The organism is Streptomyces pseudovenezuelae, from assembly GCF_001513955.1.
Lineage (GTDB): Bacteria > Actinomycetota > Actinomycetes > Streptomycetales > Streptomycetaceae > Streptomyces > Streptomyces pseudovenezuelae.
The window spans coordinates 213819-269674 of record NZ_KQ948146.1 but is presented as its reverse complement, the minus strand read 5'-3'; the positions used below and the strand labels follow the sequence as shown (position 1 = coordinate 269674).

Below are 55856 nucleotides of genomic sequence, written 5' to 3'. Positions count from 1 at the left end.
GGCAGGCGCAGTTCGACCTCGCGTACCCGCCTGGCCGCGAGCTCACCGGTGATCACCCACGCCGTTTCCCCGCCCGTGGTGCCGGTGAACTCCGCTCCCGCAGAGGCGAGTTGTGCCGTGACCGGAGCCAGCGCGTCCAGCGGCACCTCCGCCTCGAACGCGTGATACGGCTCGAACAGCCGGGTCCCCGCCCGCTCCAGGGCCCGGCGCAGCACGATCGGCGTGAGCCCGCGGAAGTCGGCGGCGGTACTGAGCGGTGCCACGAAACCGGAGCGGACGAGGGTGACCCGGTAGTCCGTCACGGTCGCCCCCGTCAGCCCGGTCCGCATGCTCACGTGGACGGTCTCCTCGACGGCCTGGTGCAACGCCCGGGGGAGCGCGCCGAGTTCCGTCTCGTACGCGAAGACCCCGCCTGTGCCGCGCTCACCCGGCTCGACCCGCAGGCCGATGGTCGCCCAGTAGCGGCTCCCGAGATGCCAGGGGTTCTCCTCGCACGCTTCCCCCGTGCCGCGCGGACGTTCCAGGTACCGCACCCGGCCCGGCTCGAAGTCCGCCTCGACGCCGAAGTCCTGGGCGAGGGTCGCCGCGAGCACCTCCATCTGGACCTCGCCGTACAGGAGCAGCGAGGTGGCACCTCCGGGCGCGGGACGAGCGTGGATCAGGGGGTCCTGGTCGGCGAGGGTCAGCAGGGCTGAGCGCAGCCGGGCCGCCTGGCCGGGGTGGCGGGCGGTGACCAGGGTCTGGAGGGTCGGGGGAGAGAACTGCGGTGCGCGGTCCGCCAGTTCGCCGAGGCGGTCGCCCACGCGGAGGCCGGGGGAGAACGTGAGCGCCGCGATGGTGCCGGCGGTGAGGGGTCCGCTCAGCCGGGTCACCCGCCCGGGAACGCTGCTCGTCGAGCCGTCGGCCGCACGCCGCAGGAACGTCAGCCGCTGACGTTCCGTCACCTGGCCGTCGTACAGCCGCAGATACGCGGTGCGTTCCCCGCCGGGTCCGGGGCGTACGGCGAACACCGTGCCGCGTGGTGGGCCCTGCGGGGTCGCGGGCCCGGCCGGGATCAGCCGGGTCAGGCCCTCGACCAGATGGGCCACGCCCTGGCCGCCGAGAGCGGAGCCGAAGAACACCGGGTGGAAGGAGCCGTCTCCGGTGCGGGCGGCGAGGCTCCTGCGCAGGTCGCCCGGGGTGGGTGCGGGCCCGTCCACGAGCGCGGCCAGCATGTCCTGGTCGACCTCGGCCAGGGCCTCGGCGAGCCGGCTGTCCTCGGGCAGTGCGGTCACCGCGGCGCCGGCCGTGCCGACGCCCGTGACCTCGGTGAGCGGGGCGACGTACGGCGTGAGTCTGCGCCGGACGTCGGCGAGCAGGGCCTGGTCCCGGGCGCCGGCACGGTCGATCTTGTTGACGAAGATCAGCGTGGGCAGCCGAAGCCTGCGCAGGGTCCGCATCAGGACCCGCGTCTGCGCCTGTACGCCCTCCACGGCGGACAGCAGCAGCACCGCCCCGTCGAGGACCTCGAGGGCGCGCTCGACCTCGGCGACGAAGTCCGAGTGGCCGGGCGTGTCGATGAGGTTGATCCTGGTGTCACCCGCGGTGAACGAGGCGACGGCGGAGCGGATGGTGATGCCGCGCTGCCGCTCGATCGCGCCGTCGTCCGTGCGGGTGTCACCGCTGTCGACGCTGCCGAGCCGGTCGATCGCGCCGTGGTCGAACAGCAGCCGCTCGGTGAGACTGGTCTTACCGGCGTCGACGTGGGCCAGAATTCCGATGTTCAGGGTGCGCATAAAGGGTGGAGTCCTCGAGAACCGTGGGCCGAAGGGGGCACTGGGTCGATTCGAGGAGTCGGCGCATGCGAGGGATCCTGACATCGAGGGAACGCGGACCCGGCCATGATGGCGTCCGAGGGCCGGGCCACCGCAACCGGTTTTCCGTGGCAGGGCGGCCGGCGGGCAGGCCAGTAGCATGAGCCGGGCAACCCGAGATGATCATCCGAGGAGCAGACCCGTGCGAGACATCGCCGTGTTCAGCGGTAGCGCCCACCCCGAGCTCGCGGCGGAGGTCTGCGCGCATCTCGGTGTGCCGCTCAGCCCCACCCGGGTCAGCCGGTTCGCCAACGACTGCCTGGAGGTACAGCTCCAGGCCAATTGCCGGGAGCGGGACGTCTTCCTCGTCCAGCCGCTGGTCAGGCCGGTGCAGGAGCACCTGGTGGAGCTGCTGCTGATGTGCGACGCGGCCCGTGGGGCCTCCGCCCGGCGGATCACCGTCGTCATGCCGCACTACTCCTACGCGCGCTCCGACAAGAAGGACGAGCCCCGTATCTCCCTCGGCGGGCGGCTGGTCGCCGACCTGATGGTGTCGGCCGGAGCGAGCCGCGTCCTCGCGATGACGCTGCACTCGCCGCAGGTGCACGGCTTCTTCTCGGTGCCCGTCGACCACCTGCACGCCCTGCGCGAGCTGGCCGCGCACTTCCGCCAGTACGACCTCTCGCGCACCACCGTCGTCTCCCCTGACCTAGGCAACGCCAAGGAGGCGGCCGCCTTCGCCCGGATGATCGGCGCCCAGGTGGCCGCGGGTGCCAAGCAGCGCTTCGCCGACGACCGGGTCAGCATCAGCGACGTCATCGGCGAGGTCGCCGGACGGGACGTCATCGTGCTGGACGACGAGATCGCCAAGGGCAGCACTGTCCTGGAACTGCTGGACCGGCTCAGGGAGTTGGGCCCGCGCTCCATCCGGGTCGCCTGCACGCACGGACTGTTCGCCGACGGCGCCCTCAAGAGGATAGGCGAGCAGCCGGACGTCCTGGAGATCGTGTGCACCAACACCGTGCCGGTCCCCGTCGAGGAGCGCACCGACAAGCTGCGGATCCTGTCCATCGCCCCCGCGCTCGCCGAGGCCGTACGCCGCATTCACAACGGCGAGTCCGTCAGCGCCCTGTTCGACGCGCCGCGCAAGGAATAGCTGGCGACGGTCATAACGACTCGGACGTGGCCTCGGGCCGGCTCAGGGCCGCGTCCAGCGACGGCAGCGGGGGCAGCAGCCGGGACAGGCCCGTCACCCGGATGATCCGCAGGGTGAGCGGGTGCGTGCAGACCAGGAGCAGCCGGCCGTTGTTGGCCAGTACGCGCGCGCGGGCCCGGTACAGCAGCCGCAGCCCGGAGCAGTCGAAGAACTCCACGCCACTGAGGTCGATCACCAGTCGCGCGTCGGGCTGCCCGGTGACCCGGTCCAGGACCGGCAGGAGCTCGACGGTCGCGGCGATGTCGATCTCCCCGCGGAACTCCAGCACGGTGTGACCGCGCTCCTCGCGGACACGCAGATGCCGGGACAGCGGCGCAGGTTCCTGCTGCACGACGACATCGCCTCCAACCGGCTGCACAGGCGGCATGGGGTGCAGGTCACCGGGGGCCGGGTGACGCCGTGCCGTGCGCGTAGACGTGTCACCGTGCCCCGGGTGCGTGCAAATCCTTTCCCCGCTCTGCAAGTTACCCTCGATGGAGTGAATTTGAGCATGTTCGATTGACATATGTCTTCGAATTGCGACCGCTGATTCGCGCCGGGTTCACGCGGGGCTCGCGCCCGGCTCATGACAGGGCGTGCCAGGCCATGGTCAGCGCTTGGCGGAACTGCTCGGTCTGGTGCGCGGTGAGGTCCCGCACCATCCGCTCCTCCAGCTCCCGCACGGGTCCCGCGTGCTGGGCCAGCAGCGCGCGCGCCTCCTCGGTCAGCAGGATCAGCAGCTCGCGGCGGTTCCTCGGATTGCGCTCCCGGCGCACCAGGCCGCGGGTCTCCAGGGAGCGCACGAGATCGGCGATCGACTGGGCGGTGACGAAGGAGTCCCGGGCCAGCTGCGCCGCCGACAGTCCGTCGTGCCGCTCCAGGACAGTGAGGGCCGTGTACTGCAGCGCGGTGATCCCGGACGGCCTGACCAGCTCGTCCAGATGGGAACGGACGACGAGCTCCACCTGTTTCACCATGTAGAGGAGCGACGGGGGCGCCTTGGTCACCTGTGTGTCGAGCATGGGATCAGGCTAGACCATTGACAGGAAACCTGTCCGTAAAGAGACTGCGAACCAACAGGAATCCTGTTTGTTGAAATCTTGGCGACGAAGCTGAGGAGCGGCGATGTCCTCCATCGAGATCGAACCTGGACGGCTGTTTGTGGGCGGCCGGCGGCGCGAAGCCGCAGACGGCGCGCGCACCGAGGTGCTCGACCCGTCCCGGGGCGCGGTCCTCACCACCGTCGCGGAGGCCGGTGCCGACGACGTGGACGCGGCCGTCCGCGCCGCCCGGGAGGCCTTCGACGGTGGCACCTGGTCCGGCCTCAGCGGTCGCGAGCGGGGCCGGATCCTGCACCGGGTCGCCGAGCTGATCCGCGAGAACGCCGACGAACTCGCCCAGCTGGAGAGCCTGGACGTCGGCAAGCCGATCTCGCTGTGCCACGCCGTGGACGTGACCAACGCGGCCAACGACTACGAGCACTTCGCCGCGCTCGCGCACTCCCTGGACGGCTCGGTCCGCAACACACCCATGAACGCCCTCGCGTACACCAAGCGCGAGCCGATCGGCGTGGTCGCCGCGATCACCCCGTTCAACTTCCCGCTGATCCTCGCCGGTTCCAAGATCGGCCCCGCGCTCGCCGCCGGCAACACGGTGGTGCACAAGCCGGCCGACGAGACGCCGCTGAGCGCCCTCTACATGGCCGGACTGCTCCAGCGGGCCGGCGTCCCGGACGGGGTCGTCAACGTGGTCACCGGCACCGGGCCGGTGGCCGGCGAGGCCCTGCTGCGCCACCGCGGGGTCGACAAGGTCGCCTTCACCGGCTCCACCGCCATCGGCCGGCACGTGGCCGCCACCGCGGGCGAGGCCCTCAAGCCCGTCACCATGGAACTCGGCGGCAACGCGGCCAACATCGTCTTCGAGGACGCCGACCTGGAGAAGGCGGTCGGCGCGATCATCAAGGCGTTCGTCTTCAACACCGGCCAGTTCTGCATGGGCGGCCCGCGGCTGCTCGTGGCCCGCTCGGTCCACAGCACCCTGCTCGGCATCCTCGCCGAGGCCGTGCCCGGCGTGCCGGTCGGCGACCCGCGCGATCCCGCGACCGTCGTCGGTCCGATGGCGGGGGAGAAGCACCTGAAGAAGGTCGAGGAGTACGTCGACCTCGCGCGCAAGGAGGGCGGCCGGATCGTCTGCGGCGGTGAACGCCTCGACCTCGACGGGGGTTTCTACTACCGGCCCACCGTGATCGCCGACCTCTCCAACGACTCCCGGGTCGTGCAGGAGGAGATCTTCGGTCCGGTCCTGACCGTGCAGCCCTTCGACACCGAGGACGAGGCCGTCGCGCTCGCCAACTCCACGCCCTACGGCCTGGCTTCGGGCGTCCAGACCACCAACCTCGCGCGTGCGCACCGGGTCGCCGACCGTCTCCAGGCGGGCATCGTCTGGGTCAACGACTGGGCGATGCTCGACCCCGCGGTGCCCTTCGGCGGGGTCAAGGACTCCGGCTACGGCCGCGAGTACGGCCCCGAGGCGCTCGACGCCTACACCAAGGTCAAGTCCGTCGTCGTCTCGCTCGACTGAGCGCCTTCCAAGGAGTTTCCGCGATGTCCCTCACCACCCGTGCCGCGGTCGTCGAGTCCGGCGGCGCACCCTTCACCCTCTCCGACGTCACCCTCGACGAGCCCGGACCCCGTGAGGCGGTCGTCCGGATGGTCGCGACCGGCCTGTGCCACACCGACCTCGGCGTGGCGAGCGGCGGACTGCCCTTCCCGCTGCCCGGAGTCCTCGGACACGAGGGCGCCGGAGTCGTCGAGGCCGTCGGGTCCGCCGTCACCGGTGTGGCTCCCGGCGACCACGTCGTACTGTCCTTCACCTCCTGCGGCGACTGCCGCAACTGCGACGGCGGTCACCCCGCGTACTGCGCCACCTGGCTGCCGCTGAACCTCATCGGCGGCCGCCGGGCCGACGGCACCAGCACCATCAGCCGGGACGGTGAGCCGCTCGGCGGGCACTTCTTCGGCCAGTCCTCCTTCGCCGAGCGGGCCCTGGTCGACGAGCGCAGCCTCGTCAGGGTCGACCCGGACGTGCCGCTGGAGTCCGTCGCCCCGCTGGGCTGCGGAGTGCAGACCGGTGTCGGCGCCGTGTGGAACGTACTGAAGCCCGTCACCGGTGCCACGATCGTCGTCCTCGGCGCCGGAGCGGTCGGCCTGTCCGCGGTCATGGCCGCCGCCCTCACCCCGGCCACGACCATCGTCGCCGTCGACCGCCTGGGCGAACGCCTCGCGCTGGCGAAGGAGTTGGGCGCCACCCACACCGTCGACGCCGGCGAGCAGGACCTCGGCGAGGCGCTCGCCGCGATCACCGGCGGGCAGGGCGCGGACGGCGTCGTGGAGACCACGGGCAATGTGAACGTCCTGCGCCAGGGCGTCGACGCGCTCGGCGCGCGCGGCACCCTGGTCGTCGTCGGCGCCCCGCCGTTCGGCACCGAGGTCTCCCTCGACGTCAACGGCCTCCTCGGCGGCAAGCGGGTCGTGGGCCTCACCCTCGGTGACGCCGAGACGCAGAGCTTCATCCCCGCCCTGGTCCGTCTGGTGAAGGAGGGGCGGCTGCCGCTGCACCGCCTGATCAGCACCTATCCGTTCACGGACATCGACCAGGCGGTGCGGGACATGGGCGCGGGCAAGGCGATCAAGCCCGTGCTGACGTTCTGAGCGGTCAGTCGACCACCAGGACCAGCTTCCCGGCCGTGCGGCCGGTGTCGCCGAGCCGGTGAGCCTCGGCGGCATCGGCCAACGGGAACGTCCCCGCGATCGTGGGCCGCAGCTCACCCTTCTCCACCAGGTCCGCGATCGCGTTCATCCCGGCACGGTCCGCGTCCACGAGCATCCGCAGGGCCCTGACCCCGAGCCGCTCGGCCGCCGTGCCGAACTCGTCCGAGCCGACCGGCAGGATCGACACCACGATCCCGCCCGGCCGCAGCACCCGCAGCGAGTCCACGGACGTGTCGCCGCCGAGCGTGTCGAGCACCACGTCCACGTCCTTCACCGCCTCGGTGAAGTCCGTCTCCCGGTAGTCGATCACCTCGTCCGCGCCCAGTTCGCGCAGGAAGGCGTGCTTGCCCGCGCTCGCGGTGCCGATCACGTACGCGCCCCGCGCCTTGGCGATCTGCACGGCGACATGCCCCACCCCGCCGGCCGCCGCGTGGATCAGCACCCGCTGTCCAGGCCGCAGTTCGGCGTTCTCGACCAGCGCCTGCCACGCGGTCAGCGACACCAGGGGCAGCGCGGCCGCCTGAACGTGGTCGATCGAGGCGGGCTTGTGCGTGAGGCCCCGCACCGGAGCGAGGACGTACTCGGCGTGCGAACCGTGACCGAAGGGGTACGGCAGCATGCCGAACACCTCGTCACCGGGCTTGAAGGTGGCGACGCCGATGCCGACCGCCTCGACCACGCCGGAGACGTCCCAGCCGAGGACGAACGGCGGTTCGCCGAGGAAGCCGCCGTTGGCGCGGTGCTTCCAGTCGGTCGGGTTCAGGCCGGCCGCCCGGACCCGGACCAGCACCTGGTTCGGTCGCGGCGCGAGGCGTTCGACCTCGATCTCCTTGAGGACCTCGGGACCGCCGAGGGTGTCCTGGCTGATGGCTCGCATGGTGTTCACAGTGCTCATGGTCGTCCAGCCTGCCCGGCCGCGCCCGTCCGGGAAATGGCACGATTGCCAAGCTTCGATAGGATCGTGCCATGCGACATGTGGAGCGGACCCAGCGGGTCGTGGTGCTGGCCCTGGACGGCGTGTACCCCTTCGAGCTGGGCATCCCCAGCCGGATCCTCGGCGCCGCCGACGGCCGGTACGAGGTACTGACCTGCAGCGTGGACGGGCGGCCGGTGAGCAGCAACGCCGACTTCACCATCGGTGTCGAGCACGGGCCCGAGATCCTTGCCACGGCCGACACCGTGGTGATCGCGCCCGTCGCGTCGGAGCGGATGACCCTAGAGCTCCCGGAGGAGGTGCGCACGGCGCTCACGTTCATCCGCCCCGACGCCCGGATCGTCTCCATCTGCACCGGCGCCTTCGTCCTCGCCGCCGCCGGTCTCCTGGAGGGCCGCCGGGCGACCACCCACTGGCAGCTCGCGGACCTGTTCCGGATCACGTACCCGCACGTCGACCTGGACCCGGATGTGCTCTTCGTCGACGACGGCCGCATCCTCACCTCGGCCGGGGCCGCCTCCGGTGTGGACATCTGCCTGCATCTCGTCCGCAAGGACCACGGCAGCGAACTCGCCAACACGGTCGCCCGGCGCTGTGTGGTCCCGCCGTTCCGGGACGGCGGCCAGGCCCAGTACATCGAGCAGCCCGTCCCTGAGCAGGGCGCCGCGAGCACGGCCGGGACGCGTGCGTGGGCCCTGGAGCGCCTGGACGAGCCCCTGACCCTGGGCGACCTCGCCGCGCACGCCCGGATGAGCCTGCGCACCTTCGCCCGCCGCTTCAACGAGGAGGTCGGCCTCAGCCCCGGCCGCTGGCTGATCCAGCAGCGCGTGGCCCGGGCCCGGCACCTCCTGGAGTCCAGCGATCTGTCGGTCGACCAGATCGCCGGCCGCGTCGGCTTCGCCACCGGCGCGTCCCTGCGACAGCACCTGCACGCGGCGATCGGGGTGTCACCGCAGGTGTACCGGCGCACGTTCCAGACGGCGGCGCGGTGAACGTTCCCGGCCGGTGCGGCGTCGAAGGATCATGAGGGCGGACGGTACACAGGGGGCGGGAATGCGCAGAGCGCTGTGGGCGGTGCTCGCGGCCGTGGCCATGACGGTCGTGGGGTGCGAGTCCGGGGAGGGCGTGGTGGTCGAGGGCACGGCACCGGCCACGGCCTACGACGGGCCGATGAACGTCCCCACGAAGGAGCTCGACGAGCACACACCGCGGGCGTTGCGGCTGGCCTCGGGCGCGGCCGGCCGCGCTCTGGAGTGCGCCGGTGAGATCCACAACGGCAACGGTCCGGACGGCTGGAGCAGGGACGACGGCGGGGACAGCCCGGAGGAGGGCCTGGAGCTGTACTTCGACCTGTTCGACCCGGGGGAGCCCCGCTCCGGCTACCGCGTGGAGCGCCGGGAGACGGACCGCGTGCTGTACTCCTACGACGTGGGCGGCCGGACCAAGGTGGCCGTCGTGGTCGCCAAGGACCAGAAGGACAGGCCCGGTTGGGGCCCGGAGACCAGCGCGTCCTGCGACCCGTCGGAGCTCCCGGCCGAGTGGACCGCCTCCCACGGCTACGAGATCTGGACCGACCGGGTGGGGGAGCGGGTGCCGACCGCCGAGGTGAGCAGCGGCGCGGGGGACGACCACTGCGGCTGGGGCGAGGTGCACTTCCTCGACCTCGGCGGGCGTACGTATGCCCGTGACCCGGAGGGTCTGCTCGAACCCGGCATGCTCACCACGGCCTACGACGACTCGGTCACCCTGCCCGCCAACGCCCACGACACCGGATATCGCTACGAGGACCGGGAGTTGTGGCTGACCGGCGACCGGCGGACGGCGTACGTCCGAACCTTTGCGGGTGTCGAGGGCTGGCCCCTGCTCAAGGCGCAGGCGGCCTGCATGTGAGGCGCGTTCACCGGCTGGCGTGCAGGGCGACCAGCAACTGCCACACCTGGTCGGCGATGTCGGTCGCGGCGGCGTCGAGCAGGCCGTGCAGCCAGTCGCCCAGGACCCCGGCGAAGGTGGCCGCGACGGCGGAGGCGACCAGGGGGGCGTCGGCGGCACCCGCCAGCTCGCGCTCCCGCAGGCTGTAGGCCCGCAGGTCCCGGTGCAGCACCCGGCCGAGCGGTCCGCCGCCGCCCGGGGTGAGCAGGGACCGGTACAGGGCGGCGTGCGGAGTGAGCGAGGCGAAGAACTCCGCGAGCGCGGGCGGCGCGTGCACCGGGTCGGGCCGCCCGCGCCAGGCGTGCAGCGCCTCCACGGCGTCCCGTACGACGTCCGCGCAGGCGTCGACGGCGAGTGCCTCCAGGCCGTCGTAGTGGACGTAGAAGGTGGCCCGGCCGACTCCGGCCCGGCGCACCAGGGCGGCCACGCCGACCTCCTCCAGGGGCCGCTCGGCGCACTCCGCGAGCAGTGCCTCCCGCAGCCGCGCCCGGGTGCGGGCCGCCCGCGGGTCCTCGGGCGCGGGGCGGGTCACTGCGCGAGGAGGACGGCGGCCAGGGCGAGCGCGCCGGGCAGGGCCTGCGCGACGAGGATCCGGACATTCGCGGTGACGGCGCCGTACACACCGGCCACGATCACGCACACCAGGAAGAACACCTGCGCCCGGAACCCGGTCGGATCCCCGGCGACCAGCCCCCACACCAGTCCCGCCGCGAGAAAGCCGTTGTACAGCCCCTGATTGGCGGCCATCGGGGCGGTGGCCCTGGCCATCTCCCGGTCGAACCCGTGGAAGGACATCCCCGGCTTCTTCTGCCACAGGAACATCTCCATCACCAGGATGTACACGTGCAGCGCCGCCACCAGGCCGACCAGCACCTTCGCCAGGATCTCCATCAGCTTCCCTTACTTCGTGGACGTGTGTCCACTATAGCTGGACAGCTGTCCAGGAAATTGCCGGAGGGGCCTGACCGTCCCGCGCCACGCCCCGGGACGAAAGGTGGAGGTGAAACCCGTTCCGAACGGCCAGACTGATGAAGTCAGTTGACGATCCAGCAGGAGGACGCACGCCGATGGCCCCGCAGCCGCCACGCCCCGCCGAGCAGCGCAAGAAGGACACCCTGCACCGACTGGAGCACGACGAGGACGTCTGGGTGGCCACGGCCCCGGACGACGGCTCGGGTGTGCCGTACCTCGTCCCGCTCTCCTTCCTCTGGGACGGCTCCACCCTGCTCATCGCCACCCCGGCCGCCAGCCCCACCGGCCGGAACCTGAAATCGACGGGGAGGGTGCGGATCGGCCTCGGGCCCACCCGGGACGTCGTCATGATCGAGGGGACCGTCGACACCGTCACCCAGGACGAACTGAGCGCGCGGGAGGGGGACCGGTTCGCCGGGCGTACCGGGTTCGACCCGCGGCAACTCACCACGCCCTACCTGTACTTCCGCGTCCACCCGCAGCGCGTCCAGGCCTGGCGGGAGGAGAACGAACTCAAGGGGCGTGAGCTGATGCGGGACGGACAGTGGCTGGTCGCCGACTGAATCGGCCGTGCCGGGATATCCGCAAGGTACAGGGCCGCCGGGCGACACCCCGTGGCCAGAACCTTCGGAGGAGACATGGCACTGGTGAAAGCGGGGGTCGTGGTGCTCGACTGTGCCGAGCCCGAGAAGCTCGCCGTGTTCTACAAGGAGTTGCTGACGGCCGAGGAGACCGACGCGACCGCGAACCGCGTCGAGATCAGGGGAGCGGACGGCTTCCGGCTCGCGTTCCGCCGTGACGTGAACGCCACACCGCCGAGCTGGCCCCGCCCCGAGAACTCCCTCCAGGCCCACATCGACTTCGTGGTGGAGGACCTGGACGAGGCCGAGCGCAAGGTGGTGGAGCTCGGCGGGCGCCCACTGGAGACGAAGGACGCGGCGGGGCCGTTCGAGGAACGGGGGTACTCCGACCCCGCCGGACACTCCTTCACCGTGCGCCTGGTCACCCCGACCGCGCCCAAGCAGGGCTGAGTCAGTCGCGGCCGCCCTTCTCGTCGGACGGCCAGACTCCGGTGGAGCGTTCGATGGCTGTGGCGCCCGCGCGGTCCACCGCGCTGCGGACCACGGCGAAGATGGCGCCCTGGACCGCCGCGGCCAGGAGGATCTCTCCCCAGCCGCGGTCACGGTCCAGGGCGTCGGGCGCGTCGTCCTCGTGCCGGATCGCCTTCCAGGTCTTCTGGAAGGCCAGTCCCGCCACCGTTCCGCTCGTCCAGCCCAGGACGAAGCCGAGGGGCTTGTAGGCGAGGGGCAGCTTCTTCTTTTTCTTTGCCACGTCAGTCTCCTTGGTCAGTGGTGGGTCGGTGGTGCGCCGGGACCGCCTCGGCCGTCGGCGCCGGCCCCGGCGGGGTCCCGTCGCCGAACGGACGGCCGCCGAGCTCCTCACGGTGATGCGGCGCCAGCCAGCCCGCCAGGTCCGGACCGAGCGGCACGATGCCGGTCGGGTTGATACCGGTGTGCACCTGGTAGTAGTGCCGCTTGATGTGGTCGAAGTCGACGGTGTCACCGAAGCCCGGCGTCTGGTAGAGGTCGCGGACGTACGCCCACAGCACCTCGTTCTCCGTCAGCTTCCAGCGGTTGCACTTGAAGTGACCGTGATAGACGGCGTCGAAACGCACCAGTGTGGTGAACAGGCGGATGTCCGCCTCGGTGAGGGTGTCCCCGACGAGATACCGCTGCCGGGCCAGCCGCGGTGTCAGCAGGTCGAGCCGGCGGAACACGCCCGCGCACGCCTCCTCGTACTCCTCCTGGCCGGCGGCGAAACCCGCCCGGTACACACCGTTGTTGACGTCCTCGTAGATGTCCGCCATCACGGTGTCGATCTCGTCGCGCAGCGCCCGCGGGTACAGGTCGGGCGCGCCCTCCCGGTGCAGTTCCCTCCACTCGGTGGCGAGGTCCAGGGTGAGCTGCTGGTAGTCGTTGGTGACGAGCTTCCCACTGGGCACGTCCACGAGCGCGGGCACGCTCACCCCGCCGGGATAGTCGCTCTCCCGCTTGTCGTAGGCCTCGCTGAGGTAGCGGATGCCGAGGACCGGGTCGCGGCCGTCCGGGTCCAGCGTGAACCGCCAGCTGCGGTCGTCCTGGATCGGGTCCGTGATCGCCATGGAGAGCGCGTCCTCCAGCCCGAGCAGCCGCCGCGAGATCACCGCCCGGCTAGCCCAGGGACACGCGCGGCTGACCACCAGGCGGTACCGGCCGGCCTCCACCGGCCAGCCGTCCCGGCCGTCGGCGGTCACCCGGTCCGCGAAATGGCTCTTGGACCGTTTGAACGCCTTGTGGCCGAGCGCGCTGTTGCCGTCGTCGGCGCTGCTCATGCTTCCTCCTGTGTGAGCCTGTCCTGGTGGACGCGTTCCCCGTTTTCGGCGATCGGCACGGTGTGAGTACCCCGGAGGCGGGCAGTCGGCGTGGGTGAGCGGGACATCGACGAAAGACACAGCAGACCGGAAAACACGCGTCACCGTCCTGGTGGCGCTCGCCGCGAACCTGGTGATCGCGGTCGCCAAGGCCGTCGGCGGCCTCCTCGCGGGCTCGCCCGCGCTGCTGTCGGAAGCGGCGCACTCCGTCGCGGACAGCCTCAACGAGGTCTTCCTGCTGGCCGCGCTGCGCCGCAGCCGCCGCCCGGCAGACCGGCGCCATCCCTTCGGATACGGCAAGGAGCGGTTCTTCTGGTCGCTGATCGCGGCCGTCGGGATCTTCGTGATGGGCGGCTGCTTCTCCGTCTTCCAGGGGGTCGAGGCGCTCCGCAACGGCGCCGAGGAAAAGCTCAGCGGTTATGTGGCAGGCCTGATCGTGCTGGGCGTGGCCTTCCTCGCCGAGGGCGTCTCGCTGCTGCGGGCGCTGCACCAGGTGCACAAGCAGGGCGGGGCCGCCCAGGGCATGCGCGACCCGGCCCTGCGCACGGTCGTCGCCGAGGACGGCACGGCGGTGCTCGGTGTGACCCTGGCCATGATCGGCATGGCGCTGCACATGGTCACCGGCCAGGTGGTGTGGGAGGCGTCGGCCTCCCTGGCCATCGGTGTGCTGCTGGTCTACGTGGCCTACCGGCTGGGCCGCGAGGCCAAGGGGCAGCTCATCGGCGAGGCCGCCGACCCGGAGTCCAGTGCCAAGATCCGGGCGCTGCTGGACGCGCAGCCCGAGATCGACAGCGTGGAGGCGCTGTTCACCATGAAGATGGGGCTGGACTCGGTCCTGGTGGCCGCCCGGGTCGACCTGGTGCCGGGCCTGGACAGCGAGCGGGTCGAGGAGGTCGCCGTACGCATCAAGCGGTCCGTCTCCCGGACCGTGGCCGAGGCGGACCAGATCTTCCTCGACGTGACCGACCGGCCGGCCGAGGAGGGACGAGAAAGCCCCGCCGCGACGGGGGAACGCGGCGGGGCCTGACGCTCGGATGCCCGGGCGAAGCCGGTTCATGCGTCCTGGTTCGAGAATTGTTCCGAGGACGCTCAGTCCCCGTCGACGGGCTCCAGAACGAAGACCGGTATCACCCGGTCCGTCTTCTTCTGGTAGTCGGCGTACGGCGGGTACGCCGCGACGGCACGCTCCCACCACTCGTCCTTCTCGGCGCCGGTTATCTCGCGGGCGACGAAGTCTCCCTTGACCGGTCCGTCCTGCAGTTCGACATGCGGGTCGGCCTTGACGTTGTGGTACCAGACCGGGTGCTTGGGCGCGCCGCCCAGCGAGGCGACCACCGCGTACCGACCGTCGTGCTCGACCCGCATCAACGGCGTCTTGCGGATGCTGCCGCTCTTCGCGCCGCGGGTCGTCAGCACGATGACCGGCATCCCCGTGTCCATGAGCGTGTTCCCCTTGGTGCCGCCGGAGCTCTCGTACAACTCCACCTGCTCACGCACCCACTGGGTCGGGCTGGGCTCGTACTCGCCCTCAAGAGGCATGGTTTCCGTCTCCTCGCTGTCCGCTACGGATTTCCCGCACAGGACTTCAACACCGTCCTGAACGGGAATCATCCCCTCCGTGTCCCCCGCGCACGGCGGATCATGGCCACCGTTGGTGGACCGGGCGAGCGGGGGCCTGGCCGGATACCGCGTGCGATGGACGCGGTACGGCGGCCGAGCCGGCACGCCGCGCCCGCCCCGCCGTGACCGCCGCCTTCCGTCACCCGCCCCACGGCGCCGGTCTTCGGCCAGATTGCCCCCGCCACCGATCTGGCCGAACTTCTCGTCGCCCTATAGATGCCCCGGGCATCTAATGAAGATCTGCACGACGCACTCTTCGTCTGCGAGGTCTTCCATGACGGAAACCGTACCCGTCGCCTTCCCCCAGGACCGGACCTGCCCCTACCACCCGCCCACCGGCTACGACCCCCTGCGCGCCGATCGCCCGCTGTCCCGGATCACCCTCTTCGACGGCCGTCCGGCCTGGCTGGTCACCGGACACGGCACCGCCCGCGCCCTGCTCGCCGACCCCCGGCTGTCCACCGACCGCACCCGTGACGGCTTTCCCGCGCCCACGGCACGCTTCGCGGCGGTCAGGAACCGCAGGACCGCGCTGCTCGGCGTCGACGACCCCGAACACCGCGTCCAGCGGCGCTTGATGGTCCCCAGCTTCACGCTCCGCCGGGCCACCGAACTCCGCCCCCGCATCCAGGAGATCGTCGACGAACGCATCGACGCGATGATCGCCCAGGGGCCGCCCGCCGAGCTGGTGAGCGCCTTCGCGCTGCCCGTCCCCTCGACCGTGATCTGCGCTCTGCTCGGCGTGCCCTACGCCGACCACGACTTCTTCGAAGGACAGTCCCGGCGCCTGCTGCGCGGCCCCACGGCCGACGACGTCATGGACGCCCGCGACCAACTCGAGGAGTACGTTGACGAGTTGATCGACCACAAACAGAAGCAACCGGAGGCCGGCGACGGCGTGCTCGACGAACTGGTCCACCGGCAGCTGAGGGACGGGGAGCTGAACCGTGAGGAAGTGATCGCCCTCGCGATCATCCTGCTGGTCGCCGGCCACGAGACGACCGCCAACATGATCTCGCTCGGCACCTTCACCCTCCTCCAACACCCCGACCGGCTGGCCGAGTTGCGCACCCACCCCGCGCTGATCCCGAACGCGGTCGAGGAGCTCATGCGGATGCTGTCGATCGCCGACGGACTGCTGCGGATGGCCCTGGAGGACATCGAGGTGGCCGGGACGACGATCCGCGCCGGCGAGGGGGTCGTCTTCGCGACCTCGGTCGTCAACCGCGACGAGGACGTCTACCCCGCCCCCGACACCCTCGACTGGCACCGGCCCGCCCGCCACCACCTCGCGTTCGGCTTCGGCATCCACCAGTGCCTCGGCCAGAACCTCGCCCGCGCCGAACTGGAGATCGCCCTGCGCACCCTCTTCGACCGGCTGCCCACGCTGCGCCTCGCCGCCCCCGCCGAGAAGATCCCCTTCAAACCCGGCGACACGATCCAGGGGATGCTGGAACTCCCCGTGACCTGGTAAGAGGCTCCGACGATGCGCTTGGACATCGACATCGACAAGGACGTCTGCATCGGGGCGGGCCAGTGCGCCCTGGCCGCCCCGGGCGTCTTCACCCAGGACGACGACGGCTTCAGCACGCTTCTGCCCGGCAGGGAGGACGGCGGCGGCGACCCGATGGTCCGGGAGGCAGCCCGGTCCTGTCCCGTCTCCGCCATCACCGTGGCGGAGTCGGTGAGCCGACCCGGCGAGGCGGGTCGAGCCTCCTGAGCTCGCCCCGCCGCAGCCGGCCCGGCGCACCACATCCCCAGCCGGCGGGCGGAAGCCGTACTTCGTGGCCGCCGAGCTCGCCCGGCCCGTCCGCTGACGCGCCTGGCGGGTACGGCGGACCTCGCGGCGGGCTGCCTCGCGCGGGCCCGTGACCGGGTCACGGCGCCGGTCGTCGGCCGGCGTTCAGCGGGGGTCCAGCAGCAGCCGGGCCGCCTCGCGGGCCTCGGCGGCAGGGCGGGTGCTCCGTGTGATCCCCGCCGTCACCATGGCTCCCTCGGCGAGCAGGAAGAGCGGCCCGGCCAGTGCCGCGGGCCGTCCCGCCGCGGCCACGAGGGAAGCGAGGTAGTCCGCGAACGCCCTCTTGTGCGCCCGGACCTGGGCCGCCACCCGGTCCGAGGTCGCGCCCAGCTCGCCGTACGAGTTGATCCACGCGCACCCGCGGAAGCCCTCCTCGCCGAACCACTCCTCCAGCCAGTCGAAGACCGCGAGGATCCGCTCCTCAGGGGTCGGCCGGAGTTCCACGAACGCGGCCAGCCGACCCCGCCATCGTCCGTCCCGCCGCTCCAGATACGCCTCCACCAGCTGCTCCTTCGCCGGGAACAGCTGGTAGAGCCGCTTGAGCGACACCCCGGACGCGCCCCGTACGGCGTCCATGCCGACGGACTGGATGCCCCGCCCGTAGAACAGCTCCTCGGCGGCGTCCAGCACCCGCTCACGGGCCACTGCGCTGTCCATGGAAGCTCCTCCTTGACGCGAGAACGTGCGTTCTCCTACGGTAGCAGCCACCCGGAGAACGCACGTTCTCCCCCTGTTCGGCCGCCCGGCCACGGAGGACGACATGACCGACCGCCCACCCCTGCCGCCTTTCACCCGCGAGAGCGCCGCCCAGAAGGTGCAGGCCGCCGAGGACGCCTGGAACACCCGCGATCCGCAGCGGGTGGCGCTCGCCTACTCCGAGGACTCTGTGTGGCGCAACCGCGGCACCTTCGTCACCGGCCGCGCCGAGATCGTCGCCTTCCTCACCGCGAAGTGGGCACGCGAGCGGGAGTACGCCCTGCGCAAGGACCTGTGGGCGTACGACGGCAACCGCATCGCGGTCCGTTTCCAGTACGAGTGCCAGGACACCGAGGGGCGGTGGTGGCGCTCGTACGGCAACGAGCTGTGGGAGTTCGACGAGCACGGCCTGATGACCCGGCGCGAGGCGAGCATCAACGACGTCCCCGTCGAGGAGGGGGAGCGCCGGATCCGCGGGCCGCGGCCGGAGAGCGAGCGGGGGCAGTCCTTCCCGCTTCAGTAGGGTGCCGGCGTGAGCGAACGCGACGAGATACCGCCCTTCTTGTACGTCGTGGTCTGCGCCGCCGGCATCGCGGCGGACGTCGGCAAGCTGATCACCGCCGCGCAGGAGCGGGAGTGGCAGGTGGGCGTCATCGCCACCCCCACCGCCATGGACGGCTTCTTCGACACGGCCGCCGTCGAGGCGCAGACCGGCCACCCGATCCGTTCCGCGTGGCGCCGCCCGGGGGACCCGCGGCCCTTCCCGGACCCGGACGCCGTCGTGGTCGCCCCGGCCACCTTCAACACGATCAACAAGTGGGCGGCCGGAATCGCCGACACCCTCGCCGTGGGCACGCTGTGCGAGGTGGTCGGCCGGGGCGTCCCGGTCGGCGTCCTGACCTGTGTCTCCGACGACCTCGCCGCTCACCCCGCCTATCAGGAGAGCCTGATCCGGCTGCGGGGGACGGGCGTACGGTTCGGGTATCCCTACCGGGGCGCCGAGGGGGAGGAGTTCGGGTGGGAGCGGGCGCTGGATCTGGTGGAGCCGTAGAGAGGGTGAACGCGGGTCTCCGACCCGGGGACACCGGGCGCACCTGAATCGTAGGCTCCCCTTCGGACCCCTCTCGAAGGCAGGAGCAGCAACGATGCAGTACGTGAAGCTCGGTTCGACGGGCCTGGACGTCTCGCGGATCTGTCTGGGATGCATGTCCTACGGCCTGCCGGACCGCGGCGTGCACGAGTGGACCCTCGACGAGGAGGCGTCCCGGCCGCTGATACGGCAGGCACTGGACGCCGGGATCACCTTCTTCGACACCGCCAACGTCTACTCCGACGGCACCAGCGAGGAGATCGTCGGCAAGGCCCTCGCGGACTTCGCGAACCGCGACGAGATCGTGCTCGCGACCAAGGTGCACGGCCGGATGCGCTCCGGACAGAACGCCGCCGGGCTGTCCCGCAAGGCGATCATGACGGAGATCGACCACAGCCTCAGGCGCCTCGGCACCGACTACGTAGACCTCTACCAGATCCACCGCTTCGACCCGAACACCCCGGTCGAGGAGACGATGGAGGCGCTGCACGACCTGGTGAAGGCGGGCAAGGTGCGCTACATCGGGGCCAGTTCGATGTACGCCTGGCAGTTCTCCAAGATGCAGTACACCGCCGAGCGGCACGGCTGGACCAGGTTCGTGTCCATGCAGAACCACTACAACCTCCTCTACCGCGAGGAGGAGCGCGAGATGCTGCTGCTCTGCGCCGACCAGGGGGTCAGCGCCCTGCCGTGGAGCCCGCTGGCCCGCGGTCGCCTGACCCGGGACTGGGGCACGGTCACCGACCGCAGCTCCGCCGACGACTTCGGCAGCCGCCTCTACCAGGAGGGCGACCGCGCCATCGTCGAGGCCGTCACCCGCATCGCCGTCGAGCGGGGCGTCCCCCGTGCCCAGGTGGCCCTGGCCTGGCTGCTGGCCCAGGACACGGTGGCGGCCCCGATCGTGGGCGCGGGCAGGCCGCACCACATCGAGGACGCGGTGGCGGCGGTCGAACTGGAGCTCAGCGACAAGGAGATCGAGGAACTGGAGGGGCCGTACACGGCCCGCCCCGTCGTCGGTCACAGCTGAGGCAGGTCCCGCCCGCACCCGGGCCGGCTAGTGCGGTCCGTGCGGTGCGAACTCCGTACCGCACGGACCCGCCCCCTCGCTCTCCGGCAACGGCACCCGCGCACCGCTCATCGACAACGTCCGGTAGTAGTGGCCGATCCGCTCGGTGGAAGCTCCCACGTAGTGCCCGATGAACGAGCGCCGGAACCGCTCGGCCGTGCGGTTGGGCTGCGACCCGTGCACCAGGCTGCCGTTGAAGAAAAGGACGTCCCCCGGCGCCATGTCGACGGGAGTCGCGGTGAGCCCCGGCGGCGGTGCCACGTACTCCCGCGCGAACGACACCTGCGAGTCCGCGAGTTCGGGGCAGAACAGGTCCATCCGGTGCGTGCCCGGGACGACTTCCAGCCCGCCGTTGTCCCGGTCGATCTCGTCGCAGGCCACCCAGGCGGCGACGCACGTGCCCGGCTCGACGCGCAGATAGAAGTTGTCCTGGTGCAGCGCCTGTCCCCGCGCCCCCGGCGGCTTGAAGTAGAACATGCTCTGCGCGGCCAGCACCTCCTCGCCGAGCAGCGTCTCCAGCACCTCCCGCAGCCGGGCGTCCAGCAGGAACCGCAGCGCGAGCTCGTTGATCTCGTGCGGCTGCATCACGCGCGGATACCTGCGCAGCGGGTCCGTCGACCCGCCCGGCGCACTCGGCTCGAAGTGCCCCGGTACCGGCCCGCCCGCGTGCAGTGCCGTGAACTGTCCGCACAGCGCGTCGATCTCGTCACGTGCGAACAGTCCGCGGACGACCATGAAGCCGTCCTCCTGGAACTGCCGGACCCCTGTCTCGATGCCTGTGACTGTCATGCGGCCACTCCCTGGTCGTCCCTGTTCGAATGTGTTCCACTCGTCACGCTAGGCCGCAGCCCGTGCGAGGAGGATGCCCGTGACCGCCGACGGATTGCCCGAGACCGCTGCGTCCGGCGACCCCGGACCGCCACCGGGCCTCGTGGTCGTCGGCCGCTACGACGAACTCCCGGGCTACGCCGTCCAGCGACCGCGCGGCGCCGACAGCTGGCTGTTCACCTGGACGGTGGGCGGCCGGGGCACCCTGCGTCAGGGACGGACCGAGACCGGGGCCGGCGCCGGGGACCTGGTGGTGCTCGCCCCCGGCACCGCGCACCGCTACGGCGTCCGACAGGGCGCCGACCACTGGGAGTTCTGGTGGGCGCACTGCGGAGCCAGACCCGCCTGGAGCGCCTGGCTGGGGCCGCACGAGAGGGGAGACGGCCTGTACGTCGTCAGCCCCGGCCCCGCGGGCGACGGGCCGCACGTCCGTATCGAGGCGGCCTTTCGCCGAATGCTCGCCGACGCCCGCTGGACCGGCACCGGCACCCCGCCCGACACCGCCCCGCCCGACGACCGGGTCGCCGTCGCCGTGGCCCACGGCACCACCGCCCGCGAACTCGCCCTGGGCGCGCTGGAGGAGGTCGTCCTGCTCACCGCCGGCACCGCGCACGGGACGCGGCCCGGGAGCGATGTCGACCCCCGGGTGCGGCGTGCCCAGGAGTTGATCGCGGCGGACCCCGGCGCCCCGCACACCGTCCGGTCGCTCGCCGGCGAGGTCGCGCTGTCCCCGTCCCGGTTCGCCCACCTCTTCACCCGGCAGTCGGGCCGCTCGCCCATGCGGGCACTGCGCGAGGCGCGACTGCAGCACGCCGCCCGGCTGCTGGAAAGCACCGACCTGTCCGTGGAACGCGTCGCCGCCGCCTCGGGCTTCGCCAGCCCCTTCCACTTCAACCGGGTCTTCCGCGACCGCTACGGGACACCGCCCGGGGCCTACCGGGCCGCCGTGCTCAATGGTTGAGGCATGACATCATGGGGCCGCCCGGAAGCGCTGTGTAGTGGAGGTTCAATGGTTGGCTGGATCTCTTCTCGGAGTTAACTGAATCCTGTTTCCGACGGGGCAATCAGGAGAGCGGCAATCATCGGGGCATCGGTGTTGACGCATTGTCTATCTGTGCCGGGCGGACGGGACGCGCAAAACCGTGGGATCACTTGTTGGGCGTCCCTGACCTGTGCAAAGGTGTGCCTTGTCAGCACACAGACAATGCATATTCCCCCTGTGTGCTCCTGACCCCCTCCGTACGCCCTTCACGCTTCAAAAGAGCTGCCCCAGGCGGACGTACCCATTGGTATGGACTTTAAGCAATGCAGCATGCCCTCGGGAGGAAATGCCGCCGTGAATGACGCAGGCCTGTCGAATTCCCCGTCTCCGGTTCGCCCGTACGACGTCACGGACGAACAGCTGAGCGCCGAGCTCAAGAAGTGGAGCGGCACGACGCCGGCCCTGCAGCCCGTCGGTGAACTTCTCGACCGGCACTGGGAAGCCGCCTTCGCCTACGCGCGGCTGTGCACCGACGGTCCCCGCCCCGCGGGCATGCTCACCACGGCAGCGTTCACCCGCCTCTTCGGCGAATCCCTGCGGCACACCGGGCCCACCGCCGCGTGGCGGCCCCATCTGCTCGTCACCGTCCGCCGGATCGCGGCCGAGTGGGACTCCGACGGCCGACGGGAGATGCTCCACCCCACGCTGAGAACCGAGGCGGGCGGCGACAGAGCCGCGGCCCGCCTTCTGCCCCCCGCCGAGCGGCGTCTGCTGTCCGGTGCCTTCCAGCGCCTGCAGCAGTCCGCCCGCTGCCTGCTGTGGCACACCGAGGTCGAGGCCGAGCCGATCGGCGTTCCCGCGGCTCTGCTCGGCCTGGACGAGGAGGACGCCGGCGTCGAACTCCGCCGGGCCCGCGAGCGGTTGCGCGAGGAATGCCTCCAGGTCCACCGTGAACTCGCCCCCGAGCAGGAGTGCCGGCACTATCTGCGGCTGCTCGACGTGACCTACCGGCGCGGCGGTGTCGAACTCGACCCCGATCTGCGCGAGCACCTGGAGCGGTGCAGGCACTGCATGCACACCGCCGACCAACTGCACCAGTTCAACGGGCAGCTCGGCCTCGCCCTCGCCGAGGCCGTGCTCGGCTGGGGTGCCGCCGCCTATGTGCAGGCACGGCTGAGCCTCGACGACACGGGCGCGGCGCAGGAGGCCCGACAGCACGCCCCGGAACGGCCGTTCGTGGCAGAGGCCTTCGGTACGCCGATGCCCTTCCCCGCCCCCGGCCAGAGCACAGCCGCCGCTCCCGGACCCGCCGCCGCGGCGCCCGCCGATCCCGGCTCCCGTACGCGCTCGGCCGCCCGCCGCTCGGCCCACAAGGCCGCCCGCCGTACCTCCCGCCGCAACCTCGCCGCGGCCGTCCTGACGGTGAGCGGGCTCGTCGTCCTTCCCCTGGTCATGTGGTCCTCGTTCCACTCGGACGACAAGGCCCCCGCCGACGGCACCCCGTCCGAGGCGTCCGGCTCCGACACGGCCTCCGCGACCAGCGACCCGTCCTGGGCCGGGGCCGGCGAGGCACGCCAGGGCGACCTGCGCGGCCGCCTGCACAACGTCGAGTCCGGGCTGTGCGTCGGCGTCGTCGGCAAGAAGATCGCCCAGGGCGTCGAGACGGAACTCGCCAAGTGCTCCGGGGCCGAGGGCCAGCAGTGGACGTACGAGACCGACGGACTGCTGCGCAGCGCCGCCGACCCCGACCTGTGCCTGGACTCCCACCTCGGCTTCTCGGTGCGCCTCGCGACCTGCGGCGGCGCCACCGCGCCCGAGGCCAAGGACATCCGCTACGACTTCACCCTCCAGGGCACCCTCGTACCGCGCTGGGACCAGGACCTCGCCCTGACGCCGGCCGCCACCGACGGATCCGGCGCGCTGGTCCTGAAGAACCGCGACGACGGCCCCGCGCAGCGTTGGGTGTTCGACACCTCGAAGACCGACCCGCAGATGGAAGCGGTCAACTGGGACGCGGACAGCAGCCCCGCACCGACCCCGAAGTCCGCGCCCGCGCCCACCAGGACACCCCCACCGACCCCGAAGGCGTCCGCCACCCCGACGGCCACGCCGACCCCGTCAAGCAGCCCGTCGACGAGCGACAACTGCTCCGCCAACCCGTACGCCTGCTCCTGGGGCGGCCAGGACGGCGGCGGGTACGGCGGCGGCTACGGCTGGGGCTACGGGTACGGAGGCGGCGGCTACGGCGGCAGGCGCTGAGCCCGCTCAGGTCCCGACGAGCTGGAGCGAGCCCCACAGCGCCACCACCGCGGCGGCGAGCGCGGTCGGCACGGTCAGCAGACCGAGCCGGGTGAACTCCCCGAGCCCCACCTCGTGGTCGTGGCGGTGCAGGATGCGCCGCCACAGCAGCGTGGCCAGCGAGCCGGCATAGGTCAGGTTCGGGCCGATGTTCACCCCGAGCAGCACCGCGAGGACCGCGCCGGGCCCGGCCGCGGTGGTCAGCGGGAGCAGGACCAGGACCGCGGGCAGATTGTTGATCAGGTTCGCCAGGACGGCGGCCAGCGCGGCGATCCCCAGCAGCGCGACGAGCCCCGTGCCGTCGGGCAGGACATGGCTCAGGGCGTCGGCGAGCCCGTTGTCGACGACCGCGCGCACCACGATGCCGAGGGCGAGCACGAACGCCAGGAAGGCCGGGGACGCCGAGCGCACCACCGAGGCGGGGGTGGCCTGCTTGCGGACGAGAGCGCGGCCCGCCAGCACGAGCGCCCCCGCGCAGGCGACCCAGGCGGGATCGACGCCGAACGCGGACGCCACCACGAACCCGGCCAGTGTGCAGCCGACGGTGACCAGCGCGAACAGGGGCAGCGCGGGCTCCTCGGACGGCTCGGGGGAGTGGTCGACCACGGTGAGGTCGGTCTCGAAGAAGCGCCGGAAGACCGCGTACTCGACGGCGATCGCCACCAGCCAGGGCAGCGTCATCAGCAGGGCGAACCGGGTGAAGCTCACCCCGCTCGCCTCGAAGGCCAGCAGGTTGGTGAGGTTCGACACCGGCAGCAGCAGCGAGGCCGTGTTCGACAGATGCGCGCACGCGTAGACGTGCGGCTTGGCCCGGGCCCCCATCCGGGACGCGGTGACCAGCACCACCGGCGTCAGCAGCACCACGGTGGCGTCCAGGCTGAGCACCGCCGTGATCGCCGAGGCCAGCGCGAACACACCGGTCAGCAGCCGCCCCGGGGAGCCGGCCGACCGCCGTGCCAGCCAGGCGCCACAGGCCTGGAACAGTCCCTCGACGTCACAGAAGTGGGCGAGCACCAGGACCGCGGCCAGGAAGCCGACCACCGGTCCCAGCCGTTCGGCCTCCGCCCACGCGTGCTCCGGGGAGATCGCCCCGGTCACGACCGCGAGCACGGCCGCCGGAACGGCGACCACCGCCTCGGGCAGGCCGAAGGGACGCAGGACGGCCCATACGAGGACGGCGACGAGCAGGGCGACGGACAGGGCTTCGGCGAGCGGGGTGTTCAGGGCGGATCCTTCGGGAGATGAGCAGGTCGTGCCCGGTCATGAAACCAGGCGGAGGTAAGAAACCTGCCACTACCCCGGTCGCGACCGCTCAGGCTCCGGTGCCGGGACTGAAGGGGATCAGCCGCACCGACGACTCGTTGCCGGACACCGGGACCTCCCCGGACTTCCACGGGACCTTCAGCGGGTCCTCCTCGTCCGGCGGGGTCACCAGCAGGGCGGCAGGGGTGGCCGTGCCCGCCCCGCTGACCTCCGGGTTCGCGAAGGACAGCCCGGCCCAGGCGCTCTGGCCCGGCGCCAGCTTCACGGTCTCGGGCTCGGTGGCGGAGCGCTGGGGGTCCGGGCCCAGCTGCCGGCCGGACGCGTCGACGAACGCGGTGCCCGGATAGCCGTGCAGGGTGCAGGTGCGGCTCGACCGGTTCGTCAGGACCACCGGGAAGTTCTCCTGCCCGGCGCCCGGATTGTTGCGGCCGACGGAGGCGCTCAGCTCGAAGGTGTGGCAGCGGGTGCCACCGGCGGGGGAGGGCGGCGCGGACGGGGTGCGGGAGGCGCTCGCCGCGTCGGTCGGCACCCCGCTGCCCGGGCCGGGGTCGGACGGTGTCGCGGTGGTCGCGGGGGCCGCCGTGCCGGACTCCGAGGGCGGGGCGCTCGCCGTGTCGTCGCCGTCGCCGCAGCCCGCCAGCAGGCCGAGCAACGCGACCGAACTCGCGAGCAGTGCCGCCCGCCGCACACCCAGGGACCTGTTCGTCATGTCTCCACACTCCCGGAGAATCCACGCACGCGCGCGTACCGCGCATGCCCTCTCACAAGGCTCCGATGCGGGACGGCCCGGAAAAGTTCGCTCACTTCGAGACGATCGCGGCCCGTACGGGGCTCTACTCCAGGTCGAGGAGCCCGATCTCCGCCCAGATCGTCTTGCCGTCGGCCGTGTGCCGGCTGCCCCAGCGCTGGGTGAGCTGGGCGACCAGGAGGAGTCCGCGGCCGCCCTCGTCCCAGGTCTTGGCGCGCCGCAGATGCGGTGCGGTGTGGTTGGTGTCGGAGACCTCGCAGATCAGCGTGGTCGCGTCATGGATGAGCCGCAGCCGGATGGGGCGGGCGCCGTACCGGATCGCGTTCGTCACCAGCTCGCTCGTCACCAGTTCGGCCGTGAACGACGCCTCGCTCAGGTCCCAGCGGCCCAGCTGCTCCACGACCTGCTTGCGGACGGGTGCCACCAGCGACGGGTCGGCGGGGATGTCCCAGGTCGCCACCTGGGAGGCGGGCAGCCCCAGGGTGCGGGCCAGCAGCAGGGCCACGTCGTCCGTGGAGCCGCCGGGCGGGAGCAGCGCGTGCAGCATGCGGTCGCAGCTCTCGTCCAGGGAGTCGGCGGGCGCGGCCAGGGCCGCGCACAGCAGGGCGTGGCTGGAGTCGACGTCCCGTTCCCTGGACTCGATCAGCCCGTCCGTGAACAGGGACAGCACGGTCCCCTCGGGCAGCGCCAGCTCGGCGGACTCGAACGGCAGCCCGCCCACGCCCAGCGGCGGCCCCGCCGGCAGGTCCACCCGGCGTGCCTCGCCGCCCGGCGTCAGCATCACGGGCGCCGGGTGCCCGGCCCGGGCCAGCGTGCAGCGCCGCGACACCGGGTCGTACACCGCGTACAGACAGGTGGCCCCGACCTCACCGGGACTGCCCTCGGCGCCGGCCTCCGCGGACAGCCGTACGACGAGGTCGTCGAGGTGGGTGAGCAGCTCGTCCGGGGCCAGGTCGATGTCGGCGAGGGTGCGGACGGCGGTGCGCAGCCGGCCCATCGTCGCCGAGGCCTGGATGCCGTGTCCGACCACGTCCCCGACGACCATCGCGACCCGCATTCCCGACAGCGGGATCACGTCGAACCAGTCGCCGCCCACCCCGGCCCGAGCGGCCGGGAGATACCGGGAGGCCGCCTCCACGGCGGCCGTGCGCGGCAGGGAGCGGGGCAGCAGGCTGCGCTGGAGGGCGAGGGCGGTCTCGCGCTCGCGGGAGAAGCGGCGGGCGTTGTCGATGCAGAGCCCGGCGCGCGCGGTGATCTCCTCGGCCAGCAGCACGTCGTCCGCGGTGAAGGGGTCGGGCCGGCGGTAGCGGGTGAGGACGGCGACCCCGAGGGTCTGGCCGCGGGCCTGGATGGGCACGGACATCGTGGTGTGGACGCCGTACTCCTTGACCCGCTCGGCGCGTGTCCTGTTCCAGTTGAGCCACTGGTCCAGGCGCCCGGAGGCGACCGTGCCGACGATGGTGCGGCCCGCCACCAGCGAGTCGGCCTGCGGTGAGGTGGCGGGATACACCTCCGAGTGGCCCGGCTTGACCACCGCCAGCGGATTGCCGGGCTCCACCGACTGGTGGGCGGCGCGGCGCAGCTCGACCGGGGCGGCGAGCCTCGACGGCGGCTCGCCGTTCTCCTGCGGGTCCAGCAGGTCGATGCTGACGAAGTCGGCGAGCGCCGGAATGCACACGTCGGCCAGTTCCTGGGCCGTGCGGGTGACGTCGAGGGTGGTGCCGATGCGCACGCTCGCCTCGTTGACCAGCTGAAGCCGCTCCCGGGCGAGGAAGTGGTCGGTGAAGTCGTGGGCGACCAGGCACACGCCGCGCACCCGGCCCCCGGGGTCGGTGACCGGTGCCATCCGGGCCAGCCAGGCGTGCGCGTTGTCCTCGCCGCCGGTCTGCATGTAGGTCTGCACGTCCTTGGCCCGGCCGGTGGTGAGCACGTCCAGCAGGTGCTCCTCCAGTTCCTCGCTCTGCCGCTTGCCGCCGATCTCGGAGAGTCTGAGGCCCTGGATGCGTTTCTCCGGCAGCCCGATCACGTCGGCCATGGCGTCGTTGACGCGGCGCAGGCGCAGCTGTGCGTCGTAGACGGCGACGGCACAGGGCGACTGGGTCAGTACGGCCGTGCCCAGCGGGTCGTCGAGGGAGCCGGGGCCGCCGGGGTCCAGCGGGGTGACCACGAGCCAGTGCCCGGGGCCGCCGTCGGAGGAGTGCCGGTGGTGCGCGAGCAGCCACACCGACACGGCGGTGCCGTCGCGGTGGCACAGGGTGAGGGTGCCGTCCCAGCGGCCGGCCACGGGCCCGTCGGGTGTGTCCTCGCCGCCGCTCACCAGGAGGTTCGCCGCCGGTCTGCCCACGACCTCGGCGGGCGACCAGCCCAGCAGCCGCTGCGCGCCGGCGTTCCACGCGACCAGCGTGCCGTCCTCACCGACGACGGCCCGAGCCGTCGCCGCGTCGTCGAACGGGTACACGAGGGTCATCGCCGCCACTCCATTGCGCGCACTCTCAGTGAACAAACACGTTCACTTGGGTTCCAGCCTAGTGGGTCGCGCTCGCGGACGGACGGTGAACCCCTGCGGATCCCCCACCCCTGGCCGGGCCGGCGTCAAGAGGGAAATCCGGCCGAGGTGACGCCTGGTGCGCGGGCGGCTGACCGCACCCTTGACGGCCGCAAGTTGCTCACCGTCAGATTGTGTTCGTTCACGATCAGTTGTGAGTACTTCTGGGCCCGATGAGAGAGAGCCGCCATGACGGTCACGCGCAGAACGGTTTTGCTCGCTTCCACGGCCGCACCGGCCGCGGGCGTCCTCCAGGCCACCTCCGCCGCCGAGGCGGCCGAGTCCGCCGGGAAGGCGTCCGGCCGCCGCACGGTCGCGCTGCGCGACGGCTGGCGCTTCGCGCTGGTCGATCCCGGCGGCATCAGCGACCCGACGGGGGAGTACGCGGACGCCGCCGCCCCCGGCTACGACGACTCGGGGTGGCGCGAGATCGCCGTTCCGCACGACTGGAGCATCGAACTCGCCCCGACCCCGCTGAACGGCACCACCAGCGGCACCGGCTTCTTCCCCGGGGGCCTGGGCTGGTACCGGCTCGCCTTCACCTTGCCGGCCGCCCTGGCCGGCAAGCGGATCTCGGTGGAGTTCGACGGCGTCTACATGGACGCGTACGTCTACTGCAACGGCACCGAGGCCGGCCGCCATCCGTACGGCTACACCGGTTTCGCCCTCGACCTGACCGACCTGCTCCACACCGACGGCAGCACCGAGAACGTGATCGCGGTCAAGGTGCAGAACCGGCTTCCGAGCAGCCGCTGGTACTCGGGCAGCGGCATCTACCGCGAGGCCCGTCTGGTGGTCACCGACCCGGTGCACGTGGAGCGCTGGGGCACCCGCGTCACGACTGAGGACCTCACCGAAGAGCGGGGTCTCGTCCGGGTGGCCACGTCCGTGGTGAACGCGTCCGGCAGCGCCGCCGACGTCGAGATCGTCACCCGGATCGTCGATCCCCGCGGCCGTACCGTCGCCCGTACGTCCTCCACGGTCGCCGTCACCGACCGGGCCACCGAGACCCATGAACTGACGGTCCACGAGCCGAAGTCGTGGGACTTCGGGACACCGCACCACCGCTACACCGTGCGGACCGAACTGCGCGTCGGCCGCACCACGACGGACACCTGCAGCACCTCCTTCGGCTTCCGCGCCTTCCGCTTCGACCCCGACGAGGGCTTCCACCTCAACGGCAACTATCACAAGCTCAAGGGCGTCGACCTCCACCACGACCTGGGCGCGCTCGGCGCGGCCGTCAGCATCGACGCGATCCGCAGGCAGATGACCCTCATGAAGTCGATGGGCGTCAACGCCTTCCGCACCTCCCACAACCCGCCCTCCCCGCAGATGATCCAGGTCTGCGAGGAGCTGGGCATCGTGATGCTGGTGGAGGCCTTCGACTGCTGGAAGAGCCCCAAGACCCGCTACGACTACGGCCGGTTCTTCGACGAGTGGTGCGAGAAGGACGCGACCGAGATGGTCCTCGCGGCCCGCAACTCGCCCGCGGTGCTGATGTGGTCGATCGGCAACGAGATACCCGACTCCACGTCCACCGCCGGACTCGCCATGGCCGACCGGATCATCGCCGCGATCAGAGCCGTGGACGACACCCGTCCGCTGATCATCGGCTCCGACAAGTACCGCCGCCTGCCCGCCAAGGGGTCGGCGGCCGACCTGATGCTGGCCAAACTGGACGGCCTCGGCCTGAACTACAACACGGCCAAGTCGGTGGACCAACTGCACGCCGCCTACCCGCACCTCTTCCTCTTCGAGTCCGAGTCGTCCTCGGAGACCTCGACGCGGGGCGCCTACCAGGAGCCCGAGCACCTCAACACCGGCGAGAACCACACCCCCGGCCGGCGGGAGACCTCGTCCTACGACAACAACCTCGCCTCCTGGACCATGAGCGGCGAGTACGGCCACAAGAAGGACCGGGACCGCAAGTGGTTCGCCGGGCAGTTCCTGTGGTCCGGGATCGACTACATCGGGGAGCCGACGCCGTACGACGTCTTCCCGGTGAAGGCGTCCTTCTTCGGCGCGGTCGACACCGCCGGCTTCCCGAAGGACATGTACCACCTCTTCCGCAGCCAGTGGGCCGACGGGCCGATGGTCCATCTCGTTCCGATGACCTGGAACCACAACAAGGGCGAGACGGTCGAGGTGTGGGCGTACGCCAACGTCCCCGAGGTCGAGCTGTTCCTCGACGGCGAGTCCCTCGGCGTGCGGACCTTCGACACCAAGAGGACGACCGACGGCCGGGCCTATCTGGAGACCACGGAAGCCACCGGCGACGACAAGACCTTCACCGACGGCCCCTACCCCGGCAGCTACACCAGCCCGAACGGCAGCGCGGGCAAGCTCCATCTGACCTGGCACGTGCCGTACGCGCCGGGCGAGCTGAAAGCGGTGGCGAGGAGGAACGGCAGGACCGTGGCCACCGATGTGCTGCGCACGGCCGGCCGGCCCCACGCCGTACGCCTCACCGCGGACCGCGCGTCGCTCGCCGCGGACGGCCGTTCACTGGTCTTCGTCACCGCGGACGTCGTCGACGCCCGTGGCGTGGTCGTGCCCGATGCCGAACACCTCCTGTCCTTCGCGGTCACCGGCGGCTCGCTGGCCGGGCTCGACAACGGCCGGCAGGAGAGCGCCGAGCGCTATCAGGCCGCCACCCGCACCGCCTTCCACGGCAAGGCCCTCGCGATCGTGCGGGCCGGCACCGAGCCCGGCGTCCTGAAGGTGACGGCGAGCGCGGACGGGCTGCGGGCGGGTACCGCGAAGGTCCGCACCACCCCGTCCCGCTCAGCCGCCCTCACCGAGCCGGCCGCCTTCACCCCCGATCTGCCGGCCGCGCCCAACTACCCGGTGGCGGACGCCAGTTACTCCGGCCGCCCGGACACGCTGCCGGCGGCCATGCTCGACGGTGACCCCGCCACCGGCTGGTCCAACGCCTTCAGCAAGGCCGCCACCGCCCTGCTGCCCGCCTTCAGCGGCGCGCGGGCCGAGGACTGGGTCTCGGTGGACCACGGACGGACCAGGACCTTCGACCGGGCGGAGATCTCCTTCACCCTGAGCGCGGCCCACAGCCTGCCCGCCTCCGTCGAGGCCGCCGTGTGGGACGGGACGCGATACGTGCCGGTCGAGGGCGTCTCCGTCGACTGGGCCACCGCTTCCGGCGAACCCACGGTGATCACCTTCGAGCCGGTCCGCGGCTCCCGGCTCCGGCTCACGCTGACCAGCGCGTATCCGGGTGAGACCCGGGGCGCGGTGCGCATCACCGGGCTGGAGCTGCCGGGGAGCTGATTCCCGCCGACGGCGGTCCGGGCGGGAACACGTCCCGTCCGGACCGTTGACGAGGTGTCATGCCTGCAACAAGCATGGCCTGCGACCGTCATTTGGGAGCGCTCCCATTCCGAGCGCCGCCCGTACCTCCCCCGAGGAGCCCGGACGTGAACAGACGCAGAACCGCCCTGCTGGCCCTGACCACCCTGCTGGGAGCGGCACTCGTGGCCTCGCCCGCATCCCCGGCCACGGCCGACGAGGTCGAGCAGCTCAAGAACGGCACCTTCGACACCACCACCGAGCCCTGGTGGACGACCAGCAACGTCACCGCGGGCCTGTCCGACGGACAGCTCTGCGCGGACGTGCCGGGCGGCACCGCCAACCGCTGGGACGCCGCCGTCGGCCAGAACGACGTCACCCTGGTGAAGGGCCAGTCGTACAAGTTCTCCTTCACGGCGAAGGGTTCGCCCGAGGGGCACGTGGCGCGGGCGATCGTGGGGCTGCAAGTCGCGCCCTACGACACCTACTTCGAGGTGAGCCCGCAGCTGAGCGTCTCCGGGAACTCCTACTCCTACACGTTCACCTCGCCCGTCGACACCGCGCAGGGCCAGGTGGGCTTCCAACTCGGCGGTGGCGCCGACCCGTTCCGCTTCTGCATGGACGACGTCTCCCTGCTGGGCGGGGTCCCGCCCGAGGTGTACGAGCCCGACACCGGACCTCGCGTGCGGGTCAACCAGGTCGCCTATCTGCCCGCCGGGCCGAAGAACGCCACCCTGGTCACCGACGCCGTCACGAAACTGCCCTGGCAGCTGAAGAGCGCCTCCGGCGCCGTCGTCGCCCACGGCTGGACGCTGCCGCGCGGCACCGACGCCTCCTCCGGACAGAACGTCCACTCCATCGACTTCGGCGCCTACAAGAAGCGCGGCGCGGGGTTCACCCTGGTCGCGGACGGCGAGACCAGCAGGCCCTTCGACATCGGCACGGGGGCCTACGAGCAACTCCGTCTCGACGCGGCGAAGTACTACTACACGCAGCGCAGCGGCATCGCGATCCGCGACGACCTGCGCCCGGGCTACGGCCGCCCCGCCGGACACGTCGACGTGGCCCCCAACCAGGGCGACAAGAACGTGCCCTGCCAGCCCGGCGTGTGCGACTACACCCTCGACGTCTCCGGCGGCTGGTACGACGCCGGCGACCACGGCAAGTACGTCGTCAACGGCGGCATCTCCACCTGGGAGGTGCTGAGCACCTACGAGCGCGAACTGCTGGCCCGCACTGGACAGCCCGCCAAGCTCGGCGACGGCTCCCTCGCCATCCCCGAGAGCGGCAACAAGGTGCCCGACATCCTCGACGAGGCCCGCTGGGAGCTGGACTTCCTGCTGAAGATGCAGGTGCCGGACGGGCAGCCGCTGGCCGGGATGGCCCACCACAAGATCCACGACGAGCAGTGGACCGGTCTGCCGCTGCTGCCGAGCGACGACCCGCAGAAGCGCGAGCTGCACCCGCCGTCCACCGCGGCGACCCTGAACCTGGCCGCGACCGCCGCGCAGGCCGCCCGTCTGTACAAGCCCTACGACAAGGCGTTCGCGGCCAAGGCCCTGGCGGCCGCCCGCAAGGCCTGGACGGCGGCGCTCGCCCACCCCGACCTGTACGCCTCGGAGAGCGACGGCACCGGAGGCGGCACCTACGCCGACAACAACGTCACCGACGAGTTCTACTGGGCGGCGGCCGAGCTCTACCTCACCACCGGGGAGAAGGCCTTCCAGGACCGCGTGCTCGCCTCACCGGTGCACACCGCCGACATCTTCACCCCCGTCGGCTACGACTGGGCCCGCACGGCCGCGGCGGCCCGGCTGGACCTGGCGACCGTGCCCAGCAAGCTGCCCGGCCGCGACAAGGTCCGGCAGTCCGTCGTCAAGGGCGCCGACCGCTACCTGGCCACCCTGAACGCCCACCCGTACGGCATGCCGTACGCCCCGGAGGGCAACCGCTACGACTGGGGCTCCAACCACCAGATCCTGCACAACGGGATCGTCATCGCCACCGCCTACGACATCACCGGGGCCTCGAAGTACCGGGACGGCGCCCTCCAGGGCATCGACTACATCTTCGGCCGCAACGCCCTGAACATCTCGTACGTGACCGGCTACGGCGAGGTCAATTCCCACAACCAGCACGCCCGTTGGTATGCCCACCAGCTCGACCCCAACATGCCCAACCCGCCGAAGGGCACCCTCGCGGGCGGGGCGAACTCGGGCATCCAGGACCCCTACGCACAGAGCAAACTCCAGGGCTGCGTCGGCCAGTTCTGCTACATCGACGACATCCAGTCCTGGTCGACCAACGAGCACACCATCAACTGGAACTCCGCTCTGACCCGGATGGCGTCCTTCGTGGCGGATCAAGACTGACCTGAGCATGCTCCACCAGCTCACCGGGCCGCTCGTGCGCGGTGAGCGTGTGGAGCCGGGCCTGATCGAGCGGCTGGTGCACCTCGACGTACTCACCGTGCGGCAGCCGCTTGATCACGCCGGTCTCCCGGCCGTGCAGCACCAGCTCCCGGTCGCGGAGTTGAAGGCCCAGGCAGATCCGCCGGGTGGCGACGAAGACGACCGCCGGGACGACGAACATGCCGATCCGCACCGCCCAGGTGACGGCGTTGATCGACAGGTGAAGCCGGGTCGCCACGATGTCGTTGCCGCCGCCCGCCAGCAGGATCAGGTACAGGCTGATCCAGGACGCGCCGATCGCCGTACGGACCGGACGGTTGCGCGGGCGGTCCAGCAGATGGTGTTCCCGCCTGTCCTTGGTGAACCGGGCCTCCAGGAACGGGTAGACGCCGATGAAGACCAGCAGCAGCGGGAAGATCACGACCGGGATCAGTACCCCCAGGATCAGCGTGTGGCCCCACAGGGTCACCTCCCAGCCCGGCATCACCCGCACCAGGCCCTCCGCGAACCCCAGGTACCAGTCCGGCTGGGCGCCCGTGGAGACCTGGTCGGCGCGGTAAGGGCCGTACGACCAGACCGGGTTGATGCTCGCCACGGCCGCGATGAGCGTCAGGGCCCCGAACACCAGGAAGAAGAAGCCCCCCGCCTTCGCCAGGTACACCGGGAAGAACGGCGTCCCGACCACGTTGCGTTCGGTCCTTCCGGGCCCCGCGAACTGGGTGTGCTTGTGGTACACGACCAGAATCAGGTGGGCCACCACGAGGGCGGCCATGATGCCGGGGATCACCAGGATGTGCAGCGAGTAGAAGCGGGCCACGATGTCGTGGCCCGGGAACTCGCCGCCGAACAGGAACAGCGCCAGATACGTCCCGACGACCGGCACCGACAAGGTGGCGCCGTACACGAACCTCAGGCCGGTGCCCGACAGCAGGTCGTCCGGCAGCGAGTAGCCGAAGAGGCCCTCGAACAGGCCCAGGAACAACAGCGCCCAGCCGAACAGCCAGTTGACCTCGCGCGGCTTGCGGAACGAGCCGGTGAAGAAGTGCCGCATCATGTGCGTGAGCATCGCGGCGACGAAGACCAGCGCCGACCAGTGGTGCAGCTGCCGGATCAGCAGCCCGCCGCGCACGTCGAAGCTGATGTCCAGCGTCGAGGCGTACGCCTCCGACATGCGTACGCCGTTCAGCGGCGTGTAACTGCCGTGGTACGTCACCTCGTTCATCGACGGATGGAAGAACAGGGTGAGCCACACCCCGGTCAGGATCAGCACGACGAAGCTGTACAGGCAGATCTCGCCGAGCAGGAAGGACCAGTGGTCCGGGAACACCTTGCGCAGGTACTTCGCCCCCAGTGTGCGGGTGCCGAGCCGTCCGTCGAGCCAGCCGGACAGCCGCTCGCCCTTCCCCGGCCGTGCCGGGCGTTCCGTGGCGGTCACGACTCCTCCTTCTGCACATGCGTGAGCTTGTCGGGATTGGACACGACGAACAGGGCCGCGACCCGGTCGCCCGCCGGGGTGAGGTCCAGGACGATCACCGCGTACGGCTCGTCGTCCTGGAACAGCACGACGGCGTCGTCGCCGTTGACCCTGCGGTAGCGCAGCTCCAGACCGGGCGCCTGTGCCCCGCCCTGCCCCGCCCCCCGCTTCGCGTAGCCGGTGAGCAGCCGTACGGCCTTGTCGCGGCCGTGCACCGGGCGCAGCGCCGAGGGTTTGCGGTTGCCGCCGCCGTCCGTCCACACCGTCACGTCCGGCGCGAGGATCTCCATCAGCTCCGCGAGGTCCCCGCCGAGAGCGGCCCGCACGAACCGTTCCGTCGCCTCCCGGCGGACCCGGGGATGCGCCTCGTACAGCGGACGGCGAGCGTGCACATGGGCCCGCGCCCGGTGCGCCACCTGCCGTACGGCGGCCGGAGTGCGGTCCAGGATCTCCGCGATCTCGGTGTGGGCGTACCCGAACACCTCGTGCAGCACGAACACCGCGCGTTCGAGCGGGGACAGCGACTCCAGGACCACCAGCATCGCCAGCGACACGGACTCGGTGCGCAGCGCGGGGTCGTCGGCCCCGTCCTCGTCGGCGACCAGGGGCTCGGGCAGCCAGGGGCCGACGTAGGTCTCCCGGCGGCGGCTGATCACGGCCCGCCGCTGGAGCGCGTGGTTGACGGCGATCCGGACCAGGTAGGCACGGGGGTTGTCGATCCCGCCCGGCCCCCGGCGCGACCACGACAGCCAGGTGTCCTGGAGCACGTCCTCGGTGTCGGCGACGCTGCCCAGCATGTTGTAGACGACGCCGAACAACAGCTCCCGGTGCTCGACGAAGACACCGGTCGCCGTCTCGGCGTCGGGAACGGGGATCTCGGACATCTCGTGTGGCCTCCCAGTGGCGCGCTCACCACTGCGAGGCCTTCGGGGCCCCGGAATGTGACATCCCCCGGCCGGAATGTGACCCACGCCTCACCGAGGCGGTGGCGGTCGGCTAGGAGGCGTCGTGGAACACGATCCCGAGCGCGCGCCGCCGGCCCGAGCGCACGACGCTCACCCCGTGCCGCATCGCGCCGGCCGACCAGCCGCGTTTCGTCCGCACCGGCCGTTCACGGGTCGTGAAGACCACGCCACGGCCTCGGGGGAGCACGGTCGCCGTGCCCCGGGACTGGGCGCGAGGGCGCTGCTCGACCATCAGGAACTCGCCGCCCGTGTAGTCGGTGCCGTACTCGTCCAGTCCCACCACCACCTGGAGCGGGAAGACGAGGTCGCCGAAGACGTCCCGGTGCAGCGCGTTCCAGTCGCCCTCGGTGTAGCGCAGCAGGATCTGCGCCGAGCGGTCCTGGCCGGCCGTGTGACAGCGCTCCAGCCAGTCCTCCAGGGAGTCCGGCCAGGGGGCCGGGCGTCCCAGGCGGGCCGCCCAGTCGCGGGCGACGGGCAGCAGGCGGGGGTAGAGCGCGGCGCGCAGGGCGGCGACCGGGGCGGGCAGGTCGTGGGTGAAGTAGCGGTACTCGCCCGAACCGAAGCGGTGGCGGGCCATGTCCACGGTGGTCCGGAACAGCTCCGGCTTCTCGTACAGCGCCGCCAGGTCCCGGCACTCGGCGGGCGTCAGCAGCGGTGCCGTGGGCGCGCAGCCGTGCACGTCCAGCTCGGCGCCCAGGGCGGTCCAGTCGGTCTCGGCGACCCGGGCGGCGGCCGGGCCGGGGGTGACGGTCATGTCGATTCCTCCTCTCCTTCGAGTGTGGGGCGCCGCCCACCGTCCGTCCGGCGGGAATCGGACACCGTTCTCGGCATCGTCGGTACCGCGTGAAGACCATGGTGACCTGCGAGTATTTACGGGCAAGTACCCGCGCGGTACCGTGAAGGCATGCCAGCTCTCAACGTGGAGTTCAGCGATCGCGAGCTAGAGGACCTGCGGCAGATCGCCAAGGAGCGCGGTACGTCGATGAAGGCCCTGGTACGGGAGGCCGCCGCGGCCGACATCGCCCGGCACCGGGCCCTTCAGGAAGGCGCGGAGGCGTTCCGGCGGTTCTTCTCCGCCCATGCCGACGAGTTCGCCGCCGCCTTCCCGGAGGACGAACCGGCCGTCAAGGGTGCGGGGCGGGTCGGCTGACCGATGGCTTCCGTGGTCCACATCGACGTGCCCTGGCTGCTCCAGCGGCATGAAGAGGTCCTGCCCGACCAGCCCACGATCAACGACTTCTCGGCCCTGGTCGCCGCCGTCGCCCGGCACCGCGTCGACCCGCCGCGCCTCGGTGTCGACTCCGACCCGGCCTGGCGCGCCGCCGCCCTCCTGCACACCCTGGCCCTGCTCAAGCCCTTACCGTCGGCCAACGCCCGCTTCGCCTGTGCCACCGCCGTGGCCTACATGTTCGTCAGCGGCGTCGGCATCGACCCGCCCTACGGCGCCCTCGTCGACCTCGCCCGCGACCTGATCTCGGGCAAGACCGACGTGTACGGCGCGGCCGACCGGCTGCGCTCCTGGCAGATCTGAGACCGCCCGGGCGGCCGGGCCGGGGCCGGATCAGGGTGCCCCGGCCGGACGCCGACCACCTCGCCCCCGGGGCCGCCGACCGAGGGCGGGAGGAACGGGGTCGGCGGCCGGGGTTTCGCGCGGAAGAGCCGCCGTCCCGCGCGGGGCCTCCGAGAAGGGCCACCTCCAGTGGACTACCGGTCACCGGGCGGGGGGAGCGTGCGCGGCGCTCCGGCGCGTGCGCGGGTTTCACACGGGGCGCATGAAATGTCGAAAGCCGGTACGAGAGCACGCAGTTGCGACGTGGTCTGACTATCTTTCAATTGACGCAGATGTTGCCCAGGTGCCTTGTTGGCCGTGAGTGACTTGTGCAAGGGTGAACCACCTGTGTGGGGGGCAAGGCCGGGTCGCATGTGTCCCGTGGGGAACCGGGGCGGAGGGGCGTCGGCGAATTCGTGCTTCCCACTCCCTCGCTGAAAAGGGATGCGTCCTCGGCACTCCTTTTCGGCAGCAGAACTTCTGTGAGTCCCATGTCTGTGGGAAGGAAACCCGCTCAGTGCCAACCCCCCACCCACCGCTCCCTCCTTACCCCCCGGCCGGCGGTGCCTCCGGAGAATCCGACGAGGATCTCGCCGCCCGGCTCAGGGGCCGCCCCGACGCAGAGGCCGCCCAGGCCGTCGCGCTGCTCATGGCCCGCCACTGGAAACCGGCCCACGACTACGCGGTCATCTGCCTCGCCTCTCCGTCCGAGACCGCCTCCATGGTGGCCGCGGCCGCCTTTCACCAGGTCCTGGACCGGCTCGCACTCGGCGAACCGGCTCTCGCGCTGCGCCCCAGAACCCTCGTGGCCGTGCGGGACACGGTCAAGGAATGGACGGCCGAGGACCGGACGACCGGTGTTCTGCCGGACCTGGTGAAACCGAACGGCGGCCGCGGTATGCGGGCCGCGAAGTCCATGACCCCGGAAAATCGCAAGCTCGCCGAACGGTCATTCCAGTCACTTCCCGGACTCGCCCGCTGCCTGCTGTGGCACACCGAGGTGGAGGCGGAGTCGATTGCCGTGCCCGCCGCACTCCTCGGCATGGATACCGACACGGCGTCGGCCGCGCTCGAACAGGCGCGTGAAAAATTCCGCGAAGGATGTGTACATGCCCATCGGGAACTCGCGCCCACGAAGGATTGCCGCTTCTACAACCGCCTCCTCGACGTTCCGATTCGCCGTGGCGGAGCCCTGCTGCCGGATGTCCAGCAGCATCTCGACGAGTGCCGCTACTGCCGATCCGCCGCGGAACAACTGAGCCATTTCGAGGGCGGCTTGGGCACCCTGATCGCCGAGGCGGTGCTGGGCTGGGGTGCCCGCCGCTATCTCGAACTGCGCGCCGGGCGTACGCCCCAGACGACGGCCCGCGGCCGGGGCGCCGGCCGGCACGGCGCGGAACGCCGTCGTCTCCTGGCCCGCATCCCGACTCCCGGCCGCCGCGCCCCCGGCGAGGGCGGTGGCCTGAAGTCCTCCCGGACGCTGCTCACCGGAGTGGGCCTCACCTCCGCCGGTCTCCTCGCGGCCATGCTCGCCGCCGGCCTGTGGTCGCACGACGACGGCGCCGACCCGGCCGCCTCCACCAGCGCCACCGGCGGCCGCACGGTCCCCGGTGCCGGCACCCCCACCCCGGGCACCGCCCAACTGCCCACCGCACCGGCGGTGACCCGGCTGCGCAACGCCGCCGCCGATCTCTGCCTCGACATCCGGGGCACGGTGAAGGCGGGCGCGGGCACCGAACTCGCGGCCTGTTCGACCGAGCGGACCCAGCAGTGGTCGTACGAGGAGGACGGCCTGCTGCGCAGCGAGGCGGATCCCGCACTGTGCCTTGACTCGCACGCGGACGCGGGTGTGGTCATCCTCGGCACGTGCGCCGACGCGAAGGCGAAGCGGGCCGACGACGTGCGCTACGACCTCACCGTGCAGGGGGAGTTACTGCCCCGCTGGGACGAGCAACTCGCCCTCGCCTCCACCACCGAGGACCCGGGTGCCGATGTCGTGGTCAAGGTCCGCGACCGCTCGGACCAGCAGCGGTGGCTGACCGACGCGGCCTCCGGCGCCAGTCCCGGCTCGCTGTCGGTCACCGGGAGCCAGGCCCCGCGGGCCCGGCCCGCGGAACTCACGGACCGGGTCTAGGGACGGTCCCCTCACGGGCCCCCGAGGGAGGGGAGGCCTCCCATCGCGGAGGCCTCCCCTCAGCGGGGGTCCTCCACGAGGTCCTCGGGACCGACCGTGGCCGGGCCCGCGTGGCCCGAGAGTGCGAGCGTGAGGTCCAACTCCGCGAGCAGACAGCGGATCACGTGCTCGACGCCCGCCTGTCCGTCGAGTCCGAGGCCGTAGACGTACGGCCGTCCCAGGAGCACCGCGCGGGCGCCGAGCGCGAGGGCCTTGAAGACGTCGTCGCCGGTGCGCACACCGCTGTCGAAGAGCACGGTCAGCCGGTCGCCGACCGCGTCCACCACCCGGGGCAGCGCGTCCGCCGCCGCGACGGCCCCCGCGACCTGCCGGCCGCCGTGGTTGGAGACCACGACCCCGTCCATCCCCGCGTCGGCGGCGCGGCGGGCGTCGTCCGGGTGCAGGACGCCCTTGAGGACGATCGGTCCGTCCCAGTTCTCCCGCAGCAGAGCGAGGTCGGGCCAGGTCTTGCCGGGGTCCGCGAACATGCCGACGAAGTGCAGCACGGCCGCGTTCGGGTCCTCGTGCACCGGCTTGGCCAGGCCCGCCCGGAAGGCCGGGTCGGAGAAGTAGTTGGCGGTGCCCACGCCGTGCAGGAACGGCAGATACGCCTGGTCGAGATCGCGGGGCCGCCAGGACAGCAGCGGGGTGTCCAGGGTGACGACCAGGGCCGTGAACCCGGCCGCCTTCGCCCGGTTCAGGAAGCTCAGGGCCACCTGCGGGTCCTTCGGCCAGTACAGCTGGAACCAGCGCTCGGCGTCCCCCATCGCCTCGGCGACCTGCTCCATCGGTGTGCTGGAGGCGGACGACAGGATGTACGGCACGCCCTGGGCCGCGGCCGCCCGGGCGGCCGCGGGCTCCGCGTCCGGGTGCATGATCGACAGGACGCCGACCGGCGCGAGGGCCAGCGGGGCGGGCAGCGCACGGCCCCACAGCTCCACCGACAGATCGCGTTCGTGGACGTCCCGCAGCATGCGCGGGACGATCCGGCGCCGCTCCAGCGCCGCCCGGTTGGCCCGCGCCGTACTGCCGTCCCCCGCGCTGCCCGCCACATAGCCCACCGGCCCGGGGCCGAGCCGCTGCTCGGTGAGCTCCTCCAGCCGGGTCAGGTCGGTGGGCAGCCGGGGCACCGCGCCCGACATCCCGTTCAGATAGATCTCGTACTGGAAGTCCGCCCAGTGCTTGGCCATCCGTCCGAACCGCCTCTCCTCGTCGGGTGCGCCGACGATATCCGGGGGCGGGTCCCTGGTCAGGAGGGGGTGGTCCGCCCGCGCGCGCTGAGGATCGGTCACGACGGGCATCGGTTCCTCGTCGTCGAGGAGGCACTTGATGTACGTCGCCGGGAGCTCGCCCAGAGGCGCGTGAGGACGGCGGGTTCGGTGAGCGTGGCACCCGGATGCGGGGTCGAGCGGTCGACGATCCGGGCGATCTGCTCGTCCGTCAGCCCCTGGCCGGCGTAGTGGTCCGCGCCCGCCGGCGGCCAGAAGCCGTCGTTGTCCGCGATCTCCCTGCGGATGTGGTCGCTCGGCCAGCCGGACAGGAACGACTCCCCGTCGACGGGCACTTCGGAGTTCACGAACACCACCCGCGCGAGCCGGTCACCGATCCGCTCGGCCGCCTGACCCACGGGGACGCCCGCGTAGCTGTGCCCGACCAGCACCACGTCGCGCAGGTCCAGACGCTCGACCTCGTCGACGATGTCCCGCACGTGGGTCTGCTGTCCCGCCGGGACAGCCCGCTTCTCCGCGAGGCCCGACAACGTCAGCGGATGGGGCCGGTGTCCCGCCGCGCGCAACGCGGCCGCCACCTCGTCCCACGCGGACGCCCCGAGCCTTGCTCCCGCCACCAGTACGAAGTGACCCATGCCCGCAACCTGGTCGACGGCACAGACCACTCCCCGGGCGCCTGAAGGGGTGCCTGGTTCGGTTGTCGGGCGGGTGCGGGTCCGGTGTGGCTGGTCGCGCAGCTCCCCGCGCCCCCAGGGGGGTGCAGTCACCTGCGCGAGGACGGACCGTTCGCCACCTCACCGGCCACGGCCGACCGTTCGCCGGACCGCGCCCCCCGACGGCGAAGACCCGTGGGGCGAGGGAACCGCATGTCCTATCCGTGTTCCGGGTCCCCGGCGGAGGAGTCGGCCACCCCCTCGGTGTCCGGCCCCCGCTCCCGCACCCGCTGGACGTGCTCCAGGGACTCCCGCAGCTCGGCGAGCCAGTCGTCGGTGTGCCGCTGGACCAGCCGGACGCACCAGGCGAGCGCGTCGCTGCGGCTGCGGGCGACCCCGCCGGCGATCAGGGTGTCCAGGACCTGTCGCTCGGGCTGGCGCAGCCGGGTCATCACGGGCGCGGCCACATGCGTGAACAGGGCCCGCTCGCCGTCGCACTCCACGCCCCAGGACACCTTGCGGCGGAACTTGTGCTCGGCCTCGCGGGCGACCTCGACGCGGTCCTCCCGGGTGCGCTCACGGAACTCCTGGATCCGGCCCTGCACGGCCCCCTCCCGCTCGGCGGCCGAGACCTCCTCGGTGAGCCGAGGGCCGGGGATGCGGCCGATCACGGTGATCTCCTCGCGGTCGACGACCACCTCGACCAGGGCCTCGAAGAGGTCGTCGGGCAAGCGGCCGGTGAACCAGCCGCGCAGCTGCTCTCGTTGTCCGTCGGTAATCATGTAATGACGATTACTCGTCTGCTTCATGAACGCAAGGGGTCGGGGCGGTGTGCGCCGACGGCTGAAGCGGAATGTTTCAGGCCTATTGCCGAAGCGGGGTGTTCAGGCCATCCGGCCGGATCGGGCGATCAAGAACCGCCCGGTTACAGGGCTCAGCTGTTCGGATGATGTGACTTCGCGCCACTGATTCAACACACAAGGTTACTGAAAGCTGTGGGGTCGATGTGAAGTCGGGGCCAGGACTCGGCAGACTCGCGGTCGCCGCTCCGGCACCGACCGAGTCGGAGGGCACACCCTCGAATCCAGCGGAAGGATGCACACAATGCGGAACACCGCGCGCTGGGCAGCGACCCTCGGCCTCACGGCCACCGCCGTCTGCGGACCCCTGACCGGGGCCGCCCTCGCCGAACCGGCCGCCGCCTCAGGCCTCTACGCTCCGTCGGCCCTCGTGCTCACCCTCGGCCACGGCGAGAGCGCCGCCACCGTCACCCCGGAACGTGCCGTGACCCTGACCTGTGCCCCGACCTCGTCGGGCACCCATCCGGCCGCGACTTCGGCCTGTGCCGAACTCCGCTCCGCCGGAGGGGACTTCGACGCTCTCGGGGCCGGTTCCGGCGCCCTGTGCACCAGGGAGTACAACCCCGTGGTGGTCACGGTAGACGGCGTCTGGCGGGGCCAGCGCGTCTCCTACGAACGGACCTTCGCCAACGAGTGCGTGAAGAGCTCCTACGGGACCCTCTTCGCGTTCTGAGGGACCGGGGTCGCGCGGTGCCCGTGACCTGCCCGAGGGGCCCGCAGTTGGGGAGTGCCGCCCCTTTCACGGAAGCCCGTGATCCCGCACCGAGGTCCGGCGGACGGAGTGGGGCCGTCCGCCGGACCCTCGGGTCACCGCTGGTCGGGAGGTTCAGGGAACCAAGGAGACTCAGGGGACCCGGGAGACCCAGGGGCCCCGGGAGGCTCGGAAGGCTCGGGGAGATCCGGAAGCGCCGGGAGACCGGGGGACTCCGGGATCTCCAGGAGCGGTGGGAATCGGCGCATCAGACCGGACGCGCGCAACAGCCGGTGCAGGCGCGGCCCGTCGGTGACCACCCGCAGTCGCCCGCCGCGCTGCCGGGCCCGCGATTCGGCGCGGCACAGCACGCGCAGGCCCGAGCAGTCGAAGAACTCGACGCCCCGCAGATCGACCAGTACGTCGGGTCGGCCGGTCGCGGTCGCCGCGTCCAGGTGTTCCTGCAGGAAGCCCGCCGTCGCCAGATCGATCTCGCCGGCCGCCGCCACCACCGTGCAGCCGCCGTCCACCCGGGTGCGGGCGTACGGATTGGCCGCAGGTGTTGCGGGAGCGCGCGCTGCGGGAGCGCGGTCGTCGGACTCCGATGTCATGGCCGCCCCACCTCGGCGAGGGAGCATTCGATCTCGGTAGTTACCCCGCGACGGCCCGGGCCATCCACGCAGCGGGGCCCGCACCAGCTGGTTCACTCGGCTTGGTGAATTTCTGTCAATTGCGTTGACTTCTGTTCTATGGGCGGGTCCGCTCCCGGTGGCTGGTGTCGCACCACGGGTAGCGACGACTGCGCCGGCAGGTGCACAGGGCCACCCGGAAGCGGTCCGAGACGACCGTGGAGCCGTCCTCCAGTTCCACTTCCACGGGGCCCTCCACGAGCAGTGGGCCGCGGTGCTGGATCCGGACGCGGCACGGCCGGTCGGCGTCAGAGGGGGAGTTCGGCACGGACGACCACCAGCTCTTCCTTCTCGTCGGCGGCGGCGAGCAGACCGCGCTCACGCAGCCAGTCCTTCCGCGTCCGCAGCACCGGCCCGAACGCGATGCGGTGACGGCGGGTCACGGCGGCTTTGAGGCCGGCCTCGCGCAGGTGCCCCACCGTCCGTCCGGAGTCGCTCAGTTCCGAGTGCACGATCAGCAGCACTCCTCCGGGTCGCAGCAGGGTGGGGGCCTCCCGGCAGACGCGGTCCAGCACGAAACGCCCGTCGTGGCCCGCGTCCCAGGCCCGGGCCCTTCCGCGCGGCGGGCGCGTGTCCGTCGGTGCCGGCACATACGGCGGATTGGTCAGAATGAGGTCGAACGACTGGTCCCGCACGGGGTGGAAGAGGTTTCCGCGCCGGACTCGGACGGAGGCGCCGGTCAGCCAGGCGTTCGCCCGGGCCGTGCACACCGCTCGCCACGACACGTCGACCGCGGTCACCCGGCTGCCCCGGCGGGCCGCCTGGAGCGCGAGGGCGCCGGTCCCGGTGCCCACGTCGAGGACGTCCGCGCCGGGCGGCAGCGGTTCTTCGGACAGGGCTCCGGCCAGCAGCGCGGTGTCCTCCTGAGGGCTGTAGACGCCCGGGAGGGCCAAGGGGGGAATCAGTGATCTCACCTGCCCCAAGTACCCCGACATTCAGGAAATATGGTGTTTTTCGGAAGGAAGGGGAGTGCGCAGGGACGAGCGTCCGTCCGCCCAGTCGCGCAGCAGGCGGTCGGCGAGCCGGTCCTCGACCTGTCCGGTGACGTCGATGCCGAAGGCGACATCGGCGGCGAGGTGCGGTTCCTCGGCCAGCAGACCGCCGATCACCTCGTGGCGTACGACCTGTTCATGGACGGCGTCGGCCTCGACGTGCTCGTCGTAGAAGTGCTCGGCGGCCGTTCCCGCGCCGGTGCGGCGCATCGCCTCGGCCAGTCGCCGGGAGCCGGGGGAGGAGGTGATCTCGACCGCCGCGAAGTGGCCCACGAGGGCTCCGCGCAGGCTGCGGTGCAGGCCCAGCAGGGACATGAGGTTCACCGTGGCGAGCATCTCGGCGCAGGCCGCGTCCAGGTAGTGCCCGTACGTCGTGTCCAGGCCCAGGTCCGTCATCAGGTTCGCGAAGAGCAGGGCGTGCACACGGTCGGGGCGGCCGCCGCCGAACTCGTCGAACTCCACCGCCGCCATGCCCGCCTTGGCCCGGCCCCACAGCCGCGGCAGCACCCACGCGTGCGGGTCGGCCTCCTTGAGGTGATAGAGCGAGCGCTGGGCCGCGTACTCGCGCACCTGCCACAGCTCGCCCTCCTCGCTCAGGTGATGGCTGACCCCCGTGCCGTCGACCGGCTCCACGAGGAGCCCGGCGAGCGCGTCCTCGACGCTGTCGTGGACCGGGGTGTCCGTACGCAGGGCGGACAGGAAGCGGTGTTCCAGGGCTGCCCTGGTGCGCAGGAGGTCGGGGTCCCACTCGTGGTCGCCGGAGACGCCCGCGAAGCCGCGGTAGTGCAGTTCGTAGCAGAGGTACAGGGCCAGCTGGAGGTCGTCGCCGTACACGTCCGCCCTGGCCACGGTCTCGGGAGGCGGCAGGGGTCCGGCGCCGAGCAGATACTCCTGGACTGCGGCGGAGACCGGGCCCCGGGCCGGCGGCAGCTGTGGTTCACGTGGGTCCTGAGGCATGGGCCCCGAGTACCCGGGCGTCGGCGGATCACCCTCCGTCCGCCCGGGACCGGTCCGGGGTCACGCTCCGCCGGACTCCTCCTGGTCACGCTGGTTCGGGGTGGTCGCGTCCCCGGCTGACCTTCCTTCTTCCTCGTTCAGGTGGTGGCGGTGGCGATCCGCAGGGGGACCGGCTCGGGGGGAGCGGTGTGCTCCTCGTTGCGGCGGGCGATCTCGGCCCACCAGGAGGGGCCGTCCTCGATGTGCCGCAGCAGCACCCCCTCGCGGATGGCCCAGGGGCAGATGGTGACGGTCCTGACCCCGGTGAGTTTCATCGCCGTGTGCCCCACCACCGCACCGGCCAGGCTCTGCGCGGCGCGCGGAGCGGAGATGCCGGGCAGTTCGGCGCGGCGCGGTGCCGGCAGGGCGGCCAGGCGCTCGACGGCCTCCCGCAGGTCCGCGCGGCGCATCCGGCGTTCCACGAACGGTCCGCGCCGCCCGGGCGGGGTCCCGCACAGCCGCCCCAGCTGCTCGAAGGTGCGTGAGGTGGCCACCGCGGTGCGCGGTCCCTCCCAGCGGATCCGTGACGCCACGTCCCGCAGCTGGTGGCGGACCTTGCGGCGCAGCGCCCGCAGCGCCTCCGGGGGCGGCGGATCCTGCCCCTCGAAGAACTCGTGGGTCAGCCGGCCCGCGCCCAACGGCAGCGAGGCCACATAGTCCGGCAACCGCCCGCGCCCGAAGGCCACTTCGAGCGATCCGCCGCCGATGTCGAACAGCGCGAGCGGCCCCGCGCGCCAGCCCATCCAGCGCCGGGCCCCGAGAAACGTGAGCTCCGCCTCCACCTCGCCCGGCAGGGTGTACAGCCCTATGCCGGTCCGGGCGCGGACGGTGCGCAGCACCTCCTGGCGGTTCGGCGCGGAGCGCACCACCGCCGTCGCGAAGGCCAGCGGCCCCGCCGCACCCCATCTCGCGGCGGTCCGGCTCGCGCCCACCACCGCCTCCACCAGTCGTTCCACGGCCTCCTCGGGCACCGGGCCACCCGGCCGCACATGATCGGCGAGTCTCAGCCGCCACTTCGCGGTGTGCACCGGCAAGGGCACCCCGCCCTCGGCGTCCGCGACCACCAGCCGGACCGTGTTCGACCCCACATCCACCACGCTTATTCGCATGGCCCTGTGGGTACCCATGCGGAACCCCTTCCAACGCCGGGCGAGCTGACGGAGCGTCGGTCTCAGCCACCGGCCGGGCACCGCCCGTCGACAGCGAGAAGGGCCGCCGTCTCCCTGCGGACGGCGACCCTTCTCGAACCGGCGGCTCCTGCGGCGGCTGCTACATGTGGACGACGGGTGCGGCGTCCGGGTCCTGCTCCGGCACCCCGCGCCGGAACAGCAGGAAGGCGATCAGCGCACCGGCGGCGAAGAGGCCCGCCGACCACCAGAACGCGGTGGTGTAGCTCTCGATCGTCGCCTGGGCCTGCACCAGCTTGTTCGTCGGGTCCTTGCCGACCAGGTAGTCGGTGGCGGCGCTCGCGGCCAGCGTGTTCAGCAGCGCCGTACCGATCGAACCGCCCACCTGCTGCATGGCGTTGACGGTGGCGGAGGCGACTCCGGCGTCCTCGGCCATGACCCCTGAGGTGGCCAGCTGCATGGCCGGCGGCATGACCAGGCCGAGGCCGAAGCCGGTCACGATCAGCTGGGGCAGTACGGCGGAGAGGTAGCTGGAGCCGACGCCGATCCCGGTCATCCAGGCCATGCCGACCGCGGCCACCGCGAAGCCCAGCGGGATGACCACCTTCGGTCCGATCCGGGGGACCAGCATGGTCGTGCTGACCTGGGACGCCACCATCAGCGCGGCGACCATCGGCAGGAAGGCCACACCTGTCCTGGTCGGGCTGAAGCCCAGGTTCAACTGGAGGTAGTAGGTGAGGAAGAGGAAGACACCGAACATGCCGCCGGCGGACATGAGCACGGCCGCGAGGGAGGCCGCCCGGTTGCGGTCCAGCAGGATGCGCAGCGGCAGCAGCGGGTGCGCGGCGCGGGTCTGCCACCAGGCGAAGGCGGCCAGCAGCAGGCCACCCGCTACCAGGAAGCCCCAGGTCGCGGGGGAGCCCCAGTCGTGCGTCTCGGCGTTGGAGAAGCCGTACACCAGAGAGAAGAGACCGGCGGCGACCAGCAGTGTGCCGGGCATGTCCAGCTTGGAGTTCGCGGCGTCACGATGGTTGCGCAGCAGCACCCAGCCGCCCGCGAAGGCGACGACGGCGATGACGACGTTGACGTACAGGGTCCAGCGCCAGTCGAACGCGTCGGTCAGGACACCGCCGAGCAGCAGACCCACCGCACCGCCGGCACCGGCGATGGCGCCGTACACGCTGAACGCCCTGGCCCGCTCGCGGGCGTCGGTGAACGTCGTGTTGAGCAGGGAGAGCGCGGCCGGCGCGAGGAGTGCGCCGAAGGCGCCCTGCAGGGCGCGGGCGGTGACCAGCATCTCGAAGTTGGTGGCGGCACCGCCGAGCGCGGAGACGGCCGCGAAGCCGACGACCCCGACGAGGAAGGCCGTCTTGCGGCCGAAGAGGTCGGCTATCCGCCCTCCGAGCAGGAGCAGGGAGGCGAACGCCAGCGCGTAGGCCGTGACGATCCACTGCCGGTTGCCGTCGGAGAAGCCGAGGTCGGCCTGGGCCGAGGGCAGGGCGATGTTCACGATGGTCGAGTCGAGGACCACCATCAGCTGGGCGAGGGCGATGACGGCGAGGATCCACCACCGCTTTGCCGAGGCGTCGTCCGGTGCCGCGACGGCACCCTCCCGCCCGCTCTCGGTCAGAGTCTTCTGGGACATGGGAACAACTCCAGGGAAGTCGGCCGGACTCGTCCGGTTCATAAACGAAACCGTTTCGTACACGTTGAGGTTAGAGCACTCCGAGCGAAACGGCAACGTTTCGCTAGCGGGAGCCGCGGGCTTGTGTATTCCTTGACCGCTATATAACCGGTGAGGCATATTGGATTCATGTCCGACGCCCCGCTCTGGACCGCCCTCGCCGACCCGCACCGGCGGGCCATCGTCGCGCTGCTCCTGGAGCGGCCCCGGTCCGTCGGGGAGATCGTGGAGGCGTGCGGACTGAGCCAGCCGGGCACGTCGAAGCATCTGAAGGTGCTCAGGGAAGCGGGTCTGGTCCGGGTGCGGCAGGACGCGCAGCGGCGCCTCTACGCCCTGGACCCGGGCCCGATCGCCGAGCTGGACGCCTGGCTGGCCCCGTACCGCAAGCTCTGGAACACCAGCCTGGACGCCCTCGGCGACCGCCTGGACGAGACGGCGCCGGACACCCCCGAGGAACCCGCCCCGAAGGACTGATCCACCATGGCCGCAGACCTCACCGGCACCTACCTGACCCTGGACGACGGACGCCCCGCCGTCCGCTTCAGCCGCACCTACGACCATCCCGTCGCCCGCGTCTGGCAGCTCGTGACCGACGCCGACGAACTGGCCCACTGGTTCCCCTCCCGCGCCGAGATCGAGCTGCGCCCCGGCGGGACCATCCGGTTCAGCGGTGATCCCCACATGGAGGACTCCACGGGCCGGGTCATCGCCGTCGACGAGCCCCGGCACCTGTCCTTCGAGTGGGGCGGCGACGAGCTGCACTTCGACCTGGAACCCCTGGACGAGAAGCGGACGCGCTTCACGCTCACCAACGTCCTGAGCGCCGCCGACACCGCCGCCCGCAACGGCGCCGGATGGGAGGTCTGCCTGGCCGGCCTCGACGCACGCGCCCGCGACGAGCGCCGGGACGGACCGCCGTGGCAGGAGCTCTACCGGGCGTACGTCGACGCGGGCGTGCCCTCGGGGGCGCCGGTCCCCGGCCTGGACTGACCCCTCACGCCATCTGCCGCCGCACCAGCTCGTGCAGCCGCCCGCCCGTGTCCGCGAGGAGCTGCGCGGGCGGCCCCTGCTGGGCGACCTTGCCGTTCTCCATCACGATCACGCGGTCGGCGTCCAGCACCGTGGACAGCCGGTGGGCGATGACGATCCGGGTGGCGTTGAGGGCCTTGGTGGACTCGATGACCGTGCGCTGGGTGTCGTTGTCCAGGGCGCTGGTCGCCTCGTCGAAGAAGAGGATCCGCGGCCTGCGGATCAACGCCTGGGCGATCATCAGCCGTTGACGCTGGCCGCCGGAGATCGCCCCGCTGCCCGAGACGATGGTGTGCAGCCCCATCGGCATCCGCTGGATGTCCTCCGCGAGCCCCGCCATGGCGGCCGCCGCCATCGCCTCCTCCGGCGTGTAGGGCTCGGTGCCGCAGATGACGTCCAGGATGGAGCCGGTGAACGGCTGCGCGTGCTGGAGCACGACACCGCACTGCCTGCGCACCGCCGACTGGTCGAGGGCGGCCAGGTCCTGGCCGTCGTACAGGACACTCCCGGAGACCGGGCGGTCGAAGCCGATCAGCAGCCTGAGCAGGGTCGACTTGCCGCAGCCGCTCGGGCCGACGATCGCCACGAACTCGCCCGGCCGGATCTCGAAGGACACGTCGTCCAGGATCAGGGGACCGTCTTCGGAGTAGCGGAAGGAGAGCCTGCGGGCCTCCATCGCGCCGGTGAGCGGGCCCGGCCGGGTGCTCGCGGTGCGCACCTCCGGCTGCGCCTCCAGGACCGGCTTGATCTCCTCGAACAGGGGGAGCGCGGCCACCGCCGAGACGAAGGCGCCGGTGAGGGAGGTGACCGCGGTCAGCAGCATCGTCACCGAGGTGTTGAAGGTCAGGAACTCCGCCGCCGACATCGAGCCGCGTGCCGGGCCCGCGAGCAGCATGAACATCAGCAGGGTGCACAGCGGGAGATAGACCGAGCCCATCACCGAGGTGAGGTTCTTGATCCGGCCCACCTTCTGCTGGAGCTCGCGGCTGCGGGCGAACTCCGAGGCCCAGGCCGCGTACGCGTAGTTCTCCGCCGCCGCCACCCGCAGCTTGGGCAGGCCGCGCAGGGTCTGGAAGGCCTGGTTGTTCAGCTTGTTGCTGAGCACCACCAGCCGCCGCTGCCAGCGCACCTGCCACAGCCCCAGCCCCAGGAACCCGGCGGCGATGACGACAAGCATGCCGATCGCCGCCATGGCCATCGGGACGCTGTACCAGAACAGCAGTCCCAGGTTCATCGCGCCGATGGTCACCGACTGGGCGACGGTGGGGCCGATGCCCGCCATCATCCGGCGGATCGAGCTGATGCCCATGGCCTGGCTGGCGAGTTCGCCGGTCGAGCGCTCGGTGAAGAACTTCGTCGGCAGCCTCAGCAGCCGGTCCCACACCGCGGGTTGCAGGGTCGCCTCGATACGGCCCTCCAGGCGCAGCATGGTGAGGTTCTGCAGCAGCATGAACGCCGCCGTCACCACACCGCTGACCATCACGGCCAGACACACCTGCACGATCAGAGCGGTCTGCGCCTTGGGCACGAACTCGCCGAGCACCTTGCCGGTCGCGATGGGCACCAGCGCACCGATCGCCACCGTGACCAGACCGCTGAGCAGCAGGTTCGTCACATCACCGCCGGTGCCGCGCATGCTGAACCGCAACAGGCCTACGGGGCTCAGCTTCCGGTCGGGCAGCGGGCGGTAGAACATCACCGCGCGCGGTTCGAACTCCTCCGCGTTGTCCTTCTCTATCGGTGTCTCGCGGCCCGTCGCCGGATGGACGGCCACATAGCCACCGCGCCGCCACAGCAGCGCGACCGGCGCGCCCGACAGGGCCCGGTGACCCACCAGCGGGCCGATGTTGTCCCGCCACCAGCGGCCGTCCAGGCGTACGGATCTGATGCGGACGCGGGAGGCGAGGGCGATGCGCTCGACCGGGTCGAGCCGGTCGCTCTCGGTGCCGCTCTGGGCGTTCTCGGCGAGCGGGATGCCCGCCGCGTCGGCGACCAGCCTGCAGGCCGCGTAGCTCGCGTCGGCGTCGGCGGTCGTCGTGCGCTGCTTCGACCTGCCGATGGACGCCAGCAGGGTCCGGTCGGCCTGGGCGCGTACCGCCTCGCCGGCCTTGATGCCGGCCGCCGTGCGGGTCTCGTGGGTGCGCTCCATCTGCTCGATCCAGCGGTCCAGCGTGGTGAGCAGCCGGTACTGCTGATCGACCATGGACTGCCAGACCGCCGGGTCCATCAGCAGGTCGGCGGCAGCCTCGGCGCCGTAGAGCGAGCCGTACTGCACACTGCCCGGCGGGACCTGCATCCAGAAGACGTCGTCGTCGGTCGGGGCGGCGGCCCGCTCGTCGGCCATCGGCGCCTGGAAGAGAATCGACAGGCTCCGGCCCACACCGAGCGCGAGGGCGTACTCCAGCGGGCTCGTCGTCGGCGGCACGTACTGGGGGTTGCCGTACTCGTCGTACGACCACGTCTGGGTGTTCGCGGGCTCGTACAGCTCGCGCAGACCGATGCGGTGGACGACGCAATCCCTGAGCGGGCGGGCGACGAGGGTGTGCTGCGGACCCGCCACCGGGCCGAGCAGCAGCGCGCCGGGCTCCAGACGGCCCAGGTGGTGCCAGTGTCCCTGCTGCTCCGCGTCCACCGCGAACAGGTCCACCGCGCCCGACACGACCAGCCACAGCACCTGCGGGCCTTCGAGGTCGATGCGGCTGAACCCCGCGCAGTCGATGCGGGTGCCCATCTGACCGAGGGAGGTGAGGACCACGTCCCCTTCGTGTGCGGTAGTCATCTCACCGTTCCTTGACCAGCGCCGCGTACGCTCCGCCGCGCGTCACCAGTTCCTCGTGCCGCCCGCGTTCCACGATCGTGCCGTGCTGCAGTACGACGATCTCGTCGCTGTCGCGCACGGTGCTGAGCCGGTGCGCGATCACCACACAGGCGCAGCCGCGCTTGCGCAGGTTGTCCATGACGACCTGCTCGGTCTCCGCGTCCAGCGCGCTGGTCACCTCGTCGAGGACCAGGATGCTGGGCCGGCGCACCAACGCCCGCGCGATCTCCAGGCGTTGGCGCTGGCCGCCGGAGAAGTTGCGGCCGTCCTGCTCGACCTTGCTGTGGATGCCGCCGGGCCGCCGTACCACCACGTCGTAAAGGGCCGCGTCCCGCAGTGCGTCCACCACGGCGTCGTCCGGGATCGACGGGTCCCACAGCGCCACGTTGTCGCGGACCGAGCCCTCGAAGAGGAACACGTCCTGGTCCACGAAGGACACCGAGGAGGCGAGCGCGCCGCGCGGGATGTCGTCCAGCCGCCGGCCGTCGATGCGGATCACTCCCTCCCAGGGCGCGTACAGCCCGGAGATCAGCCGGGAGACGGTCGACTTGCCGCTGCCGGAGCCGCCGACCAGCGCCACCTGCTGCCCCGGGCCCACGGTCAGGTCGAAACCGCTGAGCAGCGGCTTGTCGAGCGGGTTGTAGCCGAAGGTGATGTTCTGCAGCTCGACATGGCCGTGCAGCCGGCGGGTGGAGTCGCCGGCGCCGGGACGGCCGTAGAGCGGGTCCGCCTTGAAGTTCTCGACGTCCTTGAGGCGGGCCACGTCGGCCGCGAAGTCCTGGATGCGCCCCGCGACGCCGTTGAGGCGGGTGATCGGCGCGGTGAAGCGGGTGACCAGGGCCTGGAAGGCGACCAGCAGGCCGACGGAGATGCCGCCCTCGATGGCCCGCATGCCGCCGATCCACAGGATGAGCGCGCTGTTGAAGGTGGCCAGCATCGGCGCGACCACACCCAGCCAGGCGCTCGGCACCCCGAGCCGCTGCTGTTCCTCCAGCGTGGTGGCGTGCTGACCGGCCCACTTGCGGAAGTAGCCGTCCTCGCCGCCGGTCGCCTTCATCGTCTCGATCAACTGCAGGCCCGTGTACGCCGTGTTGGTGAGCCGGGCGCTGTCGGCACGCAGTTTCGCGGTGCGCGTGGAGCGAAGCCGGATGACGACCCGCATCGCCACCACGTTGAGCAGGGCCACACCGATGCCGACGTAGGTGAGCTGCGGATCGTAGGTGTAGAGCAGGATCGCGTACAGGACGACGACCACCGCGTCGACGCCCGCCGCCGCGAGGTCGCGGGCCAGGGTCTCGGCGACCTGGTCGTTGGACTGGAGGCGCTGGACCAGGTCGGCCGGGCTGCGCTGGGAGAAGAACGTCACCGGCAGGCGCAGCAGATGGCGCAGGAAGCGGGCGCTGGAGAGGGTCGAGGAGATGATGCGGCCGTGCAGGAGGTTCGCCTGCTGGAGCCAGGTCAGGGCCAGGGTCAGGGCCACGCAGGCGCCCATCGACGCGAACAGCACACCGAGCAGGGAGGTCTGGCCGCCGATCAGGAACATGTCGATGTAGGTGCGGGAGAGCGCGGGGGTGGCCGCGCCGACCAGCACCAGCAGCAGGCTGGCCAGCACCGCGGCCGGCATGGTGCCCGCGGTGCCGCGCAGCCGAGCCGGCATCGCGCCGAGGACACCCGGCTTGCGGCCGCCCCGGGTGAAGCCCTCACCGGGCTCCATCACCAGCACGACACCGGTGAAGCTGCCGTCGAAGTCCTCCATGGGGACGAAACGGCGGCCCTTGCCGGGGTCGTTGATGTAGACCCCGCGGCGGCCGAAGCGGCGGCCCATGCCGTCGTAGACGACGTAGTGGTTGAACTCCCAGAACAGCACGGCCGGCGTCTTCACCTCGGCGAGCGCGGCCGTGTCCATCTGCATGCCCTTGGCCGTCAGGCCGTAACTGCGGGCCGCCTTGAGGAGGTTGCTGGCGCGCGAGCCGTCGCGGGAGACACCGCAGGCGATGCGCAGCTCCTCCAGCGGGACGTGCTTGCCGTAGTGGCCGAGGACCATCGCCAGGGACGCGGCGCCGCACTCCACGGCCTCCATCTGGAGGACGGTGGGCGTGCGGACCGTCTTCGACTTCCCGGTGGGGACCGGGCGCTTGGGCGGGGCGGAGCGGCGCCTGCCGCGGGTGTCCTGTGCGGTGCTCACGGCAGCAGCCAATCGACGGGACGCTGATCGGCCAGCCGGATCGAACCCGAGGCCACGGTCATGGAGGTCAGGGCGAAGGGCGGGCCGTCCGCGGACGACCACTTGTAGCCGCTCTTCGTGTCCTTGGACCTGTCGAGCCTCACGAGTACGGCGACCGGCCGGCCGTCCTTGGTGAACTGCTCGCCGAGCTGGCTGTCGCCGAGGAACGCGGCGATCTGCTGCGCCGACTGCGCCGAGCGGTCCACCGACTTCACATGGCCGCGCAGCACCCCGTACTCCTGGGTGGGCACCGAGGACAGGGTCAGGTCCACGGCGGCGTCGTCCGGGATGGAGGCCGCGTTCTCGGCGGGCACGTACACCGTGGCGTACATCGGATCGGAGGGGTGGGCGACCTTCTCCACCGCGGCGACGTTCGCGCCGGTCGAGATGATCTGGCCGATGGTGGCCGCGAGGGCGGTGACCCGACCCGCAGCGACCGTGCGGACGACGGTGTCGCCCTGTGAGGTACGGACCTTCAGCACCGGGGAGCCGGCGGGCAGCTGCTGCCCCTCCTTGGCGATCACCTGGGTGACCTGGCCCGCGACCGGGCTCTGCAGGATGTAACTGCCCTCCCCGTGGGTGAGGATGGCGGGCGCGCTCACCGTGGAGGCCACCGAGCCGGTCACCGCCCACACGGACGCGGCGGCCATCACGACCACCGTCACGGACATCACGAGCCAGCCCTGAGGGCGGGCGAAGCGCACCGGAAGGTCGAGCTCCTCCGGTGACTGGAGTTTGGCGAGGGCCTGTTGGCGGAACTGCACGGGTCTTCCCTCACCTGCGAAAGCGTGCGCATTGCCACGCCTGCTGCCAATGACAAAGGACCGACTCGCCCGAGCCGGCCGGATTTACGGCACCCAAGAGTCCCGGAACCGCCGGTTTGCGGCTCCGGGACGGGTCGACCACAAGAAAGTGATCAGATCACGAGAAATGTGATCAGAGACCGGCGACCAGGCCGGTGACCGGGGCGGTGTTCAGGCCGGTCACACCCTCAACGGTGCCGACGGCCGTGTTGACCAGGCCGGAAACCGGGGCGACGCCGTCCACCA

52 protein-coding genes and 1 pseudogene (2 of these 53 cut by a window edge) are annotated in these 55856 nt (G+C 71.5%); 23 read left to right on the top strand and 30 right to left on the bottom strand.

The features are described from left to right. Positions 1–1775: the 5' portion of a tetracycline resistance ribosomal protection protein Otr(A) gene (gene otr(A) / locus AQI94_RS13345; protein ID WP_031046115.1), read on the bottom strand. 70 nt of this gene lie to the left of the window's left edge; the window shows 1775 of its 1845 coding nt (coding positions 1–1775); it begins with the start codon at positions 1773–1775; its stop codon lies off the left edge, out of view. 220 nt (positions 1776–1995) lie between these two features. Between otr(A) and AQI94_RS13340 the strand changes: the two genes are divergently transcribed. After that, positions 1996–2949 carry a ribose-phosphate diphosphokinase gene (locus AQI94_RS13340; protein ID WP_031046119.1) on the top strand — a complete coding sequence of 318 codons (954 nt, stop codon included), beginning with the start codon at positions 1996–1998 and terminating at the stop codon, positions 2947–2949. Positions 2950–2959: 10 nt separating this feature from the next. On the opposite strand, the gene AQI94_RS13335 is transcribed toward AQI94_RS13340, so the two are convergent. Together AQI94_RS13335 and AQI94_RS13330 are read right to left on the bottom strand one after the other, a co-directional pair. After that, positions 2960–3376 carry an anti-sigma factor antagonist gene (locus AQI94_RS13335; RefSeq protein ID WP_037942505.1) on the bottom strand — a complete coding sequence of 139 codons (417 nt, stop codon included), beginning with the start codon at positions 3374–3376 and terminating at the stop codon, positions 2960–2962. 196 nt (positions 3377–3572) lie between these two features. Next, positions 3573–4010, bottom strand: a complete 438-nt coding sequence (locus AQI94_RS13330) for a MarR family winged helix-turn-helix transcriptional regulator (RefSeq protein ID WP_031046125.1) — start codon at positions 4008–4010, stop codon at positions 3573–3575. 103 nt (positions 4011–4113) lie between these two features. Here AQI94_RS13330 and AQI94_RS13325 point away from each other — a divergent pair, with 103 nt between their 5' ends. After that, positions 4114–5568, top strand: a complete 1455-nt coding sequence (locus tag AQI94_RS13325) for an aldehyde dehydrogenase family protein (RefSeq protein ID WP_031046127.1) — start codon at positions 4114–4116, stop codon at positions 5566–5568. 23 nt (positions 5569–5591) lie between these two features. Next, complete coding sequence (locus AQI94_RS13320) at positions 5592–6698, top strand: NAD(P)-dependent alcohol dehydrogenase (protein WP_031046129.1); 1107 nt, start codon at positions 5592–5594, stop codon at positions 6696–6698. Positions 6699–6702: 4 nt separating this feature from the next. On the opposite strand, the gene AQI94_RS13315 is transcribed toward AQI94_RS13320, so the two are convergent. Beyond that, positions 6703–7653 (bottom strand): NADP-dependent oxidoreductase, encoded by a 951-nt coding sequence (locus AQI94_RS13315; protein ID WP_031046132.1) that lies wholly within the window; start codon positions 7651–7653, stop codon positions 6703–6705. A gap of 71 nt (positions 7654–7724) precedes the next feature. On the opposite strand from AQI94_RS13315, the gene AQI94_RS13310 reads away from it, so the two are divergent. Together AQI94_RS13310 and AQI94_RS13305 are read left to right on the top strand one after the other, a co-directional pair. Next, positions 7725–8684, top strand: a complete 960-nt coding sequence (locus AQI94_RS13310; RefSeq protein ID WP_031046135.1) for a GlxA family transcriptional regulator — start codon at positions 7725–7727, stop codon at positions 8682–8684. A 61-nt stretch (positions 8685–8745) separates the two neighbouring features. Next, entirely contained in the window at positions 8746–9582 is an 837-nt protein-coding gene (locus AQI94_RS13305; RefSeq protein WP_031046138.1) for a hypothetical protein, read from the top strand. 7 nt (positions 9583–9589) lie between these two features. Here the strand turns inward: AQI94_RS13305 and AQI94_RS13300 are convergent, their stop codons facing one another. Together AQI94_RS13300 and AQI94_RS13295 are read right to left on the bottom strand one after the other, a co-directional pair. Then, a complete protein-coding gene (locus AQI94_RS13300) occupies positions 9590–10153 on the bottom strand; it encodes a TetR/AcrR family transcriptional regulator (RefSeq protein WP_062229738.1) in 564 nt (187 codons plus the stop codon). Continuing rightward, positions 10150–10512 carry a DUF1304 domain-containing protein gene (locus tag AQI94_RS13295; RefSeq protein WP_031051559.1) on the bottom strand — a complete coding sequence of 121 codons (363 nt, stop codon included), beginning with the start codon at positions 10510–10512 and terminating at the stop codon, positions 10150–10152. The genes AQI94_RS13300 and AQI94_RS13295 overlap by 4 nt, the downstream gene beginning before the upstream one ends. A gap of 176 nt (positions 10513–10688) precedes the next feature. Here AQI94_RS13295 and AQI94_RS13290 point away from each other — a divergent pair, with 176 nt between their 5' ends. Together AQI94_RS13290 and AQI94_RS13285 are read left to right on the top strand one after the other, a co-directional pair. Then, the gene (locus tag AQI94_RS13290; protein WP_031051557.1) at positions 10689–11156 is read left to right on the top strand and encodes a pyridoxamine 5'-phosphate oxidase family protein; all 468 of its coding nucleotides are present in this window, start codon (positions 10689–10691) and stop codon (positions 11154–11156) included. Between the two features lie 75 nt (positions 11157–11231). Further along, positions 11232–11624, top strand: coding sequence for a VOC family protein (locus AQI94_RS13285; protein ID WP_031051555.1), 393 nt, complete (start codon positions 11232–11234; stop codon positions 11622–11624). Between the two features lies 1 nt (position 11625). Here the strand turns inward: AQI94_RS13285 and AQI94_RS13280 are convergent, their stop codons facing one another. After that, on the bottom strand, positions 11626–11925 hold the full coding sequence (locus AQI94_RS13280; protein ID WP_031051553.1) for a DUF4235 domain-containing protein: 300 nt from the start codon (positions 11923–11925) through the stop codon (positions 11626–11628). Position 11926: 1 nt separating this feature from the next. Continuing rightward, complete coding sequence (locus AQI94_RS13275) at positions 11927–12964, bottom strand: glutathione S-transferase family protein (RefSeq protein ID WP_031051551.1); 1038 nt, start codon at positions 12962–12964, stop codon at positions 11927–11929. Positions 12965–13058: 94 nt separating this feature from the next. Between AQI94_RS13275 and AQI94_RS13270 the strand changes: the two genes are divergently transcribed. After that, a complete protein-coding gene (locus tag AQI94_RS13270) occupies positions 13059–14030 on the top strand; it encodes a cation diffusion facilitator family transporter (protein WP_031051548.1) in 972 nt (323 codons plus the stop codon). Between the two features lie 62 nt (positions 14031–14092). On the opposite strand, the gene AQI94_RS13265 is transcribed toward AQI94_RS13270, so the two are convergent. Next, complete coding sequence (locus AQI94_RS13265) at positions 14093–14542, bottom strand: nitroreductase family deazaflavin-dependent oxidoreductase (RefSeq protein WP_031051545.1); 450 nt, start codon at positions 14540–14542, stop codon at positions 14093–14095. Positions 14543–14897: 355 nt separating this feature from the next. Between AQI94_RS13265 and AQI94_RS13260 the strand changes: the two genes are divergently transcribed. Both AQI94_RS13260 and AQI94_RS13255 read left to right on the top strand, forming a co-directional pair. Next, positions 14898–16097: a cytochrome P450 gene (locus AQI94_RS13260; protein WP_031051543.1), complete on the top strand. Its 1200-nt coding sequence runs from the start codon at positions 14898–14900 to the stop codon at positions 16095–16097. Positions 16098–16115: 18 nt separating this feature from the next. Then, the gene (locus AQI94_RS13255; protein WP_037943581.1) at positions 16116–16343 is read left to right on the top strand and encodes a ferredoxin; all 228 of its coding nucleotides are present in this window, start codon (positions 16116–16118) and stop codon (positions 16341–16343) included. 183 nt (positions 16344–16526) lie between these two features. On the opposite strand, the gene AQI94_RS13250 is transcribed toward AQI94_RS13255, so the two are convergent. Further along, positions 16527–17078: a TetR/AcrR family transcriptional regulator gene (locus tag AQI94_RS13250; protein ID WP_031051757.1), complete on the bottom strand. Its 552-nt coding sequence runs from the start codon at positions 17076–17078 to the stop codon at positions 16527–16529. A gap of 103 nt (positions 17079–17181) precedes the next feature. Here AQI94_RS13250 and AQI94_RS13245 point away from each other — a divergent pair, with 103 nt between their 5' ends. From AQI94_RS13245 to AQI94_RS13235, 3 genes are all read left to right on the top strand, one after another. Beyond that, positions 17182–17640 carry a nuclear transport factor 2 family protein gene (locus AQI94_RS13245; protein WP_031051759.1) on the top strand — a complete coding sequence of 153 codons (459 nt, stop codon included), beginning with the start codon at positions 17182–17184 and terminating at the stop codon, positions 17638–17640. Between the two features lie 9 nt (positions 17641–17649). Beyond that, on the top strand, positions 17650–18168 hold the full coding sequence (locus AQI94_RS13240; protein ID WP_031051761.1) for a flavoprotein: 519 nt from the start codon (positions 17650–17652) through the stop codon (positions 18166–18168). 94 nt (positions 18169–18262) lie between these two features. Beyond that, the gene (locus tag AQI94_RS13235) at positions 18263–19234 is read left to right on the top strand and encodes an aldo/keto reductase (protein ID WP_031051763.1); all 972 of its coding nucleotides are present in this window, start codon (positions 18263–18265) and stop codon (positions 19232–19234) included. A 27-nt stretch (positions 19235–19261) separates the two neighbouring features. Here AQI94_RS13235 and AQI94_RS13230 read toward each other — a convergent pair whose 3' ends face one another. Continuing rightward, complete coding sequence (locus tag AQI94_RS13230) at positions 19262–20062, bottom strand: phytanoyl-CoA dioxygenase family protein (protein ID WP_031051765.1); 801 nt, start codon at positions 20060–20062, stop codon at positions 19262–19264. A 79-nt stretch (positions 20063–20141) separates the two neighbouring features. On the opposite strand from AQI94_RS13230, the gene AQI94_RS13225 reads away from it, so the two are divergent. Continuing rightward, positions 20142–21062, top strand: coding sequence for a helix-turn-helix domain-containing protein (locus AQI94_RS13225; protein WP_037943811.1), 921 nt, complete (start codon positions 20142–20144; stop codon positions 21060–21062). Between the two features lie 375 nt (positions 21063–21437). Beyond that, entirely contained in the window at positions 21438–23342 is a 1905-nt protein-coding gene (locus AQI94_RS13220) for an RICIN domain-containing protein (protein ID WP_062229737.1), read from the top strand. Positions 23343–23348: 6 nt separating this feature from the next. On the opposite strand, the gene AQI94_RS13215 is transcribed toward AQI94_RS13220, so the two are convergent. The 3 genes from AQI94_RS13215 to AQI94_RS13205 all read right to left on the bottom strand — a co-directional run bounded on the left by AQI94_RS13215 (position 23349) and on the right by AQI94_RS13205 (position 27859). Next, positions 23349–24605 carry an SLC13 family permease gene (locus AQI94_RS13215; RefSeq protein ID WP_063760186.1) on the bottom strand — a complete coding sequence of 419 codons (1257 nt, stop codon included), beginning with the start codon at positions 24603–24605 and terminating at the stop codon, positions 23349–23351. Positions 24606–24693: 88 nt separating this feature from the next. Continuing rightward, positions 24694–25353, bottom strand: coding sequence for a DUF4232 domain-containing protein (locus tag AQI94_RS13210; protein ID WP_062229736.1), 660 nt, complete (start codon positions 25351–25353; stop codon positions 24694–24696). A 124-nt stretch (positions 25354–25477) separates the two neighbouring features. After that, the gene (locus AQI94_RS13205) at positions 25478–27859 is read right to left on the bottom strand and encodes a SpoIIE family protein phosphatase (RefSeq protein ID WP_062229735.1); all 2382 of its coding nucleotides are present in this window, start codon (positions 27857–27859) and stop codon (positions 25478–25480) included. Positions 27860–28126: 267 nt separating this feature from the next. Between AQI94_RS13205 and AQI94_RS13200 the strand changes: the two genes are divergently transcribed. Next, entirely contained in the window at positions 28127–31225 is a 3099-nt protein-coding gene (locus AQI94_RS13200) for a glycoside hydrolase family 2 TIM barrel-domain containing protein (RefSeq protein ID WP_031048550.1), read from the top strand. Positions 31226–31371: 146 nt separating this feature from the next. After that, positions 31372–33615, top strand: coding sequence for a glycoside hydrolase family 9 protein (locus tag AQI94_RS13195; RefSeq protein ID WP_031048552.1), 2244 nt, complete (start codon positions 31372–31374; stop codon positions 33613–33615). On the opposite strand, the gene qcrB is transcribed toward AQI94_RS13195, so the two are convergent. From qcrB to AQI94_RS13180, 3 genes are all read right to left on the bottom strand, one after another. Continuing rightward, entirely contained in the window at positions 33560–35089 is a 1530-nt protein-coding gene (gene qcrB / locus AQI94_RS13190) for a cytochrome bc1 complex cytochrome b subunit (protein WP_031048556.1), read from the bottom strand. The two genes, AQI94_RS13195 and qcrB, sit on opposite strands and share 56 nt — an antisense overlap. Continuing rightward, the gene (gene sigJ, locus AQI94_RS13185) at positions 35086–36012 is read right to left on the bottom strand and encodes an RNA polymerase sigma factor SigJ (RefSeq protein WP_031048557.1); all 927 of its coding nucleotides are present in this window, start codon (positions 36010–36012) and stop codon (positions 35086–35088) included. Before sigJ ends, qcrB begins: the two co-directional genes overlap by 4 nt. 112 nt (positions 36013–36124) lie before the next feature. Then, positions 36125–36847: a 2OG-Fe(II) oxygenase gene (locus AQI94_RS13180; RefSeq protein WP_031048559.1), complete on the bottom strand. Its 723-nt coding sequence runs from the start codon at positions 36845–36847 to the stop codon at positions 36125–36127. A 150-nt stretch (positions 36848–36997) separates the two neighbouring features. Between AQI94_RS13180 and AQI94_RS13175 the strand changes: the two genes are divergently transcribed. From AQI94_RS13175 to AQI94_RS13165, 3 genes are all read left to right on the top strand, one after another. Continuing rightward, positions 36998–37243 carry a hypothetical protein gene (locus AQI94_RS13175; protein WP_031048562.1) on the top strand — a complete coding sequence of 82 codons (246 nt, stop codon included), beginning with the start codon at positions 36998–37000 and terminating at the stop codon, positions 37241–37243. A gap of 3 nt (positions 37244–37246) precedes the next feature. Then, complete coding sequence (locus tag AQI94_RS13170; RefSeq protein WP_007386606.1) at positions 37247–37624, top strand: hypothetical protein; 378 nt, start codon at positions 37247–37249, stop codon at positions 37622–37624. A gap of 535 nt (positions 37625–38159) precedes the next feature. Continuing rightward, entirely contained in the window at positions 38160–39776 is a 1617-nt protein-coding gene (locus AQI94_RS13165) for an RICIN domain-containing protein (RefSeq protein WP_062229734.1), read from the top strand. A 59-nt stretch (positions 39777–39835) separates the two neighbouring features. Here the strand turns inward: AQI94_RS13165 and AQI94_RS13160 are convergent, their stop codons facing one another. The 3 genes and pseudogenes from AQI94_RS13160 to AQI94_RS13150 form a co-directional block, all read right to left on the bottom strand. Then, positions 39836–41005: a lactate 2-monooxygenase gene (locus tag AQI94_RS13160; RefSeq protein WP_031045381.1), complete on the bottom strand. Its 1170-nt coding sequence runs from the start codon at positions 41003–41005 to the stop codon at positions 39836–39838. Positions 41006–41098: 93 nt separating this feature from the next. Continuing rightward, positions 41099–41679 (bottom strand): annotated as a pseudogene (locus AQI94_RS13155) (alpha/beta fold hydrolase); the annotation flags it as partial. A 236-nt stretch (positions 41680–41915) separates the two neighbouring features. Then, positions 41916–42479 (bottom strand): hypothetical protein, encoded by a 564-nt coding sequence (locus tag AQI94_RS13150; RefSeq protein WP_037942345.1) that lies wholly within the window; start codon positions 42477–42479, stop codon positions 41916–41918. 322 nt (positions 42480–42801) lie between these two features. Between AQI94_RS13150 and AQI94_RS13145 the strand changes: the two genes are divergently transcribed. After that, positions 42802–43230 (top strand): protease inhibitor, encoded by a 429-nt coding sequence (locus AQI94_RS13145; protein WP_031045346.1) that lies wholly within the window; start codon positions 42802–42804, stop codon positions 43228–43230. A 134-nt stretch (positions 43231–43364) separates the two neighbouring features. On the opposite strand, the gene AQI94_RS13140 is transcribed toward AQI94_RS13145, so the two are convergent. From AQI94_RS13140 to AQI94_RS13115, 6 genes are all read right to left on the bottom strand, one after another. Continuing rightward, positions 43365–43859, bottom strand: coding sequence for an STAS domain-containing protein (locus AQI94_RS13140; RefSeq protein ID WP_078902734.1), 495 nt, complete (start codon positions 43857–43859; stop codon positions 43365–43367). 136 nt (positions 43860–43995) lie between these two features. Next, positions 43996–44205 carry a CDGSH iron-sulfur domain-containing protein gene (locus AQI94_RS13135; protein WP_031045353.1) on the bottom strand — a complete coding sequence of 70 codons (210 nt, stop codon included), beginning with the start codon at positions 44203–44205 and terminating at the stop codon, positions 43996–43998. Further along, positions 44186–44872: a HemK2/MTQ2 family protein methyltransferase gene (locus AQI94_RS13130; protein ID WP_031045356.1), complete on the bottom strand. Its 687-nt coding sequence runs from the start codon at positions 44870–44872 to the stop codon at positions 44186–44188. Before AQI94_RS13130 ends, AQI94_RS13135 begins: the two co-directional genes overlap by 20 nt. Continuing rightward, on the bottom strand, positions 44873–45886 hold the full coding sequence (locus AQI94_RS13125; protein ID WP_031045360.1) for an iron-containing redox enzyme family protein: 1014 nt from the start codon (positions 45884–45886) through the stop codon (positions 44873–44875). A 137-nt stretch (positions 45887–46023) separates the two neighbouring features. Further along, positions 46024–47034: a Ppx/GppA phosphatase family protein gene (locus tag AQI94_RS13120; protein WP_062229784.1), complete on the bottom strand. Its 1011-nt coding sequence runs from the start codon at positions 47032–47034 to the stop codon at positions 46024–46026. Between the two features lie 160 nt (positions 47035–47194). Next, positions 47195–48697 carry an MFS transporter gene (locus AQI94_RS13115; protein ID WP_031045363.1) on the bottom strand — a complete coding sequence of 501 codons (1503 nt, stop codon included), beginning with the start codon at positions 48695–48697 and terminating at the stop codon, positions 47195–47197. Positions 48698–48865: 168 nt separating this feature from the next. On the opposite strand from AQI94_RS13115, the gene AQI94_RS13110 reads away from it, so the two are divergent. Both AQI94_RS13110 and AQI94_RS13105 read left to right on the top strand, forming a co-directional pair. Further along, positions 48866–49210: an ArsR/SmtB family transcription factor gene (locus AQI94_RS13110; RefSeq protein WP_031045366.1), complete on the top strand. Its 345-nt coding sequence runs from the start codon at positions 48866–48868 to the stop codon at positions 49208–49210. 6 nt (positions 49211–49216) lie between these two features. Then, complete coding sequence (locus tag AQI94_RS13105; protein WP_031045367.1) at positions 49217–49726, top strand: SRPBCC family protein; 510 nt, start codon at positions 49217–49219, stop codon at positions 49724–49726. Between the two features lie 4 nt (positions 49727–49730). On the opposite strand, the gene AQI94_RS13100 is transcribed toward AQI94_RS13105, so the two are convergent. The 4 genes from AQI94_RS13100 to AQI94_RS13085 form a co-directional block, all read right to left on the bottom strand. Next, on the bottom strand, positions 49731–52544 hold the full coding sequence (locus tag AQI94_RS13100; RefSeq protein ID WP_031045370.1) for an NHLP bacteriocin export ABC transporter permease/ATPase subunit: 2814 nt from the start codon (positions 52542–52544) through the stop codon (positions 49731–49733). A 1-nt stretch (position 52545) separates the two neighbouring features. Further along, positions 52546–54768: an NHLP family bacteriocin export ABC transporter peptidase/permease/ATPase subunit gene (locus AQI94_RS13095; RefSeq protein ID WP_031045373.1), complete on the bottom strand. Its 2223-nt coding sequence runs from the start codon at positions 54766–54768 to the stop codon at positions 52546–52548. Next, on the bottom strand, positions 54765–55571 hold the full coding sequence (locus AQI94_RS13090) for an HlyD family efflux transporter periplasmic adaptor subunit (protein WP_031045375.1): 807 nt from the start codon (positions 55569–55571) through the stop codon (positions 54765–54767). The genes AQI94_RS13095 and AQI94_RS13090 overlap by 4 nt, the downstream gene beginning before the upstream one ends. A gap of 172 nt (positions 55572–55743) precedes the next feature. After that, positions 55744–55856: the 3' portion of a hypothetical protein gene (locus AQI94_RS13085; protein ID WP_020134776.1), read on the bottom strand. 103 nt of this gene lie beyond the right edge of the window; only the last 113 of its 216 coding nucleotides appear in the window; its start codon lies off the right edge, out of view — the gene reads right to left on this strand; it ends in the stop codon at positions 55744–55746.

Bases quoted from the DNA above. Each gene is read 5' to 3' on its own strand.
- AQI94_RS13335 (WP_037942505.1), bottom strand. From the start codon at position 3,376: ATGCCGCCTGTGCAGCCGGTTGGAGGCGATGTCGTCGTGCAGCAGGAA.
- AQI94_RS13330 (WP_031046125.1), bottom strand. From the start codon at position 4,010: ATGCTCGACACACAGGTGACCAAGGCGCCCCCGTCGCTCCTCTACATG.
- AQI94_RS13325 (WP_031046127.1), top strand. From the start codon at position 4,114: ATGTCCTCCATCGAGATCGAACCTGGACGGCTGTTTGTGGGCGGCCGG.
- AQI94_RS13320 (WP_031046129.1), top strand. From the start codon at position 5,592: ATGTCCCTCACCACCCGTGCCGCGGTCGTCGAGTCCGGCGGCGCACCC.
- AQI94_RS13315 (WP_031046132.1), bottom strand. From the start codon at position 7,653: ATGAGCACTGTGAACACCATGCGAGCCATCAGCCAGGACACCCTCGGC.
- AQI94_RS13310 (WP_031046135.1), top strand. From the start codon at position 7,725: ATGCGACATGTGGAGCGGACCCAGCGGGTCGTGGTGCTGGCCCTGGAC.
- AQI94_RS13305 (WP_031046138.1), top strand. From the start codon at position 8,746: ATGCGCAGAGCGCTGTGGGCGGTGCTCGCGGCCGTGGCCATGACGGTC.
- AQI94_RS13295 (WP_031051559.1), bottom strand. From the start codon at position 10,512: ATGGAGATCCTGGCGAAGGTGCTGGTCGGCCTGGTGGCGGCGCTGCAC.
- AQI94_RS13290 (WP_031051557.1), top strand. From the start codon at position 10,689: ATGGCCCCGCAGCCGCCACGCCCCGCCGAGCAGCGCAAGAAGGACACC.
- AQI94_RS13285 (WP_031051555.1), top strand. From the start codon at position 11,232: ATGGCACTGGTGAAAGCGGGGGTCGTGGTGCTCGACTGTGCCGAGCCC.
- AQI94_RS13275 (WP_031051551.1), bottom strand. From the start codon at position 12,964: ATGAGCAGCGCCGACGACGGCAACAGCGCGCTCGGCCACAAGGCGTTC.
- AQI94_RS13265 (WP_031051545.1), bottom strand. From the start codon at position 14,542: ATGCCTCTTGAGGGCGAGTACGAGCCCAGCCCGACCCAGTGGGTGCGT.
- AQI94_RS13260 (WP_031051543.1), top strand. From the start codon at position 14,898: ATGACGGAAACCGTACCCGTCGCCTTCCCCCAGGACCGGACCTGCCCC.
- AQI94_RS13250 (WP_031051757.1), bottom strand. From the start codon at position 17,078: ATGGACAGCGCAGTGGCCCGTGAGCGGGTGCTGGACGCCGCCGAGGAG.
- AQI94_RS13245 (WP_031051759.1), top strand. From the start codon at position 17,182: ATGACCGACCGCCCACCCCTGCCGCCTTTCACCCGCGAGAGCGCCGCC.
- AQI94_RS13235 (WP_031051763.1), top strand. From the start codon at position 18,263: ATGCAGTACGTGAAGCTCGGTTCGACGGGCCTGGACGTCTCGCGGATC.
- AQI94_RS13230 (WP_031051765.1), bottom strand. From the start codon at position 20,062: ATGACAGTCACAGGCATCGAGACAGGGGTCCGGCAGTTCCAGGAGGAC.
- AQI94_RS13210 (WP_062229736.1), bottom strand. From the start codon at position 25,353: ATGACGAACAGGTCCCTGGGTGTGCGGCGGGCGGCACTGCTCGCGAGT.
- AQI94_RS13205 (WP_062229735.1), bottom strand. From the start codon at position 27,859: ATGACCCTCGTGTACCCGTTCGACGACGCGGCGACGGCTCGGGCCGTC.
- AQI94_RS13200 (WP_031048550.1), top strand. From the start codon at position 28,127: ATGACGGTCACGCGCAGAACGGTTTTGCTCGCTTCCACGGCCGCACCG.
- sigJ (WP_031048557.1), bottom strand. From the start codon at position 36,012: ATGTCCGAGATCCCCGTTCCCGACGCCGAGACGGCGACCGGTGTCTTC.
- AQI94_RS13180 (WP_031048559.1), bottom strand. From the start codon at position 36,847: ATGACCGTCACCCCCGGCCCGGCCGCCGCCCGGGTCGCCGAGACCGAC.
- AQI94_RS13175 (WP_031048562.1), top strand. From the start codon at position 36,998: ATGCCAGCTCTCAACGTGGAGTTCAGCGATCGCGAGCTAGAGGACCTG.
- AQI94_RS13170 (WP_007386606.1), top strand. From the start codon at position 37,247: ATGGCTTCCGTGGTCCACATCGACGTGCCCTGGCTGCTCCAGCGGCAT.
- AQI94_RS13160 (WP_031045381.1), bottom strand. From the start codon at position 41,005: ATGGCCAAGCACTGGGCGGACTTCCAGTACGAGATCTATCTGAACGGG.
- AQI94_RS13150 (WP_037942345.1), bottom strand. From the start codon at position 42,479: ATGATTACCGACGGACAACGAGAGCAGCTGCGCGGCTGGTTCACCGGC.
- AQI94_RS13145 (WP_031045346.1), top strand. From the start codon at position 42,802: ATGCGGAACACCGCGCGCTGGGCAGCGACCCTCGGCCTCACGGCCACC.
- AQI94_RS13140 (WP_078902734.1), bottom strand. From the start codon at position 43,859: ATGACATCGGAGTCCGACGACCGCGCTCCCGCAGCGCGCGCTCCCGCA.
- AQI94_RS13130 (WP_031045356.1), bottom strand. From the start codon at position 44,872: ATGTCGGGGTACTTGGGGCAGGTGAGATCACTGATTCCCCCCTTGGCC.
- AQI94_RS13125 (WP_031045360.1), bottom strand. From the start codon at position 45,886: ATGCCTCAGGACCCACGTGAACCACAGCTGCCGCCGGCCCGGGGCCCG.
- AQI94_RS13120 (WP_062229784.1), bottom strand. From the start codon at position 47,034: ATGCGAATAAGCGTGGTGGATGTGGGGTCGAACACGGTCCGGCTGGTG.
- AQI94_RS13115 (WP_031045363.1), bottom strand. From the start codon at position 48,697: ATGTCCCAGAAGACTCTGACCGAGAGCGGGCGGGAGGGTGCCGTCGCG.
- AQI94_RS13110 (WP_031045366.1), top strand. From the start codon at position 48,866: ATGTCCGACGCCCCGCTCTGGACCGCCCTCGCCGACCCGCACCGGCGG.
- AQI94_RS13105 (WP_031045367.1), top strand. From the start codon at position 49,217: ATGGCCGCAGACCTCACCGGCACCTACCTGACCCTGGACGACGGACGC.
- AQI94_RS13100 (WP_031045370.1), bottom strand. From the start codon at position 52,544: ATGACTACCGCACACGAAGGGGACGTGGTCCTCACCTCCCTCGGTCAG.